The following is a 57,169-nucleotide window of genomic DNA, read 5'->3' as shown; positions in this document are numbered from 1 at the left end:
GAGGTGGATGCGAATGTTGTCGGCGCCCATCGGCAGCAGCTTCAGCGCCTCACGCAGCACCTGGGTGATCTGGCTGGAGTCGCTGCGCAGTTCACGGCCGATGACCTGCCGAGCCATGTGCGCAACCAGATGCACCAGGCTGCGTTCGATCTGCGTGTCCTGCTCGGCGATCGGCTCCAGCAAATGCCCCATCAGCTGCTCCAGGCTGGCCAGCTTGGCGGCAAGCGCTTCCTCGGCCTCCTGGCGCACTTTCAGCTGGGTGCTGTGGAAGCCCTCGCGCTCGCCGGTGGCGAAGCCTTCGTTGTAGGCCTCCTGGCGGATCGCTTCGAGTTCTTCGAGGGTCAGGGGCTGGACTTCTTCCAGCGGTACTTCCTCGACTTCTTCCTCGATGACTTCCGGCTCTGGCTCGGGTTCCGGCTCAGGCTCCGGGTCGAAGCTGGGCAACGCCCAGACATCGAACCCCTCGAGGTCGCGGGCGCGGATCAGGTCGCTGGGATGGGATTCTCTGCTGGGCATGCTGTGCTGTTCTCAAAACCCTGTTCAGCCAACGCGATCCCTGTGGGAGCGGGTGTACCCGCGAATGCGTCGGCAGCGGCAACCGCACTCTCCCAGGCTGACGCCTTCGCGGGCAAACCCGCTCCCACGGAGGGCAGCGTCAGCCGGGAGAACTCGCTGACCTTAAATCATTTCCTCGGCACCCTTGCCGCCGAGTACGATCTCGCCGGCCTCGGCCATGCGGCGGGCGATGGTGAGGATTTCCTTCTGCGCCGTTTCCACGTCGCTCACGCGCACCGGGCCCTTGGCCTCGAGGTCGTCGCGCAGCAGCTCGGAGGCACGCTTGGACATGTTCTTGAAGATCTTGTCCTTGACCCGCTCGTCGGCGCCCTTGAGCGACACCACCAGCACGTCGGAAGAGACCTCGCGCAGCAGGGCCTGGATGCCACGGTCGTCGACGTCGGCCAGGTTGTTGAAGACGAACATCAGGTCTTCGATCTGCTCCGACAGGTCGCTGTCGATCTCGCGGATCGCGTCCATCAGCGCACCTTCCACCGAACTGTCGAGGAAGTTCATGATGTCGGCGGCGCGCTTGATGCCACCCAGGGTGGTGCGCGCAGCGTTGGAGTTGCCCGAGAACTGCTTCTCGAGGATCTGGTTCAGCTCCTTGAGCGCCGCCGGCTGCACGGTATTGAGCGACGACACGCGCAGGACGATGTCCAGGCGCACCTTGTGGTCGAAGTTGCTCAGCACTTCACCGGCCTGGTCGGGGTCGAGGTAGGCGACCACGATGGCCTGGATCTGCGGGTGCTCGTAGCGGATCACATCGGCCACGGCACGCGGCTCCATCCACTTGAGGCTGTCCAGGCCGCTGGTGTTGCCACCGAGCAGGATGCGGTCGACCAGGCCGTTGGCCTTGTCCTCGCCCAGGGCCTGGTTGAGCATCTTGCGGATATAGGCGTCAGAGCCCACGCCCAGGCTGGTCTGGTCGCCGACGATCTCGACGAACTCGCTCATCACCTGCTCGACCTGCTCGCGGTGCACGGTGCCCATCTGCGCCATCGCCACACCGACCCGCTGCACTTCCTTCGGGCCCATGTGTCGCAGCACTTGTGCTGCATCGGTCTCACCGAGCGACAGCAGCAGGATGGCTGCCTTGTCGACACGGCTCAGCTTGGCGGTAATGGCTCGATTGTCACTCATCGGCGTTGATCCACTCTTTGACGACCTGGGCTACACGGCCCGGGTCTTCGGCCACCAGGCCTTTGATTGCGTTGAGCTGTGCTTCGTAACCCTCGGTCGGGCTCGGCAACAGAATGCTTGACGGGCCACCGAGGCTGACACGGTCGTTGGCCAGTTCGCCATCCAGACCGATCATCCCGCCCAGTTCCATGTCGCTGTCCGCAGCAGCCTGCTTGCCGCCACCGGTGATGTTGTTGAGCACCGGGCGGAGCACGCCGAACACCAGCACCAGGATGAACAGCACGCCCAGCACCTGCTTGACGATGTCCCAGAACCACGGCTGCTGGTAGAACGCGATATCGGCGATCTCTTCGCCACGGTCGGCGGCGAACGGCACGTTGATCACGGTCACACTGTCGCCACGGCTGGCATCGAAGCCCACCGCGTCCTGCACCAGGCGCGTGAAGCGCGCCAGGTCTTCGGCACCCCATGGCGCACGGGTGGTTTCGCCATTGGCATCGACCTTGACCTGGTCGTCGACCACCACCGCCACCGACAGGCGGGTCAGGCGACCCTGCTGCTGACGGGTGTGGCTGATCGAACGGTCCAACTCGAAGTTCTTGGTGGTCTGCTCACGCTTGTCCGACGGGTACGGCGCCAGCATCGGCTGGCCGGTGGCCGGGTCCATGATCTGTTGACCGTTGGCATCCACCAGCGGCTGGCCAGGCTGGATGGCAGCGGCCGCCCCGGCGGTACCCCCGGTGGTTTGCGGCGCCGACGCCGGCCCTGGCGGCTGGTTGCTCAGCGCGCCCGGCACGCCCTGCGGGCCTTGGCTGCTGGCGCGCTGTTCATTGACTGCCTGTTCGCTGCGCAGCGCCGGCTGGTCCGGGTTGAACTGTTCGGAGGTCGACTCGACCGTACTGAAGTCCAGGTCGGCGGAGACCTCGGCCTTGTAACGGTCATTGCCCAGCACCGGCTGCAGGATGTTGTGCACACGCTGGGTCAGCATGCCTTCCATGCGGCGGCTGTAGTCGAACTGCTTGCCGGCCATGGTCAGCGCGGTGTCCTGCAACTGCTCGGAGAGCAGGTTGCCGCGCTGGTCGACCACGGTCACTTGCGACTTGTCCAGCTCGGGCACACTGGTGGCGACCAGGTTGACGATAGCCATGACCTGGCCCGCTTCCAGCGAACGGCCCGGGTACAGTTCGACCAGTACCGAGGCGCTGGGCTTGCGCTCGTCACGCACGAATACCGAGCTTTTCGGGATCGCCAGGTGCACGCGGGCGGCCTTGACGTTGTTCAGGCTGGAAACGGTTCGCGCCAGTTCACCTTCCAGGCCGCGGCGATAACGGGTGGTTTCCATGAACTGGCTGGTGCCCAGCCCCTGCTCCTTGTCGAGCAGTTCGAAGCCGACAGTGCCATCGCTCGGCGCCACGCCGGCAGCCGCCAGTTTCAGGCGCGCACGGGAGAGGTCGTCGGCCTTGACCAGCAGAGCACCGGAGTTGGGCTCGACGTGATAGGGGATGTCTGCAGAGGCCAGGGTGTCCATGACCTGCTTGGTGTCCATGCCAGCCAGGCTGCCGTACAGCGGCCGGTAATCCGGTTGTTGCGACCACAGCACCACGGCGAAGCCGATCGCCACGCTGGCTGCCAAGCCGACCAGCAGGCCGACCTGACGCAGCATGGGCATCTGCGAGATGTTCTCCAGGAACGCCATGTTCAGGAACGGTGGCTTTGAACCTGGCGCACCGCTCTTGGCGGGGGCGTTTTCGACGACTGCTTCAGCCATGACTTACTTCCGCCCTCAAACCGGCATCTGCATGATGTCCTGGTACGCCTGGACCAGCTTGTTGCGTACCTGGGTCAATGCCTGCATGGACACACTGGCTTTCTGCGAGGCAATCATCACGTCGGTCAGGTCCACGCCGCTCTTGCCGATCTCGAAGGCATTGGCGAGCTGGGTCGACGCCTGCTGGGTCTGGTTGACCTTGCCGATGGCCTGGCCAAGCATGTCGGCAAAGCTGCTTTGGCCAGGCGCCAGTTCGGGGGCGACAGTGGCTTTGGGCAACGACATGGCATCGGCCTGCATGGCCCGCATGTCCAACATCAGACGATTGAATTCAACACCTTGGCTCATGACCTTCTCTCTCCGGCGGCCGCATTTTTTTGACACTCATGCGGCGGATAGCGCTGAACTAGCAACTCATGTGCCAGCCCGCCCCGCAAACTTATAAATGACTGTTTCAGCCGAACAGGCTGGCTTCCACATCGAGCCCGGCATCACGCATCTGCGCCAGCTTGTAGCGTAAGGTACGCGGGCTGATGCCCAGCTTTTCGGCAGCTTCCTTGCGCCGCCCCCGCTCGGCGCGCAGGGTGTCGATGATCATCTGAAATTCATGACGACGCATGTCGTCACCCAGGCCACCGGAGTCCTGCGTCACCTGTGCAGGCGATGGCGAAACCGCGGCCACCCCTGCAGCCGACAATGGAATGGCGCCTGCCAGACAAAAATCTGCCGCCTCGATCACCCCGCCCTGCTGCAGGATCAACGCCCGCTGCACAGCATTGTCCAGCTCGCGCACGTTGCCCGGCCAGGCATGCGCCTGCAGACAGGCACGCGCCCCGGCAGACAGCCGCACCGGCGCATGCTTCATCTTCGCCACGTGGCGAGCGAGCAAGCGCTCGGCCAGCGGCAGGATATCGCCAGCACGCTCGCGCAGTGGCTGCCAGGCCAGCGGGAACACCGAAAGGCGGTAATACAGGTCTTCGCGGAAGCGCCCCGCCGCCACTTCGCCCGCCATGTCGCGGTTGCTGGTAGCCAGCACGCGGATGTCCAGGGTGATCGGCTTGCGCCCACCGACCCGCTCCACCTCGCGCTCCTGCAGCACCCGCAACAACTTGGCTTGCAGGCCAAGGGGCATTTCGGAGATCTCGTCGAGCAGCAAGGTGCCGCCCTCGGCCTGCTCGAACTTGCCGGCCTGGGCAGCGATGGCCCCGGTGAAAGCGCCCTTCTCGTGGCCGAACAGCGTGGCCTCGAGCATGTTGTCCGGGATCGCCGCGCAGTTGATAGCAACGAATGGCTGCGCCGCCCGCGGCGACTGCTGATGGATGTAGCGCGCCAATACTTCCTTGCCGGTGCCCGATTCGCCGGAAATGAGCACGGTCGAGTCGCTGCGGGCCACACGCGCTGCCAGCTCCAGCAGCTGCCGGCTGGCGGCCTCGCACGCCACCGGCCCCTCGCTGTCGACTGCCGTCAGGCGCCCGGCGGCATGCCGCTCGACCAGGCTCAGCAACGCCTTGGGCTCGAACGGCTTGACCAGGTAATCCGCAGCCCCCTCACGCATGGCCTGCACCGCGCGCTCGACGGCCGCGTGGGCGGTCATCAACAGCACAGGCAACTGTGGCTGCTGCCGTCGTAGCTGGGCCAGCAACTGATGACCGTCCATGCCCGGCATGTTCACGTCACTGACCACCAGGCTGTAAGCCTCGCCCGCCACCGCCTCCAGCGCCTCTTCGGCGCTGCCGACCGCATCGAAGGCAAACCCGCCGATTTCCAGGGTATCGCCCAGCGCCTGGCGCAACACGCGGTCGTCCTCGACCAGCAGCACCTTGATTGCCATCACACGACCTCCGCTGCCTGCCCGCTTATCAACGGCAGCTCCACCTTTACACAGGTGCCACGCCCGACTTTCGAACGCAGCGCAAGCGTGCCCTGGTGCGCACGCACCACGGCCTTGACCACCGCCAAGCCGAGCCCGGTACCGGTGGCCTTGGTGGTCAGGAACGGTTCACCCAGGCGCCCCAGCAGCTGCGCATCGATACCGCTGCCGGCATCGCTGACGGTCAGATGCAGGGTGTGCTGGCGACGGAACAGGTGCACCTTGAGCCGCGCCGGGCTGTCGCTGGCCTGCAAAGCGTTCTCGATCAGGTTGAGCAAGGCGCCCACCAGGGTGTCGCGATTGCACAGCAACTCACCCAGGTGGCAGTCGCATTGCCAGCGCACCGCGTGCCCTTGCACATGGGCCTGGGCAGCTTGCTGCAGGGCCTGGAACAGGCCCTTCGGGGTCAACCGATCAACCAGTGGCAGCTCGCCGCGGGCAAACACCAGCATGTCGCGTACCTGGTGCTCCAGTTCGTGCAAGCGCTCCTTGAGGCTGCCGGCGAAGCGCTGGCGGGTTTCTGGCGCAAGTTCACGCTCGCTGTCGGCCAGATGGCTGGCATAGAGCATGGCCGCCGACAACGGCGTACGGATCTGATGGGCCAGCGAGGCGACCATGCGCCCCAGCGACGACAGGCGCTCATGGCGCGCCAGCTGATCCTGCAGGCGACGGGTTTCAGTCAGGTCGTTGAGCAACACCAGCTGGCCGGGCTCAGCATCCAGCGAGCGCGTGGCAATGGACAGGCGCCGACCATCACGCAGCGAGACCTCATGGCCATCATCCTTGCGCGGGGCGAAGCTGCGGGCAATCACCTGGCGCCACAGCTGGCCGACCAGGGGCTCGCCGAGCAATTGACAGGCTGCCGGGTTGACTTCTCGCACCAGGCCCTGGTCGTCGATCACGATCACCCCGCCCGGCAGCAGGTCGAGCAGGTTCTGCAGGCGGTTGGCCAGGCGCTCCTTCTCGTTCAGTTCGGCCATGCGCTGCTGGCCGACCACCGCCAGCTCTCCCTTGAGCTCGCTGACGCGGGCTTCGAGCATGCTGTAGGACTGGTTGAGCTGGGTGGACACCTGATCGAACAGGGCGAATGCCTGGTCCAGCCCCTGTCGACTCTCCTGTTCGACCGGGGTACGCCCCTGCGGATCAGGGACTCGGGAAAAGTGGGCGGCCTGGGGCATCGTGCTCTCTCGCGTGGCTGACCGTCATAAAAACGGTGTGTTGCCAGCGGTGTAGCAATAGCCGTGCCGGGGATGGGGGATTGGCTCTGTTTCGGGCCAGTCTGTCCTGTGCCGCCAACAGGATCAGCCTTGGCGCATGACTGGAGGCAGGTGGAGCGGCATCAGCGCCCCCTGAGATGCATCGCCATGCCAACAAGCGGTCCCTGTTGGCTTCACAGGAGTGACTGGCCCGAAACAGATGTAGGAGCGGATTTATCCGCGATGCGCCGCGCGGGCGGCGCTCGATGCACGCCCCAACATCAACCTCAAGCCCTGCACCCCAAGCGCAATCAGTCTTCCGCCTGATCCTCGCCGCCCTGGCGGCTCATGCCGTATTTGCGCATCTTCTCGACCAGGGTGGTCCGGCGAATGCGCAAACGTTCAGCCGCCCGCGCAACGATACCGTTGGCATCGTCCAGCGCCTGCTGGATCAGGCCCTGCTCGAGGCTACCGAGGTAGTCCTTCAGGTCCAGGCCCTCCGGCGGCAACATCGCATGATTGCTGAAGTTCGGCGCATGGCCATTGATCGCCACGCGCTCTTCGAGGTCGCTGCGCAGGCTGTCGACCAGCTGCTCGTCCTCGTCATCGATGTAACGGAACTTCTTCGGCAGCTCCGACACCCCGATCACCCCATACGGATGCATGATCGCCATGCGCTCGACCAGGTTGGCCAGTTCCCGCACGTTGCCCGGCCAACCATGCCGGCACAGCGACATGATCGAGGCGGAGTTGAAGCGGATCGAACCGCGCTTCTCGTGCTCCATGCGCGAGATCAGCTCGTTCATCAGCAATGGGATGTCTTCCACACGCTCGCGCAGTGGCGCCATCTCGATCGGGAACACATTGAGGCGGTAGTACAGGTCTTCGCGGAACGTCCCACCCTCGATCATGGTTTCCAGGTTCTTGTGGGTCGCCGCAATGATGCGCACGTCGATGCTCTGGGTCTTGTTGCTGCCCACGCGCTCGAAGGTGCGTTCCTGCAGCACACGCAGCAGCTTGACCTGCATCGGCAACGGCATGTCGCCGATCTCGTCGAGGAACAGCGTACCGCCATTGGCCAGCTCGAAGCGCCCGGCACGGCTGGTGATCGCGCCGGTAAAGGCGCCCTTCTCATGGCCGAACAGTTCGCTTTCCAGCAATTCGGCAGGGATCGCCCCACAGTTGACCGGCACGAACGGCGCTTCGCGGCGCTTGGAGTGGTAGTGCAGGTTACGCGCGACCACCTCCTTGCCAGTACCGGACTCGCCAAGGATCAACACGCTGGCGTCGGTATCGGCCACCTGCTGCATCATCTGCCGCACGTGCTGGATGGCACGGCTGGTGCCAACCAGGCTGCGGAACAGGTTGGGCTCGCGCTGACGACCGCGCTCCCGGGCCTGGTCGTACATCTCGCGATAGACCTGGGCACGGTGCAGCGAATCGAGCAACTGGCTGTAGCTCGGCGGCATTTCGAGGTTGGACAGGACCCGACGGCGCAGCTCTTCCGGGAACTCCACAGAAGAAATTTCACCAATCAGCAAAACCGGAAGGAACTCATCCCACCCAGCCACTGTCTTAAGCAACCCAAGGACACTGCCCGGGGCATTGACGGTACCGATCAGCACGCAGAGCACTTCACGACTCGAAGACAAGCTCCCTACGACTTGCTGCCAGTCCTGGCTGGAGCAAGGGAGGTTTTCTTCGCCGAGAAAGTTCAGGACCACCGCCAGATCGCGGCGGCGTGCACTGTCGTCATCGATCAGGAGAATCTTGGTTTCACGCCACATGCAATAGCAACTTCCCTAGTCATATCGGCGCCCTTTTCAGGGCATGCTCGACATCTCCGACTGAATGGTCAGTGTTCGGACGTCTGGAATTCGAAAACAGCCACTAGTAAAGTCAAAAAAGCCGATGCAGTCAAATTAATGGCGCCCGGCTTTTTGCACATCTGTGGTCAGCTGAACAGATGGTATACCTTAGCGGCATTTTTCGCCTGACGGATTTGTGTCATCTCGTCGACTATTGATTGACGCTCCCCACTTGCAACTTCAATCAGTTGCCGGTAAACGGCCAGCAATTGCTCAAGACTGTCGCGAACGTCGGCTTCCTGGCCGTGCGCCTCGCCCAGCACATCGTTGATGCGCAAGCGGCAGTCGAGGTCCAGTTCACCCACTGCATCCCAGTCGCGCTTCTCCAGCGCCGTCAGCAACAACCGGCGGGTCTGTTCGATTCGGGCGATTACATCGCTCATGGCACCCTCCTCCTGGCTCAGGAAGCCGACGACTGCTCGCCGATGGCGTCCCAACCTTCCTTGACGGTAATCAGCAGGCGCGCCACTTCATCGATGATGGCCGGGTCACTCTTGGCGTTGGCTTCGATCAGGCGGCGGCTCATGTAGGTGTACAGGCTGTCCAGTTCGGCCAGGCTGTCGGCGTGGTTTTCCAGATCCAGGCCCTCGCGCAGGCCGCCGATGATGTCGATGGCCTTGCCGATCAGGATGCCTTTCTGGGCGATATCGTTGCGCGCAATCGCACCCTTGGCCTGTGCCATGCGGTCCAGCCCGCCCTGCATGAGCATCTGCACCAGGCGGTGAGGACTGGCTTCGGATGTCTGGGCCACGCCGTTGACTTTCTGGTATTGCCGAAGGGCCAACATCGGGTTCATGGATCTACCTCGTTGCTGCGAAAAAGGTTGCTTGTACCCTGTGTATCGCCGAGACGTCAAAAAACTTTAGCGGCAAAACGAAAAGCCCGGCGCGCTTGCTGGCGCTGCCGGGCTTTTGTCGCTTTGCTCGTGTTTTCGCGTCGCGATGCCGATCAGGAGTTCTTCGCCTGGGCGTTCAGCGCATCGAATACCGACTTGATCTGATTGGCCTGGGCATTGAGCTTGGCTACCGCAGTGTCCATGGCCACGAACTTCTTGGTCAGCGACTCGGTCAGCGACTCGGTGCGACGGTCCAATGCCAGCTGCTGGTCAGCCAGGTTCTTTGCGACCTTGTCCAGGCTGGCCTTGCGTGTGGCAAGGCTGCCATCGCTGGAGTTGTAGGGATCGATGGCCTTGTTCATGCGATCGAAGATGCCGTTGGTGCCAGTGAACAACTCCTGCACTTCCGAACCCAGCTTCTTGTCGCTCATCGCAGCCGTGAACTTGGTGGAGTTGAACTCCAGGGTGCCATCCTTGGTGGTGTTGATGCCCAGCTGGCTCAGGGTGGTCAGTTGGCTGCCCGCCCCCACTTCCGAGAGCACCTTGCGGATATCGTTGACCAACGAACGGGTGGTAGGGTCGTTGGTCAGCGGGCCGAGCACCAGGTTGTCGTTGGCATCCTTGGAGGTCGAGGTCAACGAGGTGATGGCTTTCTGCAAAGTGTTGTAGGCATCGACGAACGACTGGATCGACTTCTGCAAACCATCGTTGTCCGCCGACACCGTGACGCTGGTCCCGGTGGTGCTGCCAACCGGCGTGGTACCGGTGAGTTCCAGGGTCATGCCGCTGATGGCGCTGTCGACGGTGTTCTTGGCACTGGTCACCTTCAGCCCGTCGATGGTCAGCTCGGCATCCTGAGCCAGGCCGGTGATGTAGCCCGCGCCACCGGCAGCGGTCATCTGCTGGGTGCCATCGATCTCCAGCTCGGGGATCCCGGTGAGCGACAGGTCGGAGCCAGCACCGGTGGTGGTCGAGCTCAACACCAGGCGCGCACCACCTTCGCCGTTGACGATGTTGGCCGAGATACCCTGGACGCCAAGCTCCTTGTTGATCTGGTCGCGTACGCTTTCCAGGGTCGCACCACTGGCAATGTCGAGCTTCCAGGTGTTGCCACCCTGGCTGACACTGAGCTGGCCGGCGCTGATGGCCGAGGTCGAGCCCCCGGCGAACGACTGGCTGGCCACCTTGGAGCCAGTGGCCAACTTGTTGACCATGATGTCGTAGCTGCCGGCGACTGCCGTGTTGCCTGCGGTTACCTTGACCACCGACTCGTTGGCCGACTTCGCTGCATAAGCATTGAACGACGGCGCTTTCGGGTCGTTGAGCTTCTTCATCGCGTCCTGGTACGCGGTGAGGGCACTGCGCAGCGAGCCCACACCCGAAATCATGGCCGAGTTGTTGCTGGTCTGCCGGGTGATCTGCGCCTTTTTTGCGGCAGTATCGGCGGTGACCAATGCAGTGACCATGTCAGTGATGTTCAGACCAGTACCTTGGCCGATACTGGAAACGAGTGTGCTCGCCATAACGTTATCCCTCTTTTCGAAGCGTCAGCCCTGCTCCTGCAAGACTGACATGAATCTCGCCTTCCGGCATTCGCCGCCGGTCAGGCTTTGGCGTCGAACAAAAGACTGTTTACATCGCTCAGGCTGTGGGCGATTCGCAGGGCCTCTTCCGAGGGCAACTGGCGAATCAGCTCTCCAGTCTCGCTGGCGATGACTTTGACCACGATCTTGCCGGATTCCTCATCAGTGGAGAACTCCAGGTTGCGTCGGGTCGAACTGAGAAACTTCTCGATTTCCGAAACGGCGTTTTTCACCTTTTCGGCATCGTGTGCCTGCTCGGCAGCCGTGACTGCCTTGTCCTCCAGCATACCACTGCCACGCGGCGCTTCAGCCGTGCGCGCAACCGGCTTGTCGGCGGCCGGTTCGGCCGGACGAGCAGTCGGGTAGGACAGGTTCAGCTTGACGCTCATGTCCATGACTTACCACCTCGCAATGAAAAGGCGGGGAAGCGCCTCAACGTGCACTCCCCCGCCGGTCGCCATCAGCGATTACTGAAGCAGTTTCAGTACAGCGGAAGGCAGCTGGTTGGCCTGGGCCAGAACCGAAGTCGAAGCTTGCTGCAGGGTCTGCTGCTTGGTCAGCTGGGCAGTTTCAGCAGCGAAGTCGGTGTCCTGAACACGGCTACGAGCGGCTTCGGCGTTCTCGTTGATGTTCTGCAGGTTGTTGACGGTAGAGGTCAGACGGTTCTGCGAAGCACCCAGGTCGGCACGAGTGGTGTTGATGGTCTGCAGAGCCTTGTCGATCGCGTCCAGCGCAGCGTTCATGCTGGCTTCAGCTTCGGCGCTGGTCGAACCGGTGATGGCGATGGCGGCCGAGTCGACGCTCAGGGTCTGGGCATCGAAACCGCTGTCCAGACGGATGCTGATCTGGTTGTTGGCACCGGAGTTGGAACCAACCTGGAAGGTCAGTACGCCAGCGCTGCCGTCCAGCAGGTTCTTGCCGTTCAGCTGGGTGGACTTGGCGATACGGCTCAGTTCGTCGGACATCTGGGCGAACTCTTTGTTCAGAGCGTCGCGGTCGTCCTTGCTGTTGGTGTCGTTACGCGACTGGACGGCCAGTTCACGCATACGCTGCAGGATGTTGGTCTGCTCTTGCATCGCGCCTTCAGCGGTCTGGGCAACCGAGATACCGTCGTTGGCGTTCTTGATTGCCATGGTCTGACCGCGGATCTGCGAGGTCATACGGGTAGCGATCTGCAGGCCGGCGGCGTCGTCTTTGGCGCTGTTGATTTTCAGGCCGGAAGACAGACGGGTCATCGAGGTGCTCAGAGCATCGGAAGCACGGTTCAGGTTTTTCTGAACGCCCAGAGAGGTGGTGTTGGTGTTAACGGTCAAAGCCATGACGAATTCCTCGTTGGATTGGGTACTACGGCTTCCGGCCTTGGCAATTCGCCGGGTGTGGCACAGAGAACCTTCGTAATAGTTATCTTCGTCAGGGCGGGTTTCTTTAGCGGATTTTCGAAAAAATTTGCTGGCATCCTGCCAGCTCAATGAAATCAAGGTCTTGACGCCAGAATGCAGGCACTGGCGGCAGCCACGCAGAAAAGAAAACGCCGCCTGGAAACGGCGGCGTCTGCTTCAGCACTGTTCGCTCAATCGCGGCGCTCGATGATTGCCGAGCCCCAGGACAGACCGACGCCGAAACCGCTCAGGGCCACGCGCTTGTGCTGGGAGCCGAGCACGTGCTTTTCCAGCAGCAGCGGAATGCTCGACGACACGGTATTGCCGGTCTCGACCATGTCCTTGACGAACTTCTGCTTGTGCTCGCCTTCGATGAAGCGCGCCGACACCGCATCGACGATCGCCGCGCTGCCCTGATGCAGGCAGTACAGGTCGATGTCGCCGGCCTGCAGCTCGCTGGCCTCGAGCAGTTGCTGCAGGTGCGCCGGTACCTTGACCAGGGCGAAGTTGTAGACCTGGCGACCATTCATGAAGAACTTGCCATCGGTGGTACGCAGATGCTCGGCACCACCACCGTCGCTGCCGAACAGCGACTTGCCCAGTTGCCAGGCTGCGCCCTCGCCCATCCAGGTGGCGGTGGCGGCATCACCGAACAGCATGGTGGTGTTGCGGTCTTCGGGGTCGACGATCTTCGAATAGGGGTCGGCAGTGATCAGCAGGCCGTTCTTCAGGCCAGCGGCTTCCATGAAGCCTTTCATGGCATACAAGCCATACACGTAGCCCGAGCAACCCAGGGAGATATCGAAAGCGGCGACGGCCGTCGACAGGCCGAGCTTGTGCTGGACGATTGCCGCAGTGTGCGGCAGCCCTTCGGCATCCCCGTTCTGGGTGACCACGATCACCGCATCGATGCTTGCCGGGTCCAGCGACGGATTGGCGGCGAACAGGTTGTTCACGGCCTCTACGCAGAGGTCGGAGGTTTCCTGCGCGGCTTCCTTGCGTGGCAAGAAGGTCGAACCGATCTTGCCAAAGATGAAATCCTGGTCCTTGCCGAATTTCGCGCCTTGGGCGTAGTTGTCCACGCCTTCAACCGGCACGTAACTGGCGATGCTTTTAATGCCAATCATATGGCTTCCCAATTCAGTAACAGCGAAATACCCGCCTGGGCCGAACGGCAAAACGCCAAGCGATACGGTTGATCCGATCCTTGGCGGTTTGTCCGGGGGCGACGCGGCGGTTCCCGGTTTCGACAATATACAGTGAAGATGCGCGTTCTGACTCTCAAGTCACGCTCTTTTTGTCGAATGGGCAAAGCGCCTGGCTGACACAAACGAAAACGCCATGGGCGCGGGGGCGCCCATGGCGTTCATCGCTCAGCAGGCAGCGTTCAGCTGCACAGCGCCTGCCACCCCACCCGGCTGTGCGGATCCAGGGTGAACAACGCCGCGCAGCGGCTGTGGGCGGCGTTGTAGAACGGATCCTGCGCGTGCGCCGGGGCCGCCAGTTGCTCCACGTCACCATGGCGCACCACCTGAGCCTGCGGGGTCCAGACGACCAGCAGACCCGCCCCGGCAACCTGCAGGCACAGGTCCACCTGCGCGGCGCGGAGGGTGGCCAGTTGCTCATCCAGGCCACCCAGAGCGTGCAGCACCTGCGTGCGCACCATCAGGCAGCCGGAGACCGCCGCCACGTTGTGCTCCACCTGCAGGCGTTGCAAGTAACCCGGCGCATCCTTGGCCGCACCCTGGAACGCCGGGCGGATGCCCGCCTGCCCCGCCAGCACCAGCCCGGCCTCGACCACCTTGCCATCGGCCCCCAGCAGCTTGCCGCCGACCACCCCGACCTCGGGGCGCTGAGCCTGGTTGAGCAGGCCTTCCAGCCAATTGGCGTTGAGCACCTCGGCCGCGCTGTCGAGCAGGACCAGGTACTCGCCCCGGGCCTCACGGCTGGCGAGGTTGAGCATGGCCACAGGTGCCAGCGGCTGTTCGCTGCGGACCACCCGCACGGGGCTGCCAGCGGCCGCCAGGCTCGCCAGCCACTCGCGCAGCGGTGGCGACTGGCTGGCGTTGTCGGCGATGACGATCTCGTGGTTCTGGTAACGGGTGCGCTGCAGGACGCTGACCAGGCAGCGCTGCAGCTCATCGGCATTGTCCTGGCAGTGCAACAGCACCGACACCACGGGCCGTTCAGGGTGACGGTAGTCGATCTGGTGAGTGCCCGGATGCACCGAGCCGACGGTGGCGGTATAGCCGCGCTCGGCCAGGCGCCGGGTCAGCACCGCGCGCTCCTGGTCCTGGCTGTCGGCGCTTGGCGCGGCGCAGATCAGCAGCGGTTCGGCAAGGTGCGCCAGGCCGGCCAGGCCGTCATCGCCGATCAGGCGAAGCAGCAGGTCGAACTCCAGTGCCAACGGATACTGGCTGTCGAACCCGCCGGCGGCCAGCACCAGATCACGACGCAGCAGCCAGTGCCGCGCCATCGCCCCTGGCACGCTCTGCAACAGGTCGAGGCTGGTACCCGGGCGCAGCACTTCGCGCAGGCGGCCATCGGCCTGTACCTGCACCTCATCCATGGCCACCGCACGAATACCCTCGACCTCCAGCAGCTCCAGGCTGGCTCGCAGCAGCCCGCTGGCGGTAAAGCGATCGCCGGCCTCGGCGAGGATGACCCAGTCGCTGTCCAGCTCGGCAACCGCCTGGTTGATGTTGCGCACGTAGTCCTTGCCGTCGGCCTTGACGAAATGCACGGTCTGCCCCGCATGGGTGGCCATCGGCAGGTCGCCGCTGGTCAGCACCACGACCTTGAAATGACGGCATGGCCCGGCCATCAGGCTGTCGAAAGTAGCCTGCAGCTTGTCCATCTGCGCATCGAGGTCGAGCAGCACGATGCCGAAGCTCGGCCCGCCGTTGGCGGCGGCCAGGCGTTGCCTGGCCAGGTTCAGTTGAACGCCATCCGGCGCACGTGCCGCCAGCCAGGTCAGCAGCTGGCCGGACGGCAGCGCATCGAGCAACGCCTGGCTGTCGTAGCTCGGCAGGGCCTCCAGACGCGCCAGCCAAGGGCGCAAGGGCGCGGCCTCGGCCTCGTCACCGGCGGCCTCGAGCGAGGCCAGCAGACGCTGCACCACCACCCGGTTGAACGGGCTCAGCGCCAGCGCCTGCCAGAGCCGTGCGCGCAGCGTGCGGTCGTTGTCGTTGTCGTTGACCTGCAGTAGCGCCTGCTGGCGCACCAGAATGGCCTCCAGCTCACGCAGCTGCAGGCGCCCGCACGGCATGGCATGGATAAGAAATTCCAGCTCTGCCAGCAGGTCGAACATCGGCTGGTTGTAGAACGGCATCTCGACGAACTGCTGCTTGCCGAAGATCCGCTGCGGCTCAGGGGTGGGCACATTCCAGCGCGAGGTGACGATCATGCAACCGTGCAGGGCCCGGCCACTGAGCAGGCCTTCGCTCATGGCCTGGAAGCCGGCCAGGGCCACCTGCTTGGCCTGTTCGACGCCCAGCGCGCCGAGCGCACTGGGAACCGAGGCGAGGAATTCGGCAAACTGCTCGCGCTCCTGGCAGCTGCGCTCATCGCGGTTGGCCAGCACGGTGAGCACATTGGTGTTGTGGTCCGAGCCGCCCAGGTTGGCCTCCCGCACCGCGTAGGGGATCGGCAGGATGCGCGCCTTGGCGTTGGCCAGCAGATAGAAGGTGTGGCCAATCTCCTGCCATTCGAAGCTGGTGCCCGGCGGCAACAGCGCATACCACTGCTGCAGCAGGTCGGTACGGGTGACTGCGTAGAACGGTGGCAGGAACTGGCCCATGAACTCGACCAGGCGCTGAGCCGGATCGTCGCTGCAATAATCCTCCTGCACACGCTTGTCCCGACGATAGAAATGCACCTCGGTACCGTGCGCCACGTACATCATGCCGTAACCATGGCAGACGCCGTAGTCCGGATTCTGCGTCAGAAACTCCACCGACTGCGCCATGGCATCGAACAACAGGAAATCGTCGTCCGCGGCAAAGGTCATGAACGGCGTGCGCACTTCGTTCACGCCATAGCTGAGCTTCTCCTGCAGGCCGCGATAGGTGTACTGCGGCAGGTGGCGGTAATCCACCTGCGGGTAGTCCGCCTGCAGCGTGGCATCGGCCTGGTTCGACGAGTCGAGCACCAGGATGCTCGCCGGGAAGTCGCGGTAGTAATGCAAGGTCCGGCGCAGGAACGCCGGGCGGTTATGGGTGATCAACACCAGCGTGAAGCGCTCGCGCAGGCCGCTGTCGATGGGCGTGTTCTTTTCAAGCTGCATAAGGGTGTTCCTGGGGACCTTGAGGAAGAATCAGCGCACGCGGCGCAGATAGCCGTCCGGCGCGACGGTCAGCAACAGCTTGTCCTGCACCTGGCGGTCGATCTCGAAGTCGCTGTTCTCTTTCAGGTATTGCCACACGGCAGTCTTGGGGTTGTCGCCATGGCCCCAGGGGCGGTCCGGGAAGAAGTCGGCCGGCATGTCCTCGACCACGGTATCCATCACCACGCAGTAGCTGTCCACCGATACCAGCGGCGCATAGGCCCGCAGCTCGTCGAGCACGTGCTGGTGGGTATGGTTGGAGTCGAGCACGACGATGACCTTCTTGCCTTCGGCGAGCTGGCGCACCTTGGCGATCATGTCCGGCGCGATGCTCGACCCTTCGAGCATGCTGATGCGGTGCGCCATCGGGTGCTCCTCGATGGCCTTGCGGTTGTGCGGACGGATGTCGACGTCGATGCCGAGCACCTCGCCATGGCCCAGCAGCTGCAGCAGCGAGGCGTAGTAGATGATCGAACCGCCGTGGGCGATGCCGCACTCGATGATCAGGTCCGGCTTGATCCGCCACACCAGTTCCTGCATGGCGACCATGTCCTGCGGCAGCTGGATGATCGGCCGACCCATCCACGAGAAGTGGTAGCTGTACTTGTGCTTGGCCGATTCGTTGAACAGGTCGCGTGCCAGGCCCTGGAGCTTCTGGTCCTGGCCCTGGGCGGCGATCTGCTCGTTGCATTCGGCGACGAAGGCCTGGTGGACGTTGGTGTCAGTCATGGAGGCGGTCTCTGCAAAGGTCATTGGAACGCGGCGTCATCGACCGCGTGGTAGACGAAACGGTTGCCGGTGTCACGGCGGATCTCGTCCAGGTAGTTGGAATTCATCACGAACACCTGCGCACCATCGGGCAGGCTGGCCAGCGCTTCCTCAGGCGAGGACACGCGCAGGCCGCTCAGCGGCAGATAGCGGCCTTGCTTGGCCGGGTTGATATCGATCACATGGTCGACCTGTACGCCAGCGCGCTGCAGGTACAGCGAATAGATCACCCCTTTGGACGAGGCGCCCCAGATCGCCGCGCCGCGCCCGGCGTGTTCGCGCACCAGGGCCTGGCCACGTTCGAGGCTGGCGCTGAAGCCAGACGGCAGTTGCAGGCGCTGGCCATCGAAGGCCGGCTCGCGCAGGCTGGCCAGGTCAGCGACGATGTACAGGTACTGGCCGTTGAACAGGTGCCCGGATTCGAGCACCTTGCCGAAGCAGCGGCGCAGGTCGTCCAGGCGGAAGTAGTTGACGTGCTCGTAGAACAGGTCGAACCAGGCACGGTGCTCGAGTATCCAGTCCAGGCATGGCACTTCGATGTAGATCAGGCCGCCCTGGTTGGCGTCGGCGATAGCGCCGAGGAAGGCCAGCGGGTCGGCGATATGCTCCAGCACGTGACGCAGCACCACCGCATCGGCGGCCAGCCCCAGGGCGCGGGTGAACGGCGCCTTGATCACGTCCGGGTTGTCGCCCTCGTAGGCCGGGTCGATGCCGGTCACCTGGTGGCCACGCTGGCGCAGCAGTTCGAGAAAGTAGCCCTTGCCACACCCCACCTCGATCAGGCGCTGGCCGGCGAAGTGCCGGGCCACCAGGCGCTCCACCGCGTCCAGGTGACGCTGGAACGCCGGCGACAGGGCCTGTTCGTTCTGGTAGTCGCTGTCGTAGCTGAGCAGGGACGCGTCGAAGGCCTGGTTGTAGACCAGGCCGGTACGCTCGTCCTGAACCAGGCACAGGTCGCCGCTGGCGGAGGCCTGCGCGCTGGCGGCATCGGCGTAGGTACGATTCTGCAGCACGGGCAAGCCGACCGCACGATACAGTTCATAGGCCATCAGGTTCTCCTTGGGCGGCCAGCAGTTGCGTGAGTCGCTCGGTCACGGCCCAGAATGCCATCGGCTCGTGGCTTGGATAGGGGTAATGGCCGAGGTTGAGCGCCAGCTTGGCGCCGCGCTCGCGCAGGCGCTGCTCGACCAAGCTGCGCACCGCCAGCGGCTGGCCGCTGGCACAGTTGACCACGCCGGAGAACGCCCGGCAGTGCAGCAGCCCGGCCAGCTGCCGCGCGGCCTCGGTGACGGGTTGGAAATCGCGCAGCTGCTCGCCGGCAGACATGTCGAAGGCCGTCGCACCGCTGTCGATGGCGCGGTCGAGGGCGGCCAGCAGGCTGTTGGGGTTCTGCCCCTGGCCATGCAGGTAGAACAGCCGCGCCCATTGCAGGGCAAACGGCATGTGCAACTGCAAGGCCTGGAGGAACTGATGCACGCTGTGCTTGGCCAGCCCGTAGGGATTGCTCGGGCGCGCCGGGCACTGCTCGTCCAGCGGGCCATTCTGCATGCCGTACTCGAAGCAGGTGCCGGTGACCAGCACCTGGCGCACACCCGCCTCGACCGCGTACTTGATGAAGCGGTAGTCGGCCATCAGGTTCTGCTCCAGATGGAACAGCGCCTGATAGTTGGGCAACCCTGGCCAGGCCAGGTGGGCAAGGGCATCGATGCCCTCGACCCAGCCCCCCACCTGCTCGGCATCGGCCAGGTGCAGGTCGCCGGCGACGAACTGCACCTGGTCGAACCACGGCATGCTGCGTGCGCGCTGCACGTCGCGGGCAATGGCGCGCACCCGGCAGCCACGGGCCAGCAGTTCGGCAACCAGGTGGCGGCCAACGAACCCGGTGGCGCCTGTCACCAGCACATGCAGACCGGTCATAGCACGGTCAGCTCAGGCACGGCGATCACGAACTTGCCGCCCCACTCGCGGATGCCGGCCTGCTGCTCGCTGACCTCACGCAGCAGGTTCCACGGCAGCACCAGCACATAGTCCGGCTGCTCTTCGGCCAGGCGCGCCGGCGCCACCACGGGTATACGGCTGCCCGGCAGGAACTTGCCCTGTTTGTGCGGGTTGGCATCGGCCACCCAAGCCAGCAGGTCAGCCTTGACACCGGCGTAGTTGAGCAAGGTATTACCCTTGGCGGCCGCCCCATAGCCGACCACGCGTTTGCCCGCGGCCTTGGCATCGAGCAGGAATCGCAACAGCTGCAGCTTTATGCGCTCGGCGGCCGGCGCCAGGCTCGAATAGAACCCGGCGCTGCGCACGCCCACATCCTCTTCCAGGGCCAGCAGGCTGGCGACGGCCGCTTCCGCAGTCCGGCGCTGGCCGTCGGCGCGCTGCACGAATACCCGCAGCGAACCGCCATGAGTGGGCAGTTCCTGCACGTCGAAAATCTCCAGGCCATTGCGCTGGCAAAGGCCCTGCACTGCGGTCAGGGACAGGTAGGAGTAATGCTCGTGGTACAGGGTGTCGAACTGGTGCTCGGCAATCAGCGACAGCAGGTGGGGAAATTCGAAGGTGGCGACCCCGGCTGGCTTGAGCAAGGTCGCGAAGCCCCCGAGGAAATCGTTGATGTCCGGCACATGGGCGAGCACGTTGTTGGCCGCCATCAGGTCGGCGCTCCAGCCTTCGGCGGCCAGCTGCGCGGCCACCTCGCGGCCGAAGAACACTTCACGGATTTCCAGGCCCTTGGCCCGCGCCGCAGCAGCCGTGCTGCGGGTCGGCTCGACGCCCAGGCACGGGATGCCACGTGCCGCCACGTACTGCAGCAGATAACCGTCATTGGCCGCGATCTCGACCACGCGGCTATCCTGGCCCAGTGCGAAGCGCTCGACCATGCCCGCCACGTAGGTTTCGGCATGCGCCAGCCAGGAACTGGAGTAGGAGCTGAAATAAGCATAATCGGCGTCGAACAGCTGCTCGGCGCGCGTGTAGTCTTCGGTCTGCACCAGCCAGCACTGTTCGCACACCGCCACCTTCAGCGGCACCCACTGTTCAGCCTCGGCCAGTTGCTCGGGACGCAGGTAGGCGTTCGAAGGCGGCGAGGTTCCCAGGTCGATCAACGGCAGGTGCAAGGCGCTGCCACAACCACGGCAATTCATACGGTCACTCCGGTAAAGCAGTCGTCCAGCCAAGGATGCAGCTCATCCCGGGCCGAGAGGTTGATCACGGGCAACGGCCAGGCGATCGCCAGGCGCGGGTCGAACACCGACAGCCCGCCCTCATGCTCGGGGGCATAGTCGGCGCTGTGCAGGTACAGCAGCTCGGCATCGTCGCTCAGGGCCTGGAAGCCGTGGGCGAAGCCTGCCGGCACCAGCAGGCTGCTCGCGTCGCCGGCCTGCAGATGCTCGGCGTGCCAATGCAGGAACGTCGGCGAACCGGCGCGCAGGTCGACTACCACGTCCCATACCTCACCGCGCAGGCAGGTGATGTACTTGCTCTCCGGCTGCGGTCCGGCCTGGTAGTGCAGGCCACGCACGCTGCCACGCTGGCGGGTCAGCGAACGGTTGATCTGGCGGATGTGGAACGGCGCGCCGAAGCGCTCCAGGCTGTCTTCGCAATACAACCGCGAGAAGGCGCCACGGGCGTCTTCAGCGCGGCGGTGCTCGATGCGGGCAAGGCCCGACAGCGGCAAGGCATGCAAGCTGTACTGACTCACAGCGACTCCTGGTAAAGGCTCAGCTGGGTCAGGCAGACCGCGCGCATGTCCATGCCCTTGCGCCAGGCCAGGTGCCAGTTCAGGGTTTGCTCCAGGCATTCGCCGAGTGTCCAGCGCGGGCGCCAGCCAAGCAGCTGGCGTGCGCGCGAGCTGTCCAGGCGCAGCAGCCCGGCTTCGTGCATCTCGCTTTTCTGCAGTTCCACCCCCGGCGCCTGCGGCCATTGCCCGGCGAGCAACTGGACGACCTCGCCGACACTGCACATGTCGTCGTCACCGGGGCCGAAATTCCACGCGCCGGCAAAGCGCGGGCCTTGCTGATACAGGCCAGCCGCCAGCGCCAGGTAACCAGCCAGCGGCTCCAGGGCGTGCTGCCAGGGGCGTACCGCCTGGGGCAGGCGCAGCGTCACCGGCTCCCCGGCGGACCACGCCTTGAGCACATCGGGGATCAGCCGCTCAGGGGAGAAGTCGCCGCCGCCCAGCACATTGCCGGCGCGGGCGGTGGCCAGGCTCAGGCCGTGCTCGGCATGCTTATCGAGTGGAAAGAACGAAGCCGCGTAGGACTGGGCCAGCAGCTCGCAGCAGGCCTTGCTGCTGCTATAGGGATCGTGCCCGCCCAACGCTTCGTTCTCGCGATAGGGCCAGGCCCATTCCTGGTTGGCGTAGACCTTGTCGGTGGTGACCACCACGCAGGCACGCACCCCCCCGACCTGGCGGATCGCCTCCAGCAGGTTGAGGGTACCCATGACATTGGTGGAGTAGGTCCCCAGCGGGTCCCGGTAGCCCTCCCGGACCAGCGGCTGGGCCGCCAGGTGCAGGACGATTTCCGGCTGCACCTCGGCGATCAGTTCCAGCAACACGCCCAGATCACGTACGTCGCCACGGCGGTCATCGATGCCCTCGCCGACCCGGGCCAGTTCGAACAGGCTCGGCTCGGTCGACGGATCCAGGGCGAAACCGGTCACCTTGGCCCCCAGGCTCTGCAGCCAGAGCACCAGCCAGCTGCCCTTGAAGCCGGTGTGGCCCGTGACCAGGACGCGCTTGCCAGCCCAGAACGCAGGGCTCAGGCCCACTGCTTCCATGGTGCCTCCCCGCTGCTCCACAGCTGTTCGAGGTGATTCTTGTCGCGCAGGGTGTCCATCGGATGCCAGAAACCTTCATGGGCGAAGGCATGCAACTGCCCCTCGCTGGCCAACCGCGACAGCGGCTCGGCTTCCCAAGAGGTGGCGTCGCCGTCGATATAGGGCAGCACCTCAGGAGACAGCACGAAGAACCCGCCGTTGATCCAGCCGCCATCGCCGCGTGGTTTTTCGGTAAAGCCCAGCACCTGGTCACCGTCGCGCTGCAGGGCGCCATAACGCCCCGGCGGCTGCACGGCGGTGACCGTGGCGAACCGGCCGTGGGCATGATGGAAGTCGACCAGCGCACTGATGTCGATGTCGGAAACCCCGTCGCCGTAGGTGAAGCAGAACGCCTTTTCACCTTCCAGGTAACGGGCCGCGCGGCGAAGCCGGCCGCCGGTCATGGTCTCCTCGCCGGTGTCGACCAGTGTCACGCGCCATGGCTCGCTGTAGTTCTGATGGACATCCATGCGGTTGGCACGCATGTCGAAGGTGACGTCGGAGGTGTGCAGGAAGTAGTTGGCGAAGAAATCCTTGATCGCGTAGCCCTTGTAGCCCAGGCAGATCACGAAGTCGTGGATACCGTGCGCCGAATACTGCTTCATGATGTGCCAAAGAATTGGCTTGCCACCGATTTCGATCATCGGTTTGGGCTTCAGATGCGACTCTTCGCTGATCCGCGTACCGAGCCCACCCGCCAGAATGACTGCCTTCATCGATTTCCTCATGTACTTCGCGCCCCCGGCAACGCCAGGGCGAAGGATTTATGGCGATATCGAGGGCTACTGCAGGAAATGCGCCAATCTGAAAAATAAAGGGGCCGCTTGGCGGCCCCGAAAGTTCTTTGGCGTCTATCAGTCGGCCAGCCAGCCCCACTCCCAGTGGCGCAGGTTGTCGTCGCGCAACACGAAGTCGCGCATCACCGCCTCGCGCAACTCGTCACCCATGCGGTAGCTGGCCACCGGGTCGGCCAGGTGCGAACGGATCGCCCGCAGCCATTCCTCGGTGCCATTGCCATAGACCCGCGTGCAGGGCAGGTAGCCACGGTAGGCCTCGGTGTCGGTGCAGATGGTCGGATAGCCGCAGGCACCGTATTCCAGCAAGCGCAGGTTGCTCTTGCAGTCGTTGAAGATGTGGAACTCCAGCGGCGCCAGGGCCAGGTCGAGGTTGAGGCTGGCCAGCTTGGCCGGGTACAGCGCCAGCGGAACGCCCGGGTGGTATTCGTGGATGTACGGCCTGAGCACATCCGGGCACATACCGAAGAACACCCACTCCACCTCGTCGGCCAGCTCGCGCACCACGTCGGCGATGATTTCCAGGTCGCCACTGTGGCTGGTGCCCCCTCCCCAGCCCACCCGCGGCTTGCTCGAGGTGCCCCGGCGGCTGGCCGGCAGCTGGGTCCACAGGTGCGGAGCGAGCATGTTCGGCACCACGCGGATGTCGTGGTGCATGTCCGACAACGCATTGGCGAGCGCCTGGGTGGTCACCACGACACGGTCGCACAGGCTGATGCCGCGGCGCAGGTGCTGCTCGATGTCGGCCGGCTTGTTACGCGCATGGGTGTTCTTCTGCGGGGCGCTGAGCACGTAGTCGTCGATCTCGAAGATGCGTCGGGCATTGGAAAAACGGGCGATGCGCTCGATGTCGCGGACCGAGTCATCGTTGTGCCGCAATTGCAGGATGATCACATCCGGGTCCATGCGTGCCAACTGGACCACGGTCGGCGACTCGTAGACTACCCGTCCGACTACACGCCCGGCCGCTTCCAGCTGCTTGAACGGCTGCTCGACACGGTAGTGGCCAACGGCGCTGTCGTTGATCGGCAAGCCCAGCACCGACGGCAGGGCACGGGCGCACAGCGGGCTCCAGCTGCCGCGCAGGCTCGGTTCGAGGCTGAAGTCGGCGGCAGCCAGCCCAAGGTTCGGGTTGTAGGCCGGGTCACGGATCACCTTGCTCAGCCAACGCTCGCAGAACACCTGTTGCTGTTCCAGCAGCACTTGCCGGTCGAGGCCGTCGGACTCGGCCGGCACCTCGCGCTTGAGCAGGGTGGCATACGGCGTGCCCACCACCAGATAGCCCTGGGCACCAGCACGCAGGCACAGGTCGAGCTCAGCCATGCCCTGGCCGAGCGGCTGCGCAGCCAAGCCACCGAGGTCGTCGAAGACGCGCTTGCGCACCATCAGGCAGGCACCGCCGACGGCGCTCCAGTTCTGTACCACCTGCAAGCGCTGCAGGTAGCCGCGCGACTGCATATCCTCGCCGGTAAACGCCGGGCCGGCCACGCTGGACGCCCCCAGCACCCAGCCCGCCTCGACCACCCGCCCCTGGCCATCGACCAGCCGGGCACCGACCACCGCCACTTCCGGGCGCTGAGCGTGCTGCAGCATCTCGTCCAGCCAATGGCCGTCGAGCACCTGCACGCTGGGGTCGAGCAACAGCAGGTAGTCACCACGCGCCTGCGCGGCGGCAGCGTCGATCAACTGGATGCGGGAATCGCCAGGGCTGCGGATCACCCGCAGCATGTCGGCACCCAGCTCGTCCATGGCCTGCAGCCAGGCTGCCATGTCACCCTCGGCGGCAGCCCCCGCCACCATCAGCACTTCGTATCGCCCTTGGGCGGTACGCTCGATCAGGCCTTCGACGCACGACTGCAAGCTGGCCAGGTCGCGGCCCACCGGGACGATGATCGAGGTCAAAGGGGTGTCGCCGTGCAGGTAGTGGACGCGATTGAGCAGCGCCAGGTCATCGTGCTGAATGCGGTGCGCCACACCCAGGCGCCGCAGGTGCGCGGCAAGCACCGCCTCACTCTGGGCGATCACCTCAGGCAGCGACAACCACTGCGCAAAGCTCAAGCTCGACTGCACCTGGATTTCGGCAATGTGTTCGATGACCTGCGGGCCGCGGGTCTCGACCAGGCGCCAGAGCAGGTCATGCGGTGCCAGCTCGGTGAAGCCGGCATCGAAGCCGCCCAGGTCGAGAATCGCCTCGCGGGCAAAGGCCAGGGTACGGCCAACGTAGGGGTAGCTGCGCAGCAGATCGAGGTTGAAGTCCGGCTTGAAGACCGGCTCACCCGGCAAGCCATCCAGCCAGGCCCCTTCGTCACTGTAGGCACAGGCCAGGCTCGGGAACACGGCCGCGCGCTCGGCCAGCAGCAACGTGGCCGACTCGCTCAGGCGGTCGCCAGCGCGCAGCAGGTAGACCCAGTCGGCATCCTGCAGCGAGGCCAGCAGCTGGTTGAGCTGCTGCGGCCAGTCGGCCTGCAGCGGTTGCTGCACCAGCGCTAGCGTGCTGGCGGGCGCGGTATCGCTCAGGACCACGCAGGCGTGCACCGGGTACAACTGCCGTGCCAGGCTTTGCAGGGTCTGCTCCAGCGCCCCGGCATCGCTTGCGACATCCAGCACCAGCGGCACGATGCGCGGCTGCTGCGGCCAGGCGGCGATCGCCTGCGGCAGCAGGCCGCGCTGCACGTCACTGAAGCGGCGCGCCGCCAGCCATTGCTGGTACAGCTCGGCATAGCTCTCGCAGTCACTACCGACCCGGCCGCCCAGGCGGGTCTGCCAGTTGCTGATGATCCGCGCCACACATAATTCCTGCCACTGGCGCGGCTGCTCCTGCGCCTCGGTCAGCGGTACATAGCGCACCCAGCCGCTGGCCGGTGCCGCTTCACCGCTGCGTGCGGCGAGCATCTGCATCATCCAGCGCCATTCCTGCGGCGCCCCTTGCACCACCGCATCCTGCTTGCTCAGGCGCTGCGGATGCAGGCGCTCGATCAGGCCGGGCTCGCTGAGCATGATCATGTTGCCACGGCGCATCAGGCAGGCGAACAGCGCAAGGTCAAGCAGCGCGACAAAGCTCAGGCCATCGCCGGTCAGCGCTTGCAGCCACTGCAGCGCCTGCTCGCGGCGCATCAGCGCAGCCGAGAAGTTGCCGAGGAAGTTCACTGGCCGGCCGTCGAGCATCGCCAGCATGTCTTCGCCCTTGAACAGGCTGTCGACGTTGGCGAAGCGCGCATTGGCAATGCGCATCGGCAGGATGAAATTGTTCTCGTCGCACAGCACCCGTTGCGACAGCACCAGGCCGACTTCCTCGTGACCCTGCAGCGCCTGGACCTGATGTGCCAGGCACTGCGGGAACAGGCGGTCATCGTCGCATAGCACCTTCACCAGCTCGCCACGCGCCTGCCCGACCGCCTGCACGAGATTGCCGACGAACCCCAGGCGCCGGACGTTGCGCACATAGCGCAGGCGAGGCTCGGCGTCTATGGCGTTGACGATCGCCTCGATCTCGTCACCCTCGCTGTCGTCGCAGACCAGCACTTCGAGGGCGTCATAGGTCTGGCCCAGGGCACTGTGCAGGGCCATGGCGAAGAACCGGGGATTGAAGGCAGGAATGACGATACTGACGAGCGGCTTTTCGTTCACGGTGACGACCTTGCAAAAAAAATGTGCGCCGCACCTGACGGTGGCGGCGCACGGTGGACTACGCCAGAAGCGTGATCACATGTAGTTGATCAGCGACAGGCCGGCGACCTTGGCATAAGCCTGCAGCGAGGCCTGCAGCATGTTGGTCTGCATGGTCAGGCGGATCATCACCTCGGCCGGGTCGCTTTCGCGGATCGAACTCTGGGTCTTGGTGTTCTCTGCGCTCAACGCCGAGTTGGTTTCCGCCTGCACGTCCAGCGCCTGGCCACGGCCACCGATCGAAGCGATCGACGCTGTCACCTGGTTGCTGGCGCTGGCGATGTTGCCGATTGCCGAATCCAGCGCCGCCTTGAAGTTCTGCCGGGCCGCCGGATCGCCGTCGACAGGCGTGTTCAGCGCGGCGCGCAACTGGCCGATGGTGTCGAGGATGTTCTGGGTCTGGTGGGTGTCGACCTTGACCGCGAAGGAATCACCCGCGTTCGGCGCGCCCGAGAGGTCGAACTGCACGCCCATGGCCGTGGCCGTGGTGCCACTGAGGGTACCGGTGGAGATCGGCTTGCTGTTGGCGCTGACCGGTGCCGCATACAACTCGAAATCGGTGGCGCTGGTGAACTTGAGCACCGCACCTTCAGGGAAGGCGGCCTTGTACGCCGACTGGTCGACTACAGTGGCCCCGGTGACCTGGGCCGATGAGCTGTTGCCCGGGCTGCGCGTCCCGCTGATCTGGTCCGGCTTGGAAGACAGGCTGAAAGTGTGACCGGCGATGGCCGCGTCCGGGTCGGCCGAATCACCTGCCTGGAAGCTGATTTCCAGGCGCAAGTCGACACCCCGGAAGGAGATCTGGGTGTTTTCCCCCTTGGGGTCGAACTTGCCGCCCTGGGTCGCTTCGAGGGTCACGTCGTTGCCACTGGCATCGGTGATCTTGAATTCGGTGCTGCTGGTGAATTCGATGCTGTAAGGCTCGCCACTGCGGAAGCGGTCGTTGTAGGTAGCACTGCCCGATACCTGGCCATTGGACAGGCTGACACGCCCGTCGTCGGTAGCCGGTGCGGTCAGGCGGGTCTCACTGCGGCTGGTGTTCAAGGCCTGCTCGAAGGCATCGTAGCCGGTCTCGTTGGCGGCCAGGCTGAGCATGTCGCCAACCTGCAGCTTGAGCTGCGACTGGTCACCCTGGTACGTGTAGGTGCCGTCAGCGTTGCGCACGTAGGGCTGAGTGTCGCCCTTGGAGCCGGAGAAGAGGTACTTGCCATTCTCGTCCCTGCTGTTCATCAAGGTGAACAGCTGCTTCTCCAGCGAGTCCAGCTCGGCGGCATTGGCCTTGCGGTCGGCGTCGGTGAAGCCGGCGTTGCCGGAACTGACCGCCAGTTCATTGACCCGCTGCAGGATGGTACCGATGGCATTCAGGGTGCTTTCGGTAGTACCCAGGGCATTGCGAATGCTGGTGACATTGCCGTTGTACTGATCGAGCAGGTTCTGCTGCTGCTCGAGCTGCAGCAGGCGCGCCGCGCCAACCGGGTCGTCCTTGGCGGAACGCACGCGGATATTGTCGCTGGCGTCCTGCTGCGATTTCGCCACATTGGCGAAATTCTTCTGATAGTTGGATTGGGTGGTCGAGTAGAACTGCGAAGTGGAGATGCGTACGCTCACGATCTACGGCTCCTTAAAGACTGTTGATCAGGGTGGCGAAGGTTTCCTGGGCCGCCTTGATGATCTGCGACGACGCGGTGTAGTACTGCTGGAACTTGATCAGGTTGCCGGCCTCCTCATCGACCGACACCCCCGACAGCCCATTGCGGCTGTCCAGGGCGGAGGTGTGCAGCGCGCCGGTGGCATCGCTGTCCATCTGCGCCTGGCCGGCCTTGCCGCCGACATTGGAAACCAGCTTGGCGTAGGCGTCGGTGAAGCTGATGCCCTTGCCATCGGCTCCGACCTCGACCGTGGACTTGGTCTGCAGGTCAAGCACCGATTGGGCGTTGCGGTTGTCTGCAGAACCGGATGCGGTCATGGCCACGGTGAAGCTGTCGCCATTCTTCGGCGAGCCGGATACATCCATCTCGAAGGTAAAGGTCTTCTGCGTGGCGCCGTCCATGATCGGGTTGCCACTGGCATCGACCATGGGCACCGACAGCTGCAGCTTGTTGTCCTGGCCGGGTACGATGGTGCCGCTGCCGATGGCCGTGCCCTTCGAGTCGTACAGGGTGTACGCCTGCGGCGAGGCGGTATCGTCGCCGAACACCAGCTTGACCGGGGTCGAATACTTGATGCCGGTCTGCAGGTCGGCACGCTGGGCGGCATCATAGATATCCAGCTTGGAAGTCAGGGTCGGCTGGGTGATGGTGCCGGTGCCCTTGTTGCCCGAGGCACTGGTACCGGTCAGCGGCGCGGCCATGGCCAGGCGCTTGGGATCGGTCAGGGTGGCTTCGATGCCGGCAGCGGCATTGCGCGTCGGGGTGATCTTGAAGCTGTCGCCGGCGCTCAGGGCACCGCCATTGAGCGACAGGCTGAAGCCATCGATGACCGGTGCCGGGTCATCGTCCAGGCTGTAGCTGCCCATGTCGGTGCCGTCTGGCAGCTTGCGCACGGTGTACTGCTTGTCGCTGGTGAAGGTGACCTGGTAGTCGCTGGTGGTCAGCTTGCCCGTGTCCTTGATGGTCACGTCGAGGTTGCCGGAACCTGCGCTGTTGCCGGACTTGGCGATGCTGCGCTGGCCGATGGCGGCGGCACTGTTGATGTCGGCGAACATTGCCGAGCCGAACTCACCGTTCTTGTCGATACCCTGTGCCAGCTGGCTGTTGATGGCATCGGCCACCACCAGCGCCACCCGGCCGAGCTCGTTGAGCGCTGGGTCCAGGGTGTCCTTGCGGTAGCGGATCAGCCCGCCAAGCTCACCACCGGAGGTGCTGTTGGTGATGTCCATCTTGGTCGAGCCGCGGTTGAGGATCAGGCTCATGCGGGTCGGGTCGGTGGCGCTTGCCTCGACGCCGATGGTCTGGGTGGTGTTGCCCAGCACCAGGGCCTGGCCGTTCTTCAGGTAGATGTCGTAGTTGCCGTTCTTCTGCTCGACCACGTCGGCCCCGATCAGCGCCGACAGCTTGCGCACCGCGCCGTCGCGCTGGTCGAGCAGGTCGTTGGGCTGGCCGGTCACCGCGCCTACCTTGGAGATCTGGCCGTTCAGGTCGGCGATGGTCTTGGACAGCGCATTGACCTGTTCGGCAATCGAGGCCATGTTGCTGTTGATGTTGCTGTTCTGCTGGTTGAGCTGCGAGGACAGGGTGTTGAAACGCTTGGCCAGGGACTGGGCGCTGGTCAGCAACAGCTGGCGCGAAGCGTCTTCGGTCGGCTTGGCCGAGGCGTCCTGCAGGGCACTGAAGAAGCTCTGCAGCGCGGCGGTGATACCGGTGTCGCTGCTCGACAGCGCGGTGTCCAGCGGGGTGATCTGGTTCAGGTAGGAAGTGGCGTCGCTGCTCAGCGAGGTCGTGGTGCGCAGCTGGTTCTCGAGGAACGCGTTGTACACCCGGCGCACGTCGGCCAGGGTGGTGCCGGTGCCGATGAACACCTGGCCGACCTGCTGGCCGCCCTTGGTCTTCTGCACGTTCTGCTGGCGCGAGTAGCTCTCGACATCGGCGTTGGCAATGTTGTTACCGAGGGTGTACATCCCCGACTGCGCGGCGCCAAGCCCCGACATACCAATATTGATCAGACTCGCCATGGTTCCATACCCTTAAAGTTTCGTTGTGGTACCGAGCATTGCGTAGCTCTCGTACGACTTCATCTGTCTTGCGATCTGCGAGATCTTGCTGGCGTAGTTCGGGTCGGTGGCGTAACCGGCCTTTTGCAGCTCTCGCACGAATTGTTCTGGGTTATCGGCCGACTTCACCGCATCTTGATAGCGCGAATTGCTCTGCAACAGGCTCACCAGGTCGTGGAAACTGTCCTGGTACGAGTCATAGGAACGAAACGCCGCCGTCTCCTTGACGAACTGGCCGTCGCGGAATTCGCTGGTGATCGCCCGCGCCGAATCACCTTGCCAGTTACTGCTGGCCTTGATGCCGAACAGGTTGTGGCTGCTGCTGCCATCGCTGTTGCGCATGACCGATTTGCCCCAACCGGTTTCCAGGGCGGCCTGGGCCACCAGGTAACGTGGGTCGACACCAATGCGCTTGGCGGCCTGCTCGGCCATGGGCAACATGGTGGCGACGAATTCGTCGCTGTCGGCAAAGGCCTTCTTCGGCGCCAGCGGCGGCTGTGCCACGGCACGGCCGGTGATGCGCAGGCCGTTGTCCGGAATGGCGATGGCCTTGGCCACCTGCTGCCCGTCACGGGCCGGCACGGCGGCGCTATTGGTGGTCGCAGCGGGGCTGGTGGCCGAGGGCACGATACCGGCCAGCAGGCGGTCGGTGAGCTTGCCCGGCAACGCCAGGCGCCGCGAGTTGAGCGCGGCGACGTCGTTGCGCGTGGCCGTGGTTTGGGTAGCCTGCACCGGGTCGGCCACCTTGTTGCCCCACAGCGTCGGCGCGCTGCCTTCGATACGCGGGAACGGGCTGGTGTTGACCGGGGTGCTCTTGTGCTTCGACAGCTGGCGCACCAGCACATCCTGCAGGCCGATACCGCCGCCCTCGCGGGACATGCTCACGGCCAGCTGCTGGTCATACATGTCGCGGTACTGCTTGACCGTCTCGCTGTTCATCGGGTTGTCGTCGGCCAGCACGTCACTGGCCTTGCGAGAGGCCTTGAGCATCTCGCTGATGAACAGCGACTCGAACTCCTGGGCCACCTTGCGCACGTTGGCGTCGCTGTCGCGGTCACCGTGCTTGAGCGAACTCAGGCGATTGAGGTCGGTGTAGGCACCACTGTCGGCGTGGCTGGAGACCAGGCTTTTCGAATTCATCCGTGGCGTCCTCAGATCACGATCAGGTCGGCCTGCAGGGCGCCGGCCTGTTTCAGTGCTTCGAGGATGGCCATCAGGTCGCCCGGTGCCGCGCCGACCTGGTTCACCGCGCGAACGATCTCATCCAGCGTGGTCCCAGGGCCGAACTTGAACATCGGCTTGGCTTCCTGCTCGGCATTGACCCGCGAACGCGGAACCACTGCGGTCTGGCCATTGGAGAACGGCCCCGGCTGGCTGACGATCGGGTCTTCGGTGATGGTCACGGTCAGGCTGCCGTGGGTCACCGCCGCCGGCGAGACCTTGACGTTCTGGCCGATGACGATGGTACCGGTACGCGAGTTGATGATGACCTTGGCCACCGCCTGGCCCGGGTCGATCTCGAGGTTCTCGAGGATCGACAGGTAGTCGACCCGCTGGCTCGGGTCCATCGGCGCGGTGACCCGCACCGAGCCGCCATCAACGGCCTGCGCCACACCCGGGCCGAGCAGGTCGTTCACCTTGTCGACGATGCGCTTGGCCGTGGTGAAGTCCGGGCGGTTGAGGTTCAGGGTCAGGCTGTTGCCCTGGTTGAAGCCGCTCGGCACGGCGCGCTCGACCGAGGCGCCGCCAGGAATACGGCCGGCCGACGGAACGTTGACGGTGATCTTCGAACCGTCACGGCCCTCGGCATCGAAGCCGCCGACCACCAGGTTACCTTGCGCGATCGCGTAGACGTTGCCGTCGATCCCCTTGAGCGGGGTCATCAGCAGGCTGCCGCCGCGCAGGCTCTTGGAGTTGCCGATCGACGAAACGGTGATATCCACCACCTGGCCCGGCTTGGCGAACGCCGGCAGGTCGGCATGCACCGACACCGCCGCGACGTTCTTCAACTGCACGTTGCCGGAGCCGGCCGGCACCTTGATGCCGAACTGCGACAGCATGTTGTTGAAGGTCTGCAGGGTGAACGGGGTCTGGGTGGTCTGGTCACCCGTGCCGTTGAGCCCCACCACCAGGCCATAGCCGATCAACTGGTTGGAACGCACGCCGGAGATGCTGGCAATGTCCTTGAGGCGTTCGGCATGGGCACCGAACGCGCAGGACAAGAGCAGGGTCGCGGCTATCAGCTGCCTAACGTTGAACATGTTCATCCGTACTCAGAAGGGCCAAAGCGGGCTCATGAAGAAGCGGTCCAGCCAGCCGGGCTGACTGGCATCGGCGAACGAACCGGTGCCCGAATAGGTGATGCGCGCATCGGCCACGCGAGTCGACGGCACGGTGTTGTCGGTGGCGATATCGTCGGCACGGATCAGGCCGGCGATACGCACCAGCTCTTCACCGGTGTTGAGGGTCATCCACTTTTCACCGCGCACGGCAATGATGCCGTTGGGCAGCACCTCGGCCACGGTGACGGTGATCGAGCCGGTCAGGGTGTTGCCCTGGGTGGCCTTGCTGTCGCCCTTGGTGGTGCGGTCACCGCTGTAGCCGGCTTCCAGCGACAGATCGCCGCTGCCGAACGGGTTGTTGGTGTTCGGGTTGGAGCCGAACAGCGAGGTCAGGCCAATGTCGGCCTTGCTGTTCTTCTGGATCTGCGAACCCGCGTTCTTGCTCGCCGAGGTGCGTTCGTTGAGGGTGATGGTGATGATGTCACCCACGCGGAACGCCTTGCGGTCGGTGTACAGGCCCTGCTCGAAACCGGCCTGGTAGATCGAACCGTTGTTGGCTGCAGCCGGCAGCGGGGTACGCGGCAGAACCGGCGCGTAATACGGGTCGTTCGGCTTGGGCGTCGGCGCGACGCAACCAGCCAGCACAACCGCCCCCCCCAGGGCGAATACAGACAACAGACGCTTCATGACACTTACCTCACGGTGTAACGGGAGTAGAACCTGAACTTGGGCTTTTAGAGCTGCTGAGTCACGAACGACAGCATCTGGTCGGCGGTCGAGATGACCTTGGAGTTCATCTCGTAGGCACGCTGGGTGGTAATCATGTTCACCAGCTCTTCCACGGTGCTGACGTTGGAGTTTTCCAGGGTCTGCTGCAGGGTGGTGCCGAAGCCGTTCAGGCCTGGAGTGCCGACCTGTGGCGCGCCGCTGGCAGCGGTTTCCAGGAACAGGTTGTCTCCGATCGCCTGCAGGCCCGCCGGGTTGATGAAGTCGGCGGTCTGCAGGTTGCCGATCACCTGTGCAGCCGGGTTGCCGGCGGTGGTGATCGACACGGTGCCGTCCTGGCCGACGGTGAAGGTCTGGGCATCGTTCGGCACGACGATCGCCGGCTCCAGGGCAAAGCCTTGGGCGGTGACGATCTGGCCATCGGAGTTCAGGTGGAAGGTACCGTCACGGGTGTACGAGACGGTACCGTCCGGCTGCAGCACCTGGAAGAAGCCACGGCCGTTGACCGCCATGTCCAGCGGGTTCTCGGTGGTCTGCAGGCTGCCGGTCTGGAAGTTTTTCTGGGTGCCGACGATGCGCACACCGGTACCGACCTGCAGGCCCGACGGCAGCTCGCTGTCCTGGGTCGACTGCGCGCCTGGCTGACGCTTGATCTGGTACAGCAGGTCGGCGAACTCGGCACGATCACGCTTGAAGCCGGTGGTCGAGACGTTGGCCAGGTTGTTGGAAATGACAGTCAGGTTGGTGTCCTGGGCGGACAGGCCGGTTTTAGCGACCCAAAGAGCCGGAAGCATCAGTATTCTCCTCGTGCGCCTGTTTTACGGCACCCGTTCATAGTTGGTTAACCGATTTGCAAAACACGCGCCATGGCTTCATCGCCTTCCTTGGCCGCGTTCATCATTTTCACGTGCAGCTCGAACTGGCGGGACAGCGCCAGCACCGAGGTCATTTCTTCAACGGCATTGACGTTGCTGCCTTCGAGGAAGCCCGACACCACCCGCACATTGACGTCGGCAGCAGCCGGTTGGCCGTTCTGGGTGTGGATCAGCCCGTCCAGGCCTTTGGTCATGCTCTTGATGTCCGGGTTGACCAGCTTGATGCGGTCGACCTCGGCCATCACCCGTGGGTCTTCACCCATCGAGCGGATGCTGATGGTGCCGTCGGCACCCACTTCAACCTTCTGCTCTGGCGGAATGGCGATCGGGCCACCGTTGCCGATCACCGGCATGCCGTTGCCGGCACGCAGCACGCCGAGGGCGTCGATGTTCAGGCTGCCGGTGCGCACGTAGGCTTCGCTGCCATCGGGCGCCTGTACGGCAATGAAGCCCTGCCCGGACACGGCCACGTCCAGGTCACGCCCGGTCTCGACCATCGGCCCTTCGCTGAAGTCGGTAGCCGGGCGCTCAGTCATGGCAAACGCCCGCGACGGAAAGCTGTCACCAAACACCGGCATCGAGCGCGCCTGCTCCAGGTCGCGCTGGAAACCATTGGTGGAAACGTTCGCCAGGTTGTTGGCGTGGGCCTTTTGCGCCAGCGCGTTCTGGCTGGCGCCGGTCATGGCCACGTAAAGCATCTTGTCCACAGTCATCCTCCGCTGCACTGACGATCGTTTGCCGCTCGCCGTTGCTGTGCAGGCTCTAAAGCAAGTTCCGAACCAACTTTCTGAATTGATGAAAAAGCCCGTGATTACGGGCTTTTTCGGGGTTTTGCCAAAGGGTGGACGCCGGATATCCGGCGCCGGATTGCCGCTGGCGGCAAGATTCAGGGCTCGCGGCAACCGCCATTGCTGAATGGGCCGGCGAATTTCTTCCAGCCATCGCCCGGCGACCATTGCGAGCACACCAGCCGGCCATCCGCCTGACTCTCCCAGCGCCACCAGGGCGCGGTGCCGGCGTGGGCCTGGTACAGACAGAAAGCGGCGACCAATGTGACAACCAGCCTTTTCATCATCCCTCCTGCAAATACGACTGACCCCTTTCCAGGAAAGGGGTCAGTCCACACACGCTCAGCCAGCGACCATCAAGTCATCTGGATGATGGTCTGCATGATGGTGCTTTCGGTGGAGATGGTCTTGGCGTTCGCCTGGTAGTTGCTCTGCGCCTTGATCAGCTCGACCAGCTCCTGGGTCAGGTTGACGTTCGAGGCCTCCAGCGAGTTGGACTCGACGCTGCCCAAGGTGCCGGTCTTCGGCGAGTCGATACCCGGAATCCCCGAGGAGTAGGTCTCGGTCCAGCGCGTGCCGCCGATCTGCTGCAGCCCTTGCTCGTTGGCAAAGCTGGCCAGGGCCACCTGACCGATCGCGCGGGACTGCTGGTTGCTGAAACTGGCGAACATCACCCCGGTGGAGTCGATCGACAGGCTCGACAGGATGCCGGTGGCATAACCATCCTGGGACTGCGACATGCGCGCGGTCTCGGTGTTGTAGGAGGTCGTACTGTTCATCGACAGGCGCATGCCAGCGGTGTTTTCCGCCGAGCCATTGGAGGCCCAGTTGCCCGAGGCATCCTTGGCGGCCGGAATCCAGCCCTTGAGGGTGAAGGTGTTGTTGGTCACATCCCACTGCGCACCCGCCGGGGCACCCACCGGGATGCTCGCCGGGTCGGTGGCCATGGACGCCACGCTACCGTCGGAGTTGAAGGTCATGGACGCTTCCAGCGGTGCGGTGGAAGTCGGATCCATCGGGTTGCGACCATCGATCAGGGTGTACATGGTCCACTGGTTCGTACCGGTCTTGCGGTAGAACTGCTCCATGGTGTGCTCGTTGCCCTGGCTGTCATACACCTTGGTCGGGAAGGACTTGGTGTAGGTGGTGTCATCCGCAGGGTCGAACGTCGGGCCGGCTGGCGTGGCACTCGGCAGCGGGATGATGGTCGCCTCGGAGTTGAGGTTGATGCCCTGGTCGATGAGTGTGGTGGCCTTGGGCGCGAGTGCCGAAGTATCGATCTTCAGGTCAGTCAGCGCGCCGCGCTTGATGTTGCCGTTCTCGTCAGCGGCATAGCCTTGCAGGCGCAAGCCGTCAGAGGTTACCACGTAGTTGTCCTTGCTGTTCTGGAAGGCACCGGCACGGGTGTATACGCGCGCACCGTTGTCCGACAGCACGAAGAAGCCCTGACCCTGGATACCCATGTCCAGCACGTTGCCGGTGTTGTTGACGTCACCCTGGCTGAACTGCTGGGAAATCGCCGCCAGGCGCACACCGTTGCCGACCTGGTTCTTGCCCACGCCCAGGCGGTTGGCGCCGGCGTAGACATCGGCGAACTCGGCGCGCGAGGATTTGAAGCCGGTGGTGTTGACGTTGGCAATGTTGTTGCCGGTAACGTCCAGCTGCTTGTTGGCTGCGTACAGACCGCTAAGGCCGATATTGAAAGACATGCTGTTGCTCCTTTTTGCCGTTCTGTCGGCCTTAGATACCGATGGTTTGTACGTCGGACAGGGATACCTTGCCCACGCCCGCCAGGTTCAGCACCATCTCGCCGGTGGTGTTGAAGCTGACGCTGGTGACCTTGGCCGGCAGCAGGGTGTTCATCTGCACCGCCTTGCCGTCCACCGTGGTGGTGGCTGCGAAGGTATAGGTACCCGGGTCGACCTTCTCACCCTTGTTGTTGGTACCGTCCCAGATGAAGTCGCTGTAACCGGCTTTCTGCTCGCCCAGTTCGATGGTCTTGACCGTGTTGCCATCCTTGTCGGTGATGGTGATCTTGGCCTCGCTGATGGCCTGCGGCACCACGAACTGTGCGTTGAAGCTGTCGGCGGTATCGACGATCGCCTTGTCGTTCTGCACGATCACCGAGCGGCCGACCAGCGAGGACGCCTGCAGCGCTTGGGACGACGCCATGGCGCCGGTGATCGCACTGACCGACTGGTTCAGCGAGGTGATGCCTTCGAGGCTGCTGAACTGCGCCAACTGGGCGACGAATTCGCTGTTGTCCTGCGGATCCAGCGGGTTCTGGTGCTGCATCTGGGTGACCAGCAACTGCAGGAACGCATCCTTGCCGAGGGCCTGCCCACCGGTCGCGGAGCTGGTCGCAGAATTGGTCGCGGTGGTTTTCTTGGTGCTGGAGCTGACACCGGACGCCGCGATGACGTCGTTGAGGTTCACACCGCTGGTGCTATCGACTGCCATGGTCTGGATTCCTTATCACTGACCCAGGGTCAGTACTTTCTGCATCATGTTCTTGGCGGTGTTCATCAGCTCGGCGTTGGTCTGGAACGCACGGCTGGCGGAGATCATGTCAGCCATCTCCTCGACCACGTTGACGTTCGGGTAATAGACGTAGCCGTCCTTGTTCGCCGCCGGATGATTCGGCTCGTAGCGCGCTTCCAGGTTGCTCTGGTCTTCGACGATACCCTTGACCTGCACACCCTGCCCTGCTTCGCCCTGGTCCTCGAACAGCGACTGGCTGACGCCGCTTTGCGCGTTCTGGAAGGTGGTGGCGAACACCGGGTGGCGCGCACGGTAGGTCTGATCGATGCTCGACGACACGGTTTCGGCGTTGGCGATGTTCGAGGCGACGGTGTTGAGGCGGGTGTTCTGCGCGCTCATGCCACTGCCGGCAATGTTGAAAACACTGGAAAGGGACATGAATTACTCTCCGCGCAGGGCCGAAACCAGCCCTTTGAATTTACTGTTGAGCAAGGTGAAGCTGGCCTGGAAACCGATGGCGTTCTCCGTGTAGTTCGATTGCTCGATCTGGGCGTCCACGGTGTTCTGGTCGATCGATGGCTGGGTCGGCACGCGGTATTGCAAGGTGTCGTCGGCCATTGCCAGGCCTTCGGCCTCGATGTGGCGGCTGTTGGTGCGGTCCATGGCGAAGCGGCCGCTTTGCTGCTTCTGGCTCTCGGCGGCGAGCACCGACGAGAAGTCCATGTCACGCGCCTTGTAGTTGGGCGTGTCGGCGTTGGCGATGTTGTTGGCCAGCACTTCGGCACGCTGGGCGCGGAAGCCCAGTGCCTTTTCGTGAATGCCAAGCGCCTTGTCGAAACTGATGCTCATGTCGGGGAACCTTCGAAGGTTGGCCGGAATTTCGTTGAGCAAGGTATAGCAAGGGCTGTGCCAGAATTCCGAAAGCCCGGAAATGCTGGGCTACGACGCTGCTAGCTGATGGCGTGATGCCAGAAAAGCGGCAAAGTGCTTCCGCCTGGCGAAGCGAAAGCGGCAATTGCCGGGCGGCAAAAGCGGCAAAACAAAAAATTGACGTCAGCGCGGGAGACTGCCTTGAGTTTTAGGGTGAGGCACAAATCGAGCGCCGCCCGCACGGCGCTTCGCGGATAAATCCGCTCCTACAGTTTGTTGCAACGTGCCGAACCTGTTACGCCACGGTCGCCTGCCTCGGCGCATGGTTTGTGGGAGCGGATTCATCCGCGATGCGCCGCGCGAGCGGCGCTCGACCCACCCATTCACTTGGCCTGGTAGATGATCCCCGGGCTGCACTGGACCATCTGGTAATGGTCCGGCAACCCGTTCAGCGCTTCCGAAGCGCCGAGGAACAGGTAGCCCCCGGGCTTCAGGGTGCTGTGGATACGCATCAGGATGTCCTTCTTCACCTGCGCCGAGAAGTAGATCAGCACATTGCGACAGAACACGATGTCGAACTTGCCCAGGCTCGCATAGCTGTCGAGCAGGTTGAACGAGCGGAACTCGACGCGGCTACGGATTGCCGGCTTGACTGCCCAGCGCCCCGGCCCCTTGGCGTCGAAGTAACGCTGCAGACGCTCCTGGGACAGGCCACGGGCGATGGCCAGGCTGTCGTACTCACCGGTCTTGCAGTTGGTCAGCATCGAGCCGGACAGGTCGGTGGCAACGATCTGGGCCCCCATCTTCAACTGACCCAGGTTGCTGCGCTCGAACTCATCGATGGCCATCGAGATCGAGTACGGCTCCTGCCCCGACGAGCAAGCCGCCGACCACATGCGCAGGCGCTGCCCGGGGTTGTTCCTGATGAACTCGGGAATGACCTTGTTCTTCAGCACTTCGAACGGGTAGGTATCGCGAAACCACAGGGTTTCGTTGGTGGTCATCGCATCCACTACCTGTTCGCGCAGGCCACCCCGCGGCTGGGTCTGGATCCGCTGCACCAGCTCGCCCAGGCTCTTGATGCCCTGCTGCTCCATCAACTTGTTGAGACGGCTGGAAACCAGGTACTGCTTATTCTCGCCCAGCAGGATGCCACAGGCTTTTTCCAGGAAGACCCTGAACTGTTCGAACTCCAAATTACCCGTAGACACTACTGCCGCCTCTTTTAAATCACTGGTGCCGGAAACATGCCCCGGCTGCTTCAATTCGCTGCCTTGATCCGGTCGACCACGCGCTGGGCCAGGTCGTCCGGCTTGAACTTGGCCAGGAAATCATCCGCCCCGACCTTCTTGACCATCGCCTGGTTGAATACCCCGGACAGCGAAGTATGCAGGCAGATGTGCAATTTTTGCATGCGCGGATCGCTGCGGATCTCTGCGGTAAGCGTATAGCCATCCATTTCCGGCATTTCAATGTCGGAGATCATCATCAGGAACTCTTCTTCCGGCTTTTTGCCCTCCTCCACCAGCTTGCGCAGGTAGTCGAGCGCCTGTCGGCCATCGTTGAGCGCCACCACGTCCACCCCCACCGTCTGCAGGCAGCGGCTGACCTGCTTGCGCGCCACCGACGAATCGTCGACGGTCAGCACCCGCAGCAGCGTGGCCTTGTCCTGCACCTCGGCGTCGACCACGCCGGCAGACACCGACTCGGACGATGGCGCCACTTCGGCCAGCACCTTCTCCACATCGATGATCTCGACCATGCGGTTGTCGACCCGGGTGACGGCGGTCAGGTAGTGGTCGCGGCCCGTGCCCTTGGGTGGCGGATGGATCTCTTCCCAGTTCATGTTGACGATGCGCTCGACCGAGTGCACCAGGAAGCCTTGGGTCTTGGTGTTGTACTCGGTGATGATCACGAAGCTGTTGCGCGTGTCTTCCTGCAACCCCGGCAGGCCGGTCGCCATCGACAGGTCGAGGATCGGGATGGTCGCCCCGCGAATGTTGGCCACGCCTCGCACCACCGGGTGCGACTTGGGCAGCACGGTCAGCTCCGGACACTGCAGCACTTCGCGAACCTTGAACACGTTGATGCCGTATAGCTGCGCCCCGTTGAGACGGAACAGCAGCAATTCCAGGCGATTCTGCCCAACCAGCTGCGTGCGCTGGTTGACTGAATCCATTACCCCCGCCATGCCTGACTCCTTATGCGTTCTGCCTTTTTGGTGCTACATGACCACCAAGTCGGCACGGGCTTTGCTTTTTTGAGCGCCATGTACACGAAAACGACAAATTTCCGACGACTGACGCGCCTGCTGAGCGGCACGCTCGCCGCGCTGTGCCTGCTGGCACCCGGCGTTCGCACGCTGGCGGATGCGGTTACCTTGCCTGAACAGCTTATCGGTGTCACCCAAGGGTTTCTTGAATTCAGTGTCGAGGATTACCTGGCCACCACCCAGACGCCCGGGCGCTACGAAATCCAGGTCAACCCGCTCGATCCGCGTCTGCGCATGCCACTGTGCAGCCAGCAGCTGGACGCCTCGCTGGAGAGCCCGGCGCAACCGCTGGGCCGGGTCACCGTGCGGGTCCGCTGTGACGGCAGCGCGCCGTGGACCATCTTCGTGCCGGCAACCGTGAAGCTGTTCCGCGATGTGGTGGTGGTGACCCGCCCGCTCAAGCGCGACAACGTCGTTGGCGAAGCTGACGTGGCCCTGCGCGAGCGTGACGTCGGCACGCTGCCCCAGGGCTTTCTCACCGACCTCGACCAGGCGGTCGGCATGAAGATGCTGCGCCCGACCGTACTCGACCAGGTCCTCACGCCGCAGCACCTGGAGCAAGCCGAAGTGGTGCGTAAAGGCGATCATGTGGTGATCACCGCGCGCAGCGGCACCTTGAGCGTGCGCATGCCTGGCGAAGCCTTGGCCAAGGGCGGCCAGGGCGAACAGATCCGCGTGCGCAACCTCAATTCGCAGCGCGTGGTAAAAGCCCGTGTCACCGGCCCCGGGCAGGTCGAGGTCGCCATGTAGATTGCGCTGGCGGTGAGGAACCGCTTTTCCTAAACTGTGTCAGAACACGGGTTCGCGAGCTTGCTGACAGGCGGCTATGCATTTACGCCTAAAGTTTCTTTCGGGTTGGCCGAAAACAAGGCAAGCGTCCAAATACCCAGAGGTTTCTGATCATGGTCATCGACTTCAGTCGTTTGAATAATTCTCCGTCCATTACGGGCGGCGTTCGTGGCAACACCACGTCCGGCAACGCCGAGAAAACCGGCGAAACCCAAGAAGCGCCAAAAAGCGCCAGCGCCAGCGGAGAAGCGGTACACCTCAGCCAAGAGGCCCAGCAGTTGCAAAAGGTGAGCGACAAGCTGCGCGACCAGCCCGTCGTCAACAGTGCCCGGGTGGCCCAGTTGAAGCAGGCGATCGCCGACGGCAGCTACCAGGTCGATGCCGGCCGCGTCGCCAGCAAACTGCTCGATTTCGAAGCCCAGCGCTGACCGTTCGGCGCGCTGACTTCACGGACGCTATGTAAAGCCAAGAGTTAGCCATGCACGACATCACTTTGCTGCAACTGATCGAAGACGACATCGCTCCGACCCAGGAACTGCTCGACCTGCTCCAGCAGGAGTCAGTGGCCTTGCACGGTCGCGACATGGCGCCGCTGGAGGGCATCCTCGCCCGCAAGCAGTCGCTGATCGTCCTGCTCGAGCAGCAAGGCATGCGCCGCAACAACCTGCTTGCCAGCCTTGGCCTGAGCGCCAACCGTGCCGGCGTGCAGGCATTGGCGGCACAATCGGACAACGGCGAGCTGATCATGCAGCAGCTCGATGTGCTGACCCAGCTGATGGATGCCTGCCAGAAGGTCAACGAGACCAATGGCCGGATCATCCAGGTGCAACAACACGTCACGGCCAACCAGATCAGAATCCTTCAGGGTGGCGAAGCACCGTCGCTCTACGACAGCCGTGGCGCCACTTCTCCACTTGCCAAGCCCCGGGCGCTCAGCCAAGTGTGATTACTTCTATCAAGGCACGGAACATACTGGCAAAATGCCGTTACTTGCGTGTGTCGTTTTTGCCTGGAGATTGAAAACCCGTGTTCAATGAAACCGATGCCCCGCAACCGCCGAAGGTGCTGAACACGCCCTTGGAGATCGCGGCCAACCTGCGCCAGCTACAAGAAAGCCATGATCCGTTGATCATCACCTTCCACGAGCGCAGCCAGCGGTTCCAGAGCTATGTGGTGCATGTGGACCGTGACAGCAATGTCCTGGCGCTGGACGAAATGATCCCGCGCGACGGCGAAAAATTCATCGAGAACGGCGAACCGTTCCGCGTCGAAGGCTTCCATGACGGTGTGCGCATCGCGTGGGAGTGCAATCATGAACTGAAGATCAGCGAAGTCGACGGCCACCGCTGCTACCGTGGCGCGATGCCCGAAGAGATGACCTACCACCAGCGTCGCAATGCCTTCCGCGCCGCGCTGAAGCTGTCGCAACTGGTCGACATCATTCTCGACGGCAGCTACCTCAAGGGTAACGGCGCCTTGCGCGGCAAGCTGCTGGACATCTCTGCCACCGGCTGCAAATTGCGCTTCGAGGGCAATGTCGAGGACCGCCTGCAACTGGGCCAGGTGTACGAGCGTTTCAAGGCCAGCAACCCGCTGGGCCTGGTAGACACCATGGTCGAGCTGCGCCATCTGCACTATGAAGAGCGGATCAACACGACCTTCGCCGGTGTGCGTTTCCACAACCTCAATGGCCAGGCACAGCGCAAGGTCGAGAGTTTTGTCTACCAGCTGCAACGTGAGGCGCGGCGGTTCGACAAGGACGACTACTGATCGGCCCTTGAATGCAAAACGCCACCTACCGGGTGGCGTTTTTGTTTGAGGTTTGCAGGACCGGCCTCTTCGCTCCTACAGGTTGCATACAAGTTTCCAAAAAACGGTGCGGTCCCTGTGGGAGCGGGTTTACCCGCGAAGAGGCCGGAACAGGTCAGTACAACGCTCAAACCGACTTGCTGACCTCATCCTCAGGCCGAGCCTCTACCACCGGCTCAGCCTTCTGCTCATCCTCGGTATCCTCAGCCGCCACCGGCGCCTGCATCACGTCCTGCACCGTCTGCTCATCCACCCGCGGGTCAAGCGCTGCCGACAATGGCGAACCCGCCGCCGGCATCGCCACGTGCCCCAACGGCGCATCCTGCACCTGGTGCAGCCCGGTCACCGCCTTCGGCCGGATGCGCCACACCAGTACCAACGCGAAGAACGCAAAGAACGCATAGAGCATCTGCGCCCCCAGCACCTTCATCAGCACCCCCGCCGCCAGCGGCCCGATACAGGCACCGACGCCATAGGTGACCAGCAGCATGGCCGTCAGCGACACCCGCCGCTCGCTCTCCACATGGTCATTGGAAAACGCCACGGCCAGCGGGTACAGGCAGAACTGCAACAATGAAATCACGAAGCCAATGCTGAACAGCACCTCCAGCGGCACGCTTGGCAGCAACGCCAGCGGCACCGAAGCCAGCGCCAGGCCTATCGCAACGCTGCGGATCAACACCGCCCGGTCGTAGCGGTCGGACAACCAGCCCAAGGGCCACTGCACCAGCAGCCCGGCAAAGATGCAGCACCCCATGAACAGACCGATCTGCTCGGTCGACAAGCCCTGGCTGGAGGCGTACAGCGGCGCCAGGCCATAGAACGAACCGACGATCAGGCCTGACCCCAGCACCGTACTGAGCGACTGTGGTACCCGCTTGATGAAGAACTTGGGCTCCATCGGTGCCGGACGCAGGGGCGCCGGGTGGATGCGCCGGGTCATCGCCACCGGCACCAGGCACAGGGCGAAGCACATGGCCACCAGCATCAGCAGTTCCGGGCCCAGTTGCGGGTGCACCACCAGGATCAGCTGGCCAAGCACCAGGCCAAGGTAGGAGGCAATCATGTAGCCACTGAACACCGCCCCTCGGTGCTTGGCCTCGGCCTGCTCATTGAGCCAGCTCTCGATCACCATGTACTGGCACATCATCCCCAGGCCAACGATCATCCGCAGCCCGACCCACACCGGCAACCAGCTGGTCATGCCATGCCCCAGCACCGCCGCGCAGACGATGCCAGCGCACGTGGCATAGGCCCTGATGTGCCCTACCCGGCCGATCAGCCGGTGGCCGACCTTGCCGCCCACGGCCAGGCCGAAGTAGTTGGCAGCCATCAAGGCACCGACCCACAGGCTATCGACATGATCGGCCGCCAGGCGCAGCGCCAGGTAGGTACTGAGCAGGCCCGAGCCGATCAACATCATCAAGGCGGCGAAATACAACGACTGAAAGGGCTTCCAGATGTTTCGCATACGTCCCGTCGAGCTCCGTGGTCAGGTGGCGTTGGCTTGCTGGCAAGCATAAAAGCAAAATGGCCACGGCGCAGTCCCCTGCCCGCCAAATAAGCGGACAGGGGCGCGTCCAGTGCCGATTGTGTCGCGATCAGGCCTGTGCTGCCAGCACGCGCCGCTCCCAGGGGGTGATCTCGTTGAAGAAGTCGGTCAGTTCCAGGGTCTTGCTGGCAATGTAGCCTTCGATGAACTCGCTGCCGAACAGTTCCCGCGCCAGGGCGCTGCGCTTGAGACGTTCGAGCGCCGCATGCAGGGTGCACGGCAGGCTCAGGGCTTGCGGCACCTCGAACTCGCCCTGGATCGCCGGGGCAGGCTGCAGGCGCTGCTCGATACCGTGCAGGCCGGCGGCCAGGCTGGCCGCAATGGCCAGGTAGGGGTTGGCGTCGGCACCCGGCAGGCGGTTCTCGACCCGCCGCGCCACCGGGGCACTGGCCGGAATGCGCAGGCCGGCCGCGCGGTTGTCTTCGGACCAGCAGGCATTGTTCGGCGAAGCGTAGGGGTGGCACAGACGCTGGTAGGAGTTGACGTTGGGCGCGAACAGCGCGGTGAAGTCGGCCATGCACGCCTGCTGACCGCCGATGAAGTGATAGAAGGCATCGGTCGGCTGGCCTTGCTCGTCGCTGAACACATTACGCCCACTGGCGATTTCCACGACGCTCTGGTGAATGTGCATGGAGCTGCCCGGGGTGTGCGCCAATGGCTTGGCCATGCACACCACGCTCAGACCGTGCTTGAGCGCCACCTCCTTGAGCAGGTGCTTGAACAGGAAAGTCTGGTCGGCCAGCAGCAAGGGGTCGCCGTGCAATAAATTGATCTCGAACTGGCTCACGCCCATTTCATGCATGAAGGTGTCACGCGGCAGGCCCAAGGCCGCCATGCACTGGTAGACCTCCTGGAAAAACGCACGCAGGCCATTGTTGGAGCTGACGCTGAATGCCGAATGGCCAAGCTCGCGGCGGCCATCCTTGCCAACCGGTGGCAGGAAGGGTTGCTGCGGGTCGGTGTTGGGGGCGAAAACGAAGAACTCCAGTTCGGTCGCCACCACCGGTGCCAGGCCCAAGGCGGCGTAACGGGCGATCACCGCCTTGAGTTGACCACGGGTGGACAGCGCCGAGGGCCGGCCATCCAGCTCATTGGCGTCACAGATGGCCAGCGCCAGCCCTTCTTCGCTCCAGGGCAGCCGGTGAATCTGCGAGGGCTCCGCCACCAGCGCCAGGTCGCCGTCATCACTGCCATAGAAACGCGCCGGCGGGTAGCCGCCCATGATGCATTGCAGCAGCACCCCCCGGGCCATTTGCAGGCGGCGGCCTTCGAGGAAGCCCTCGGCGGTCATCACCTTGCCGCGGGGAACGCCGTTGAGGTCGGGGGTGACGCATTCGATCTGGTCGATGCCCTGGAGGTGCTCGGCCAGCGAGCGGTGGGCGGCGGTGGTCATGACGCTTGTCCTTGTTGTTATAGGCTGACAACAACATAGGCTGAGGGTGTTTAAAATATCAAGCACCCTCGGTATGACTGTGCCGGCCTCTTCGCGGGCTCGCCCGCGAAGAGGCCGGCACTGGTGAACACTACTCCCGCAAGGTCATGCCATTGGAGGGCAACGGCAACGCCGTCTTGTAGCGCACCTGCTTGAGGGCAAAGCTGGAGCGGATATTGGCCACCCCCGGCAACCGCGTCAGGTAATCGAGAAACCGCTCCAGCGCCTGGATGCTCGGCAACAGCACGCGCAGCAGATAGTCCGGGTCCCCGGTCATCAGGTAGCACTCCATCACCTCGGGCCGTTCGGCGATTTCTTCTTCAAAGCGGTGCAACGCCTGCTCGACCTGCTTCTCCAGGCTGACATGGATGAACACATTCACATCCAGCCCCAGCACTTCCGGGGACAACAAGGTCACCTGCTGGCGGATCACGCCCAGCTCCTCCATGGCCTTGACCCGGTTGAAACAGGGCGTCGGCGACAGGTTCACCGAGCGCGCCAGTTCCGCGTTGGTGATGCGGGCATTGTCCTGGAGGCTGTTGAGAATGCCGATATCGGTACGATCGAGCTTGCGCATGAGACAAATTCACCGGATTTTTGTGTTTATCCGGAATGTTTATCTCCACCGCCAGGCAAAGGCAATCAACTTGAGAGAAAAATTCTCCTGCCCTGCCACTAAGATGTAGATGACGCTGACCTGCCAGTCACAAGCCGGTACTCAGCGGCGGCCGCTTCAGAGCTCACAAAAACAACATCCGAGCGAGCGTAAAAAGCATGAACGAGTACGCCCCCCTGCGTTTGCATGTGCCCGAGCCCACCGGCCGGCCAGGCTGCCAGACCGATTTCTCCTACCTGCGCCTGAACGACGCAGGGCAAGTCCGTAAACCGCCGATCGATGTCGACGCTGCCGACACTGCCGACCTGTCCTACAGCCTGGTCCGCGTGCTCGACGAGCAAGGCAACGCCCAAGGCCCCTGGGCCGAGGACATCGACCCGCAAATCCTCCGCCAGGGCATGCGCGCAATGCTCAAGACGCGCATCTTCGACAGCCGCATGGTGGTTGCCCAGCGCCAGAAGAAGATGTCGTTCTACATGCAGAGCCTGGGCGAAGAAGCCATCGGCAGCGCCCAGGCGCTGGCGCTCAACCGCACCGACATGTGCTTCCCCACCTATCGCCAGCAGAGCATCCTCATGGCCCGCGACGTGTCGCTGGTCGAGATGATCTGCCAACTGCTGTCCAACGAGCGCGACCCGCTCAAGGGCCGCCAGTTGCCCATCATGTATTCGGTGCGCGAAGCCGGTTTCTTCACCATCAGCGGCAACCTGGCGACCCAGTTCGTCCAGGCGGTCGGCTGGGCCATGGCTTCGGCGATCAAGGGCGATACCAAGATCGCCTCGGCCTGGATCGGCGACGGCGCCACCGCCGAGTCGGACTTCCACACCGCCCTCACCTTCGCCCACGTCTACCGCGCCCCGGTGATCCTCAACGTGGTCAACAACCAGTGGGCGATCTCCACTTTCCAGGCCATCGCCGGCGGCGAGCAAACCACCTTCGCCGGCCGTGGCGTGGGTTGCGGCATCGCGTCGCTGCGGGTCGACGGCAACGATTTCGTCGCTGTGTATGCCGCCTCGCGCTGGGCCGCCGAACGCGCCCGCCGCGGCCTCGGCCCCTCTTTGATCGAGTGGGTCACCTACCGCGCCGGCCCGCACTCGACCTCGGACGACCCGTCCAAGTACCGCCCGGCCGATGACTGGAGCCACTTCCCGCTGGGCGACCCGATCGCCCGCCTGAAGCAGCACCTGATCAAGATCGGCCACTGGTCCGAGGAAGAACACCAGGCCACTACCGCCGAGTTCGAAGCCGCGGTCATCGCTGCGCAGAAGGAAGCGGAACAGTACGGCACCCTGGCCAACGGCCACATCCCGAGCGCCGCCTCGATGTTCGAGGACGTGTACAAGGAAATGCCTGACCACCTGCGCCGTCAGCGCCAGGAACTGGGGGTCTGAGATGAACGATCACAACAACAGCATCAACCCGGAAACCGCCATGGCCACCAGCACACTGACCATGATTCAGGCCCTGCGCTCAGCCATGGATGTCATGCTCGAGCGCGACGACAATGTGGTGATCTACGGCCAGGACGTCGGTTACTTCGGCGGCGTGTTCCGTTGCACCGAGGGCCTGCAGAGCAAGTACGGCAAATCGCGGGTGTTCGATGCCCCGATCTCGGAAAGCGGCATCGTCGGCACTGCCGTCGGCATGGGTGCCTACGGCCTGCGCCCGGTGGTGGAAATCCAGTTCGCCGACTACTTCTACCCGGCCTCGGACCAGATCGTCTCGGAGATGGCCCGCCTGCGCTATCGTTCGGCCGGCGAGTTCATCGCCCCGCTGACCCTGCGCATGCCCTGCGGCGGCGGCATCTACGGCGGCCAGACCCACAGCCAGAGCCCGGAAGCGATGTTCACCCAGGTCTGCGGCCTGCGCACCGTGATGCCGTCCAACCCGTATGACGCCAAGGGCCTGCTGATCGCCTCGATCGAATGCGACGACCCGGTGATCTTCCTCGAGCCCAAGCGCCTGTACAACGGCCCGTTCGACGGCCACCACGACCGCCCTGTCACGCCCTGGTCGAAGCACCCGCATAGCGCCGTGCCGGACGGCTACTACACCGTGCCGCTGGACAAGGCGGCGATCACCCGCCCGGGCAACGATGTCACCGTGCTGACCTATGGCACCACGGTCTACGTGGCTCAGGTAGCCGCCGAGGAGACCGGCGTCGACGCCGAAGTGATCGACCTGCGCAGCCTCTGGCCGCTGGACCTGGAGACCATCGTCGCGTCGGTTAAGAAGACCGGCCGCTGCGTGGTCGTGCATGAAGCGACCCGCACCTGCGGCTTCGGCGCCGAACTGGTGGCGCTGGTGCAAGAGCACTGCTTCCATCACCTCGAAGCGCCGATCGAGCGCGTCACCGGCTGGGACACCCCCTACCCCCACGCACAGGAATGGGCCTACTTCCCAGGCCCTTCGCGGGTAGGCGCGGCATTGAAACGGGTCATGGAGGTCTGAATGGGCACGCACGTCATCAAGATGCCGGACATTGGCGAAGGCATCGCGCAGGTCGAGTTGGTGGAATGGTTCGTCAAAGTCGGCGACGTGATCGCCGAAGACCAGGTGGTAGCCGATGTCATGACCGACAAGGCCACCGTGGAAATCCCTTCGCCGGTCAGCGGCAAGGTGCTGGCCCTGGGCGGCCAGCCAGGTGAGGTGATGGCGGTTGGCAGCGAGCTGATTCGCATCGAGGTGGAAGGCAGCGGCAACCATGTCGATGTGCCACAGGCGAAGCCGGTGGAAGCGCACAGCGCGCCCGCTGCGCCTGCTGTACCCAAGCCAGCAGCGCCAGCGCCGCAGCCGGTGGCCTTCCAGGCACCCGAGCATCACGTCGAAGCAGCGATCGTGCCGCGTCAGCCGGGCGACAAGCCGCTGGCCTCGCCAGCGGTGCGCAAGCGCGCCCTGGATGCCGGCATCGAGCTGCGCTACGTGCATGGCAGTGGCCCGGCCGGGCGCATCCTGCACGAAGACCTCGACGCCTTCATGAGCAAGCCGCACAACCCTGCCGGCCAGGCGCCGGGGGGCTATGCCAAGCGCACCGACAGCGAGCAGGTGCCGGTGATCGGCCTGCGCCGCAAGATCGCCCAGCGCATGCAGGACGCCAAGCGGCGTGTCGCGCACTTCAGCTACGTGGAAGAGATCGACGTCACCGCCGTGGAGGCCTTGCGCCAGCAGCTCAACGCCCAGTACGGCAACACCCGTGGCAAGCTGACCCTGCTGCCGTTCCTGGTCCGCGCCATGGTCGTGGCGTTGCGCGATTTCCCGCAGATCAACGCCACCTATGACGACGAAGCCCAGGTCATCACCCGCCATGGTGCTGTGCATGTGGGCATCGCCACTCAGGGCGACAACGGCCTGATGGTGCCGGTGCTGCGCCATGCCGAGGCTGGCAGCCTTTGGGCCAACGCCAGCGAAATTTCGCGCCTGGCCAACGCCGCACGGAGCAACAAAGCCAGCCGTGAAGAACTGAGTGGCTCGACCATCACCCTGACCAGCCTCGGCGCACTCGGCGGCATCGTCAGCACCCCGGTGGTCAACACTCCCGAAGTGGCGATCGTCGGCGTCAACCGCATCGTCGAGCGGCCGGTAGTGATCGATGGCCAGATCGTCGTGCGCAAGATGATGAACCTGTCCAGCTCGTTCGACCACAGGGTGGTCGATGGCATGGATGCCGCGCAGTTCATCCAGGCCGTGCGTGGCCTGCTCGAACAACCTGCCTGTCTTTTTCTGTAAGGAGCCGGAGTGAGCATGTCACAGAAAATCGACACCACCCTGCTGATCATCGGCGGCGGCCCGGGCGGCTACGTCGCCGCCATCCGCGCCGGGCAACTGGGCATCCCCACCGTACTGGTCGAAGGCCAGGCCCTGGGCGGCACTTGCCTGAACATTGGCTGCATCCCGTCCAAGGCGCTGATCCATGTGGCCGAGCAGTTCCACCAGACCACTCGCTTTGCCGGGCAGTCGCCGCTGGGCATCAGCGTCGATAGCCCACGCCTGGACCTCGGCCAGAGCGTGGCCTGGAAGGACGGCATCGTCGACCGCCTGACCACCGGCGTGGCCGCCTTGCTGAAAAAGCATGGGGTCAAGGTGATTCACGGTTGGGCGAATATCCTCGACGGCAAGCAGGTCGAGGTCGACGGCCAGCGCATCCAGTGTGAGCACCTGCTGCTGGCCACCGGCTCGAACAGCGTCGAACTGCCGATGCTGCCGCTCGGCGGGCCGATCATCTCCTCCACCGAGGCCCTGGCGCCCAAGGCTCTGCCCAAGCACCTGGTGGTGGTGGGCGGCGGTTACATCGGCCTGGAGCTGGGCATCGCCTATCGCAAGCTGGGGGCGCAGGTCAGTGTGGTGGAAGCGCGTGAGCGCATTCTGCCGACCTATGACAGCGAACTGACCGCGCCGGTGGCCGAATCGTTGAAGAAGCTGGGCATCGCCCTGCACCTGGGCCACAGCGTCGAAGGCTACGAAAACGGCTGCCTGCTGGCCAGCGATGGCCAGGGCGGGCAACTGCGCCTGGAGGCCGACCGGGTATTGGTGGCCGTCGGCCGCCGGCCACGGACCCAAGGCTTCAACCTGGAATGCCTGGACCTGAAAATGAACGGCGCCGCCATCGCCATCGACGAGCGCTGCCAGACCAGCATGCGCAACGTCTGGGCCATCGGTGACGTGGCCGGCGAGCCGATGCTCGCCCACCGCGCCATGGCCCAAGGCGAGATGGTTGCCGAAATCATTGCCGGCAAGACCCGCCGTTTCGAACCCGCAGCGATTGCCGCGGTGTGCTTCACCGACCCGGAGGTCGTGGTCGCGGGCAAGACGCCGGAGCAAGCCAGCCAGCAAGGCTTGGACTGCATCGTCGCGCAGTTCCCGTTCGCCGCCAATGGCCGGGCCATGAGCCTGGAATCGAAAAGCGGTTTCGTGCGGGTGGTGGCGCGGCGTGACAACCACCTGATCGTCGGCTGGCAGGCGGTTGGCGTGGCGGTTTCGGAACTGTCCACGGCGTTTGCCCAGTCGCTGGAGATGGGCGCACGGCTGGAAGATGTGGCCAGCACCATCCATGCTCACCCGACGCTGGGCGAGGCGGTGCAGGAAGCGGCACTTCGCGCACTGGGCCACGCACTGCATATCTGACACTGAAGCGGCCGAGGCCGATTTGACCCGCTGCGCCCCTGGCGCCGCGGGTCTTTCTTCATCAGTTGCCGCTCATTCGGAAATCGTGTTCTTGCCCGCCTCCTTGGCCCGGTACAACGCCTTGTCAGCCCGAGCCAGCAGAGCTTCCTGGCCTTCGCCTTGCTGCCATTGCACCACGCCATAGCTCATGGTCAGCCGGCATTCAGCCACCGGTTCGAGTCGCTCCATCACCCGGCGCAACTGCCTCGCAAGTTCCAGTGCCTCGCCCAGGGTGGTCTGTGGCAGCACCATGACGAACTCGTCGCCGCCCCAGCGCGCCAGCAGGTCGGGCTCGCGCACGCAGGTACGCAGGTTGTCCGCCACCTGGATCAGTGCCGCATCACCTCGGGCGTGGCCATGGCGATCATTGATCGGCTTGAAATCATCCAGGTCCATGGCAATCAGCGACAGCGGCTGGCGGAAGCGCCTGGCCCGCTCGCACTCATCCTGCAAGGTCTTCTCCAGCCGGTAACGGTTGGCCAGCCGCGTCAGCGCGTCGCGCTCGGCCAGGATGCGGTTCTCGTCCAGCTGGCGCTGCAGCTGCTGGTTGACCCATGACAGCTCGCGGGTACGCTCGGCCACCTGGGCTTCCAGCGAGAGGTTTCTCTGCTCCAGCTGCGCCACCAGGCGCTTGCCCGCATCGATGTTGCGGTGCGCACCGAGCACGCGCGCCACCGAGCCGTCCTCATTGCGATCGATGATGTGGCCACGGTCTTCCACCCACAGGTAGCTGCCGTCGCCGCAACGGCAACGGTACTCGATGAGATAGTGCTCATTGTGCTGGTTGATGTAGGCTTCGAAGTGCGCCATCACGCGTGGATAGTCTTCAGGATGGATGATGCTTTCCCAGGTCAGCACGGTGTTGGCCTTGGAATGGCTTGGGTAACCGAGCATCGCGTACCAGCCGGGGTTGCGATAGACGTAACCGGTATTGGCATTCCAGTCCCAGATCCCATCGCTGATCAAATTGAACAGCGTGGCGATCTGCTGTTCACTGAAACCGGCCGGAGCCGGCTGTGCTTCCTGATTCATGGACGCTCTCCCTGATGTCCAGCAACTGCGCCCCGGACAAGGTGCTGCCGACAGTGCTTGTGTTTGCCGCAGACGGCAACGTGCTTCTCAGACAGCCAAGCATAGGCCGCGCGGCTGACCACTGGAATAGTACGGGCATTGTATTTCCACTTGCGCGCTGGCATGGCTGATGAACCTTCAAGGAGCCCTCATGCACTACAAAAGCGGGATGCACGCTTTCAACGACGGAGTCCGCGCCGTTCTACCGCTGACCACCGGCATGTTGCCGTTCGGTCTGATTACCGGGGTGACTGCCATCGGCGTGGGCATGTCCCCGTTCGAAGCGATGGGCATGACCCTGCTGTTCTATTCCGGCTCTGCGCAAATGGTGGTGCTGCAGCTGATGCAGAGCGGCGCGCTACCGCTGACCATGGTGGCCACCGCGCTGGTGATCAACTTGCGCTTCCTGATGTACAGCGCAGCCCTGGCCCCGCATCTGAGCAGCCTGCCACGGCGTAAGACCTGGCCACTGTCCTACCTGCTATCCGACCAGTCGTTCGCCCTGTGCAGCCTGAAGTTCGGCGCTGGCGACCTCGGCCGATTCGCTTTCCCGTACTACCTGGGCACCGCCTTGCCGATGTGGCTCGGCTGGAACCTGGCGGTGCTGGCGGGTGTGTACCTGGGGACCGGCATTCCGGAGTCCTGGTCACTGGGCTTTGCCATTCCTCTGTCATTCCTGGCACTGCTGGTGCCGGGTATCCGAAACCCGGCAATGCTGGGCGCAGCGGTGGTCGGCGGCGCGCTGGCCGTACTGGCTCACGACCTGCCCTACAACCTGGGCTTGCTGGTCGCCTCGCTGGGCGGTGTGCTCAGTGGGTTGTGCATCGAACAGCTGCGCAAAGACGCAGCCGTGGCAACGGAGGCGCCATGACCGACATCAACCCATGGATCACCTTCGCCCTGATCGGCCTGGGCACCTTTGCGATACGGCTGTCGTTCATCGAGTTCTACGGTACGTTGCGCATTCCACCGATGTTACGCCGCGCGCTGGTGTATGTGCCGGCCAGTGTGTTGGCTGCGCTGGTGCTGCCGGCCGTGGTGTTCAAGGCCGGCCAGCCCGGGACCGACTGGGGCAACCCGCAGATACCGGCCGCGATCGTGGCCGGGCTGGTCGCCTGGCGCACGCGCAGCACACTGCTGACCCTGGGGGTGGGCATGGGCGGGCTATGGGCGCTGCAGCATTGGGGCTTCTAACGGTCGGGCACCATACTGAAGCGGTTGCGCCCGCCGCGCTTGGCCTCGTACATGGCCTTGTCGGCGAGCGCCAGGGCATCCTCGGCCGTTTGCGGGTCATGCCCGGAATGGTTGAGGTACACGCCAATGCTGGCGCCGACGGCCACCTCAGCCCCTTCCACCGCGATCGGTGCCGACAGCACATCACACAGTTTACCCGCGATATCACGGGCTGACGCCTGGTTGGTCACGGCCTGGGCGATGACCACGAATTCGTCACCGGCCAGCCTGGCCACCGTGTCATCAGCGCGCATGGCCGCCAGCATGCGCCCCGCAGCCGTCTGCAGCACGGCATCGCCCGCTTCGTGGCCATGCTGGTCGTTGACTTGCTTGAAGCCATCCAGGTCGATGAAGAACAAGGCAAACGCCGTCCGCTGTTTCAAGGCGAAGTCCAGCTCCTCATGCAATGCCGCGCGGTTGGGTAGCCCGGTCAGCGGGTCGAGCGTGGCCTGATCGAGCAGAGTCTTTTCCTTGCGCTTGCGTTCGGTCACATCCAGCGACATGACGAAAAAGCCCTCGACCTTGCCGTTGCGGATATCGGGCACGTACGTCGCGTGCCAGATCCGCGGGTCGTCGAGGCTGTAACGCACGTTGTCAGCCTCCACCCGCTCGCCGGCCAGCGCTTTCTGGAAGCAAGGCAACAGCTGCTGATACACATCCGCCGGCAGCACATCCTGCACCTTGCGGCCTTTGAGCTGGGTCGGCTCGACGCCGAAAATCTGCCGGTACACGGCGTTGTTGAAGCGGTACTCGAGGTTGGGGCCGATATGCGCGATCAGCACCGGGATATTGTCGGCGATGGCTTGCAGGGTTTCCTGGCTGCGGGCCAGCTCTTCGGTGCGCTGCGCCACCTGTTGCTCCAGGGTCGCCTGGTAGCGTTGCAGTTGCTGCTGGCGGCGCCTGCGCTCGCTGATGTCGCGCACGAACACCACCAATTGCTCGGTAACGCCACGCTCGTTGCGCAGCGCCGACACGCTCAGCTCGCTCCACAGTGCGGCATTGCCGGGGGTCATCAGCCGTACCTCGATGACCAGAGAATCCTGCTCGCCGGCAACGATCTGCTGCCAGGGCTCGTCCAGCTTGGCCAGGTCTTGAGGATCGATCAGCTCGCCCAACCGGGTCAGCACCAGCCACTCCTTGGCCCTGCCCAGCAACTGGCAGAATTCCCGGTTGGGCTCGAGGATGCGCCCGTCAAGGCCCACCAGCGCCTTGCTCGTCGGGCTACTGTCGAACACCCGTTGAAAACGCGCCTCGGAAGACGCCAGGGCGCCCTGCTCCGCCTGCTGCACCGCGCCACCCGAGTCGATGGCCAGGCTGCGGTGCAACATCTCGCGCTCGACGATCCGCGCGAGGTCGCGCAGGTGCGCCAGTTCGGTATCCGACACCTGGCGGGGGCGCGAGTCCAGCACGCACAGAGTGCCCACGGTCAGCTCGCCGGCAAAGCGCAGCGGCACACCGGCATAGAAGCGGATGCACGGCCCACCGGTCACCAGCGGGTTGTTTTCGAAACGCGGGTCGGCGCTGGCATCCGGGATCACCAGGATGTCTTCGGCATGCAGGGCATGGGCACAGAACGCCACATCGCGCGTGGTCTCGGCGACATCGATGCCCTGGCGCGACTTGAACCACTGGCGGTTCATGTCGATCAGCGACACCAGGGCCATGGGCACATTGATCAGTACACTGGCCAACCGGGTAATGCGGTCGAAGGTTTCCTCGGCCGGGGTATCGAGAATGTTCAGGCTCTCGAGGAAACACAGGCGGGCTGCCTCATTGAGAGGCGACGGGGCAATTTGCATGACAACGCGCTCGACTGGATCATGACCCGCAAACGATAGCGCCGCAGCGCTCAAGTGCAAGCCTTTCATCTCTTCTATCAAATGTCGCAAGCCGTATAATCGCGTCTTTTTGTAAGCCTAAGACGTATTTCATGAAGAAACTGCTTTGCGCCGTCGCCCTCGCCGTCGCTGCCATCCCCGCCGCCTTCGCCACCCCACCCGCCACCTTCACCGAAGCCAAGGTGGTCGCCAAACAGAAGATCTACCAGGACCAGGGCAACAGCGCCATGGGCGAGCTGTACTGTGGCTGCAAGTGGACCTGGGTGGGCAAGTCTGGCGGCCGGGTCGACCTGAAATCCTGTGGTTATGAAACCCGCAAGCTGCAGACCCGCGCCGAACGTACCGAGTGGGAGCACATCGTCCCGGCCTGGACCTTCGGCCACCAGCGCCAGTGCTGGCAGAACGGCGGGCGCGAGCAGTGCGTCGACAGCGACCCGACCTTCCGCGCCATGGAGGCCGACCTGTTCAACCTCTACCCGTCCGTGGGCGAAGTGAACGGAGACCGCAGCAACTTCAACTACGGCATGGTCTCTGGCGTTGCGCCGCAGTACGGCCAGTGCACCACCAAGATCGACTTCCAGCAGAAAACCGCCGAGCCACGCGACGAGGTGAAGGGGCTGGTGGCACGCACCACGTTCTACATGTTCGATCGCTACAAGCTGAGCATGTCGCGCCAGCAGCAGCAGGTGCTGATTGCCTGGGACAAGCAGCACCCGGTGACGGCCTGGGAGAAGCAGCGTGACCAGCGCATTGCCGCGATCATGGGGCACAACAACCCGTTCGTGACCGGTGAGCGCAAGTGGGCGCTGGGCTATACGCCGCAGGGCGCGGCTGCGGTGCCGGCAACGGCGGTAAAAGAAGCGGCAAAGCCGACGCTGGCCAGCACGGCGGCTGGCGGTGCGGTGCTGGGAAACCGCAATAGCCATGTGTATCACCTGGCCAGCGGTTGCCCGGGGTACAGCCAGGTTTCGCAGAAGAACCAGGTGGCGTTTGGTAGTGAGGCCGAGGCGCAGGCGGCAGGGTATCGCAAGGCGGGGAATTGTAAGTAACGGCGTGAGAGATGTGTGAGGGCTTGCAGGTGTTCGCCAGTAAGAGCATCTGC

General features: G+C 63.9%; 52 protein-coding genes (1 of these 52 cut by a window edge). 11 read left to right on the top strand and 41 right to left on the bottom strand.

The genetic code is table 11. The features are described 5' to 3' along the window. The 36 genes from fliH to HU738_RS20200 all read right to left on the bottom strand — a co-directional run. Positions 1-516, bottom strand: partial view of a flagellar assembly protein FliH gene (gene fliH / locus HU738_RS20375; protein ID WP_186603257.1) — the 5' portion only. Its footprint begins 249 nt before the window's first position; the window shows 516 of its 765 coding nt (coding positions 1-516); it begins with the start codon at positions 514-516; its stop codon lies beyond the left edge, outside the window. Between the two features lie 162 nt (positions 517-678). Then, a complete protein-coding gene (gene fliG, locus HU738_RS20370) occupies positions 679-1,698 on the bottom strand; it encodes a flagellar motor switch protein FliG (RefSeq protein ID WP_054887156.1) in 1,020 nt (339 codons plus the stop codon). Continuing rightward, positions 1,691-3,466, bottom strand: coding sequence for a flagellar basal-body MS-ring/collar protein FliF (fliF, locus tag HU738_RS20365; protein WP_186603256.1), 1,776 nt, complete (start codon positions 3,464-3,466; stop codon positions 1,691-1,693). The genes fliG and fliF overlap by 8 nt, the downstream gene beginning before the upstream one ends. Before the next feature lie 15 nt (positions 3,467-3,481). Further along, positions 3,482-3,814: a flagellar hook-basal body complex protein FliE gene (gene fliE / locus HU738_RS20360; RefSeq protein ID WP_176506615.1), complete on the bottom strand. Its 333-nt coding sequence runs from the start codon at positions 3,812-3,814 to the stop codon at positions 3,482-3,484. A gap of 106 nt (positions 3,815-3,920) precedes the next feature. Then, complete coding sequence (locus HU738_RS20355) at positions 3,921-5,297, bottom strand: sigma-54-dependent transcriptional regulator (protein ID WP_186603255.1); 1,377 nt, start codon at positions 5,295-5,297, stop codon at positions 3,921-3,923. Next, positions 5,297-6,514 carry a sensor histidine kinase gene (locus tag HU738_RS20350; RefSeq protein WP_186603254.1) on the bottom strand — a complete coding sequence of 406 codons (1,218 nt, stop codon included), beginning with the start codon at positions 6,512-6,514 and terminating at the stop codon, positions 5,297-5,299. The genes HU738_RS20355 and HU738_RS20350 overlap by 1 nt, the downstream gene beginning before the upstream one ends. 329 nt (positions 6,515-6,843) lie before the next feature. After that, a complete protein-coding gene (fleQ, locus tag HU738_RS20345) occupies positions 6,844-8,319 on the bottom strand; it encodes a transcriptional regulator FleQ (protein ID WP_099814207.1) in 1,476 nt (491 codons plus the stop codon). Between the two features lie 167 nt (positions 8,320-8,486). After that, the gene (locus tag HU738_RS20340; protein WP_099814208.1) at positions 8,487-8,783 is read right to left on the bottom strand and encodes a flagellar protein FliT; all 297 of its coding nucleotides are present in this window, start codon (positions 8,781-8,783) and stop codon (positions 8,487-8,489) included. 17 nt (positions 8,784-8,800) lie between these two features. Then, positions 8,801-9,196: a flagellar export chaperone FliS gene (fliS, locus tag HU738_RS20335; protein ID WP_054886304.1), complete on the bottom strand. Its 396-nt coding sequence runs from the start codon at positions 9,194-9,196 to the stop codon at positions 8,801-8,803. A gap of 152 nt (positions 9,197-9,348) precedes the next feature. Beyond that, positions 9,349-10,758: a flagellar filament capping protein FliD gene (gene fliD, locus HU738_RS20330; protein ID WP_186603253.1), complete on the bottom strand. Its 1,410-nt coding sequence runs from the start codon at positions 10,756-10,758 to the stop codon at positions 9,349-9,351. An 80-nt stretch (positions 10,759-10,838) separates the two neighbouring features. Next, entirely contained in the window at positions 10,839-11,213 is a 375-nt protein-coding gene (locus HU738_RS20325) for a flagellar protein FlaG (RefSeq protein ID WP_054886306.1), read from the bottom strand. Positions 11,214-11,285: 72 nt separating this feature from the next. Continuing rightward, positions 11,286-12,137 carry a flagellin domain-containing protein gene (locus HU738_RS20320; protein WP_054886307.1) on the bottom strand — a complete coding sequence of 284 codons (852 nt, stop codon included), beginning with the start codon at positions 12,135-12,137 and terminating at the stop codon, positions 11,286-11,288. Between the two features lie 251 nt (positions 12,138-12,388). Then, complete coding sequence (locus HU738_RS20315; RefSeq protein WP_176508772.1) at positions 12,389-13,324, bottom strand: ketoacyl-ACP synthase III; 936 nt, start codon at positions 13,322-13,324, stop codon at positions 12,389-12,391. Positions 13,325-13,584: 260 nt separating this feature from the next. Beyond that, complete coding sequence (locus HU738_RS20310) at positions 13,585-16,482, bottom strand: TIGR00180 family glycosyltransferase (RefSeq protein WP_186603252.1); 2,898 nt, start codon at positions 16,480-16,482, stop codon at positions 13,585-13,587. 30 nt (positions 16,483-16,512) lie between these two features. Beyond that, positions 16,513-17,250, bottom strand: coding sequence for a cephalosporin hydroxylase family protein (locus HU738_RS20305; RefSeq protein ID WP_176508770.1), 738 nt, complete (start codon positions 17,248-17,250; stop codon positions 16,513-16,515). 20 nt (positions 17,251-17,270) lie between these two features. After that, the gene (locus HU738_RS20300) at positions 17,271-18,338 is read right to left on the bottom strand and encodes a class I SAM-dependent methyltransferase (RefSeq protein WP_186603251.1); all 1,068 of its coding nucleotides are present in this window, start codon (positions 18,336-18,338) and stop codon (positions 17,271-17,273) included. Continuing rightward, a complete protein-coding gene (locus HU738_RS20295; protein ID WP_186603250.1) occupies positions 18,328-19,206 on the bottom strand; it encodes an NAD-dependent epimerase/dehydratase family protein in 879 nt (292 codons plus the stop codon). Before HU738_RS20295 ends, HU738_RS20300 begins: the two co-directional genes overlap by 11 nt. Beyond that, entirely contained in the window at positions 19,203-20,429 is a 1,227-nt protein-coding gene (locus tag HU738_RS20290) for a class I SAM-dependent methyltransferase (protein ID WP_176508767.1), read from the bottom strand. Before HU738_RS20290 ends, HU738_RS20295 begins: the two co-directional genes overlap by 4 nt. Then, positions 20,426-20,986, bottom strand: a complete 561-nt coding sequence (locus tag HU738_RS20285; RefSeq protein ID WP_176508766.1) for a dTDP-4-dehydrorhamnose 3,5-epimerase family protein — start codon at positions 20,984-20,986, stop codon at positions 20,426-20,428. The genes HU738_RS20290 and HU738_RS20285 overlap by 4 nt, the downstream gene beginning before the upstream one ends. Beyond that, positions 20,983-22,065, bottom strand: coding sequence for a CDP-glucose 4,6-dehydratase (rfbG, locus tag HU738_RS20280; protein WP_186603249.1), 1,083 nt, complete (start codon positions 22,063-22,065; stop codon positions 20,983-20,985). The genes HU738_RS20285 and rfbG overlap by 4 nt, the downstream gene beginning before the upstream one ends. Beyond that, on the bottom strand, positions 22,047-22,820 hold the full coding sequence (gene rfbF, locus HU738_RS20275) for a glucose-1-phosphate cytidylyltransferase (RefSeq protein WP_186603248.1): 774 nt from the start codon (positions 22,818-22,820) through the stop codon (positions 22,047-22,049). The genes rfbG and rfbF overlap by 19 nt, the downstream gene beginning before the upstream one ends. Positions 22,821-22,958: 138 nt before the next feature. Further along, positions 22,959-26,525, bottom strand: a complete 3,567-nt coding sequence (locus HU738_RS20270) for a glycosyltransferase (protein ID WP_186603247.1) — start codon at positions 26,523-26,525, stop codon at positions 22,959-22,961. A 75-nt stretch (positions 26,526-26,600) separates the two neighbouring features. Next, a complete protein-coding gene (locus HU738_RS20265) occupies positions 26,601-28,172 on the bottom strand; it encodes a flagellar hook-associated protein 3 (RefSeq protein ID WP_176508762.1) in 1,572 nt (523 codons plus the stop codon). A 13-nt stretch (positions 28,173-28,185) separates the two neighbouring features. Further along, positions 28,186-30,234: a flagellar hook-associated protein FlgK gene (flgK, locus tag HU738_RS20260; RefSeq protein ID WP_186603246.1), complete on the bottom strand. Its 2,049-nt coding sequence runs from the start codon at positions 30,232-30,234 to the stop codon at positions 28,186-28,188. Positions 30,235-30,246: 12 nt separating this feature from the next. After that, positions 30,247-31,413: a flagellar assembly peptidoglycan hydrolase FlgJ gene (flgJ, locus tag HU738_RS20255; RefSeq protein WP_186603245.1), complete on the bottom strand. Its 1,167-nt coding sequence runs from the start codon at positions 31,411-31,413 to the stop codon at positions 30,247-30,249. An 11-nt stretch (positions 31,414-31,424) separates the two neighbouring features. Beyond that, positions 31,425-32,534, bottom strand: a complete 1,110-nt coding sequence (locus HU738_RS20250; RefSeq protein ID WP_176508759.1) for a flagellar basal body P-ring protein FlgI — start codon at positions 32,532-32,534, stop codon at positions 31,425-31,427. A gap of 12 nt (positions 32,535-32,546) precedes the next feature. After that, complete coding sequence (gene flgH / locus HU738_RS20245; protein ID WP_027921149.1) at positions 32,547-33,242, bottom strand: flagellar basal body L-ring protein FlgH; 696 nt, start codon at positions 33,240-33,242, stop codon at positions 32,547-32,549. Positions 33,243-33,289: 47 nt separating this feature from the next. Then, the gene (gene flgG / locus HU738_RS20240) at positions 33,290-34,075 is read right to left on the bottom strand and encodes a flagellar basal-body rod protein FlgG (RefSeq protein ID WP_027921148.1); all 786 of its coding nucleotides are present in this window, start codon (positions 34,073-34,075) and stop codon (positions 33,290-33,292) included. A gap of 47 nt (positions 34,076-34,122) precedes the next feature. Next, positions 34,123-34,863, bottom strand: coding sequence for a flagellar basal-body rod protein FlgF (gene flgF, locus HU738_RS20235; RefSeq protein ID WP_085677753.1), 741 nt, complete (start codon positions 34,861-34,863; stop codon positions 34,123-34,125). Positions 34,864-35,042: 179 nt separating this feature from the next. Further along, positions 35,043-35,228 carry a hypothetical protein gene (locus tag HU738_RS20230; RefSeq protein ID WP_186603244.1) on the bottom strand — a complete coding sequence of 62 codons (186 nt, stop codon included), beginning with the start codon at positions 35,226-35,228 and terminating at the stop codon, positions 35,043-35,045. A 72-nt stretch (positions 35,229-35,300) separates the two neighbouring features. Next, positions 35,301-36,653: a flagellar hook protein FlgE gene (flgE, locus tag HU738_RS20225; RefSeq protein WP_176508756.1), complete on the bottom strand. Its 1,353-nt coding sequence runs from the start codon at positions 36,651-36,653 to the stop codon at positions 35,301-35,303. A gap of 31 nt (positions 36,654-36,684) precedes the next feature. Continuing rightward, positions 36,685-37,404: a flagellar hook assembly protein FlgD gene (gene flgD, locus HU738_RS20220; protein ID WP_176508755.1), complete on the bottom strand. Its 720-nt coding sequence runs from the start codon at positions 37,402-37,404 to the stop codon at positions 36,685-36,687. 15 nt (positions 37,405-37,419) lie between these two features. Continuing rightward, entirely contained in the window at positions 37,420-37,863 is a 444-nt protein-coding gene (flgC, locus tag HU738_RS20215; protein WP_027921143.1) for a flagellar basal body rod protein FlgC, read from the bottom strand. A gap of 3 nt (positions 37,864-37,866) precedes the next feature. Continuing rightward, the gene (gene flgB, locus HU738_RS20210; RefSeq protein ID WP_054886324.1) at positions 37,867-38,274 is read right to left on the bottom strand and encodes a flagellar basal body rod protein FlgB; all 408 of its coding nucleotides are present in this window, start codon (positions 38,272-38,274) and stop codon (positions 37,867-37,869) included. A 404-nt stretch (positions 38,275-38,678) separates the two neighbouring features. Further along, complete coding sequence (gene cheR, locus HU738_RS20205) at positions 38,679-39,506, bottom strand: protein-glutamate O-methyltransferase CheR (protein ID WP_054886325.1); 828 nt, start codon at positions 39,504-39,506, stop codon at positions 38,679-38,681. Between the two features lie 50 nt (positions 39,507-39,556). Next, positions 39,557-40,486, bottom strand: coding sequence for a chemotaxis protein CheV (locus HU738_RS20200; protein WP_054886326.1), 930 nt, complete (start codon positions 40,484-40,486; stop codon positions 39,557-39,559). A 78-nt stretch (positions 40,487-40,564) separates the two neighbouring features. Between HU738_RS20200 and flgA the strand changes: the two genes are divergently transcribed. The 4 genes from flgA (at position 40,565) to HU738_RS20180 (ending at position 43,126) form a co-directional block, all read left to right on the top strand. Then, positions 40,565-41,317 (top strand): flagellar basal body P-ring formation chaperone FlgA, encoded by a 753-nt coding sequence (flgA, locus tag HU738_RS20195; protein WP_186603243.1) that lies wholly within the window; start codon positions 40,565-40,567, stop codon positions 41,315-41,317. A 152-nt stretch (positions 41,318-41,469) separates the two neighbouring features. After that, positions 41,470-41,784, top strand: coding sequence for a flagellar biosynthesis anti-sigma factor FlgM (gene flgM, locus HU738_RS20190; RefSeq protein ID WP_176508754.1), 315 nt, complete (start codon positions 41,470-41,472; stop codon positions 41,782-41,784). 50 nt (positions 41,785-41,834) lie between these two features. Then, a complete protein-coding gene (locus HU738_RS20185) occupies positions 41,835-42,302 on the top strand; it encodes a flagella synthesis protein FlgN (RefSeq protein WP_176508753.1) in 468 nt (155 codons plus the stop codon). Between the two features lie 80 nt (positions 42,303-42,382). After that, on the top strand, positions 42,383-43,126 hold the full coding sequence (locus HU738_RS20180) for a flagellar brake protein (protein WP_186603242.1): 744 nt from the start codon (positions 42,383-42,385) through the stop codon (positions 43,124-43,126). 166 nt (positions 43,127-43,292) lie between these two features. Here HU738_RS20180 and HU738_RS20175 read toward each other — a convergent pair whose 3' ends face one another. From HU738_RS20175 to bkdR, 3 genes are all read right to left on the bottom strand, one after another. Beyond that, on the bottom strand, positions 43,293-44,636 hold the full coding sequence (locus HU738_RS20175; RefSeq protein WP_176508751.1) for an MFS transporter: 1,344 nt from the start codon (positions 44,634-44,636) through the stop codon (positions 43,293-43,295). A 130-nt stretch (positions 44,637-44,766) separates the two neighbouring features. Continuing rightward, positions 44,767-46,008, bottom strand: a complete 1,242-nt coding sequence (locus HU738_RS20170; protein ID WP_176508775.1) for a glutamine synthetase family protein — start codon at positions 46,006-46,008, stop codon at positions 44,767-44,769. Positions 46,009-46,240: 232 nt separating this feature from the next. Continuing rightward, the gene (gene bkdR / locus HU738_RS20165) at positions 46,241-46,726 is read right to left on the bottom strand and encodes a Bkd operon transcriptional regulator BkdR (protein WP_012315571.1); all 486 of its coding nucleotides are present in this window, start codon (positions 46,724-46,726) and stop codon (positions 46,241-46,243) included. 197 nt (positions 46,727-46,923) lie between these two features. On the opposite strand from bkdR, the gene HU738_RS20160 reads away from it, so the two are divergent. Genes HU738_RS20160 through lpdA form a run of 4 tightly spaced genes read left to right on the top strand, consistent with a single transcriptional unit; the run spans position 46,924 to position 51,886 of the window. Beyond that, complete coding sequence (locus HU738_RS20160; protein WP_054886333.1) at positions 46,924-48,156, top strand: 3-methyl-2-oxobutanoate dehydrogenase (2-methylpropanoyl-transferring) subunit alpha; 1,233 nt, start codon at positions 46,924-46,926, stop codon at positions 48,154-48,156. Between the two features lies 1 nt (position 48,157). Next, positions 48,158-49,216: an alpha-ketoacid dehydrogenase subunit beta gene (locus tag HU738_RS20155; protein ID WP_186605000.1), complete on the top strand. Its 1,059-nt coding sequence runs from the start codon at positions 48,158-48,160 to the stop codon at positions 49,214-49,216. Continuing rightward, complete coding sequence (locus HU738_RS20150; RefSeq protein WP_186604998.1) at positions 49,217-50,491, top strand: dihydrolipoamide acetyltransferase family protein; 1,275 nt, start codon at positions 49,217-49,219, stop codon at positions 50,489-50,491. A 15-nt stretch (positions 50,492-50,506) separates the two neighbouring features. Continuing rightward, positions 50,507-51,886, top strand: a complete 1,380-nt coding sequence (gene lpdA, locus HU738_RS20145) for a dihydrolipoyl dehydrogenase (protein ID WP_186604996.1) — start codon at positions 50,507-50,509, stop codon at positions 51,884-51,886. A gap of 72 nt (positions 51,887-51,958) precedes the next feature. Here the strand turns inward: lpdA and HU738_RS20140 are convergent, their stop codons facing one another. Further along, positions 51,959-52,957, bottom strand: a complete 999-nt coding sequence (locus tag HU738_RS20140; protein ID WP_186604994.1) for a sensor domain-containing diguanylate cyclase — start codon at positions 52,955-52,957, stop codon at positions 51,959-51,961. Positions 52,958-53,147: 190 nt separating this feature from the next. On the opposite strand from HU738_RS20140, the gene HU738_RS20135 reads away from it, so the two are divergent. Together HU738_RS20135 and HU738_RS20130 are read left to right on the top strand one after the other, a co-directional pair. Then, complete coding sequence (locus tag HU738_RS20135; RefSeq protein WP_176508746.1) at positions 53,148-53,867, top strand: AzlC family ABC transporter permease; 720 nt, start codon at positions 53,148-53,150, stop codon at positions 53,865-53,867. Beyond that, positions 53,864-54,190 carry an AzlD domain-containing protein gene (locus HU738_RS20130; RefSeq protein ID WP_186604992.1) on the top strand — a complete coding sequence of 109 codons (327 nt, stop codon included), beginning with the start codon at positions 53,864-53,866 and terminating at the stop codon, positions 54,188-54,190. Before HU738_RS20135 ends, HU738_RS20130 begins: the two co-directional genes overlap by 4 nt. Here the strand turns inward: HU738_RS20130 and HU738_RS20125 are convergent. Then, positions 54,187-56,028 carry a bifunctional diguanylate cyclase/phosphodiesterase gene (locus HU738_RS20125; protein WP_186604990.1) on the bottom strand — a complete coding sequence of 614 codons (1,842 nt, stop codon included), beginning with the start codon at positions 56,026-56,028 and terminating at the stop codon, positions 54,187-54,189. The two genes, HU738_RS20130 and HU738_RS20125, sit on opposite strands and share 4 nt — an antisense overlap. A gap of 131 nt (positions 56,029-56,159) precedes the next feature. On the opposite strand from HU738_RS20125, the gene HU738_RS20120 reads away from it, so the two are divergent. Beyond that, a complete protein-coding gene (locus tag HU738_RS20120) occupies positions 56,160-57,116 on the top strand; it encodes an endonuclease (protein WP_186604981.1) in 957 nt (318 codons plus the stop codon). Positions 57,117-57,169 lie beyond the last annotated feature (53 nt).

Origin of the sequence: Pseudomonas vlassakiae (assembly GCF_014269035.2) — a bacterium.
Lineage (GTDB): Bacteria > Pseudomonadota > Gammaproteobacteria > Pseudomonadales > Pseudomonadaceae > Aquipseudomonas > Aquipseudomonas vlassakiae.
This window is presented reverse-complemented; position numbering and strand designations above follow the sequence as displayed.

Coding starts and splice junctions, on each gene's coding strand:
- HU738_RS20250 (WP_176508759.1), bottom strand. CDS start 32,534: ATGTTCAACGTTAGGCAGCTGATAGCCGCGACCCTGCTCTTGTCCTGC.
- HU738_RS20170 (WP_176508775.1), bottom strand. CDS start 46,008: ATGACCGCCGAGGGCTTCCTCGAAGGCCGCCGCCTGCAAATGGCCCGG.
- fliF (WP_186603256.1), bottom strand. CDS start 3,466: ATGGCTGAAGCAGTCGTCGAAAACGCCCCCGCCAAGAGCGGTGCGCCA.
- flgM (WP_176508754.1), top strand. CDS start 41,470: ATGGTCATCGACTTCAGTCGTTTGAATAATTCTCCGTCCATTACGGGC.
- fleQ (WP_099814207.1), bottom strand. CDS start 8,319: ATGTGGCGTGAAACCAAGATTCTCCTGATCGATGACGACAGTGCACGC.
- HU738_RS20230 (WP_186603244.1), bottom strand. CDS start 35,228: ATGAAAAGGCTGGTTGTCACATTGGTCGCCGCTTTCTGTCTGTACCAG.
- rfbF (WP_186603248.1), bottom strand. CDS start 22,820: ATGAAGGCAGTCATTCTGGCGGGTGGGCTCGGTACGCGGATCAGCGAA.
- HU738_RS20310 (WP_186603252.1), bottom strand. CDS start 16,482: ATGCAGCTTGAAAAGAACACGCCCATCGACAGCGGCCTGCGCGAGCGC.
- HU738_RS20155 (WP_186605000.1), top strand. CDS start 48,158: ATGAACGATCACAACAACAGCATCAACCCGGAAACCGCCATGGCCACC.
- flgG (WP_027921148.1), bottom strand. CDS start 34,075: ATGCTTCCGGCTCTTTGGGTCGCTAAAACCGGCCTGTCCGCCCAGGAC.
- fliE (WP_176506615.1), bottom strand. CDS start 3,814: ATGAGCCAAGGTGTTGAATTCAATCGTCTGATGTTGGACATGCGGGCC.
- flgH (WP_027921149.1), bottom strand. CDS start 33,242: ATGAAGCGTCTGTTGTCTGTATTCGCCCTGGGGGGGGCGGTTGTGCTG.
- lpdA (WP_186604996.1), top strand. CDS start 50,507: ATGTCACAGAAAATCGACACCACCCTGCTGATCATCGGCGGCGGCCCG.
- HU738_RS20315 (WP_176508772.1), bottom strand. CDS start 13,324: ATGATTGGCATTAAAAGCATCGCCAGTTACGTGCCGGTTGAAGGCGTG.
- fliG (WP_054887156.1), bottom strand. CDS start 1,698: ATGAGTGACAATCGAGCCATTACCGCCAAGCTGAGCCGTGTCGACAAG.
- HU738_RS20130 (WP_186604992.1), top strand. CDS start 53,864: ATGACCGACATCAACCCATGGATCACCTTCGCCCTGATCGGCCTGGGC.
- HU738_RS20300 (WP_186603251.1), bottom strand. CDS start 18,338: ATGGCCTATGAACTGTATCGTGCGGTCGGCTTGCCCGTGCTGCAGAAT.
- bkdR (WP_012315571.1), bottom strand. CDS start 46,726: ATGCGCAAGCTCGATCGTACCGATATCGGCATTCTCAACAGCCTCCAG.
- HU738_RS20150 (WP_186604998.1), top strand. CDS start 49,217: ATGGGCACGCACGTCATCAAGATGCCGGACATTGGCGAAGGCATCGCG.
- flgA (WP_186603243.1), top strand. CDS start 40,565: ATGTACACGAAAACGACAAATTTCCGACGACTGACGCGCCTGCTGAGC.
- HU738_RS20305 (WP_176508770.1), bottom strand. CDS start 17,250: ATGACTGACACCAACGTCCACCAGGCCTTCGTCGCCGAATGCAACGAG.
- flgJ (WP_186603245.1), bottom strand. CDS start 31,413: ATGAATTCGAAAAGCCTGGTCTCCAGCCACGCCGACAGTGGTGCCTAC.
- HU738_RS20200 (WP_054886326.1), bottom strand. CDS start 40,486: ATGGCGGGGGTAATGGATTCAGTCAACCAGCGCACGCAGCTGGTTGGG.
- HU738_RS20350 (WP_186603254.1), bottom strand. CDS start 6,514: ATGCCCCAGGCCGCCCACTTTTCCCGAGTCCCTGATCCGCAGGGGCGT.
- HU738_RS20175 (WP_176508751.1), bottom strand. CDS start 44,636: ATGCGAAACATCTGGAAGCCCTTTCAGTCGTTGTATTTCGCCGCCTTG.
- flgK (WP_186603246.1), bottom strand. CDS start 30,234: ATGGCGAGTCTGATCAATATTGGTATGTCGGGGCTTGGCGCCGCGCAG.
- HU738_RS20325 (WP_054886306.1), bottom strand. CDS start 11,213: ATGGACATGAGCGTCAAGCTGAACCTGTCCTACCCGACTGCTCGTCCG.
- HU738_RS20355 (WP_186603255.1), bottom strand. CDS start 5,297: ATGGCAATCAAGGTGCTGCTGGTCGAGGACGACCGCGTGTTGCGCCAG.
- HU738_RS20125 (WP_186604990.1), bottom strand. CDS start 56,028: ATGCAAATTGCCCCGTCGCCTCTCAATGAGGCAGCCCGCCTGTGTTTC.
- HU738_RS20135 (WP_176508746.1), top strand. CDS start 53,148: ATGCACTACAAAAGCGGGATGCACGCTTTCAACGACGGAGTCCGCGCC.
- HU738_RS20290 (WP_176508767.1), bottom strand. CDS start 20,429: ATGAATTGCCGTGGTTGTGGCAGCGCCTTGCACCTGCCGTTGATCGAC.
- HU738_RS20320 (WP_054886307.1), bottom strand. CDS start 12,137: ATGGCTTTGACCGTTAACACCAACACCACCTCTCTGGGCGTTCAGAAA.
- flgC (WP_027921143.1), bottom strand. CDS start 37,863: ATGTCCCTTTCCAGTGTTTTCAACATTGCCGGCAGTGGCATGAGCGCG.
- HU738_RS20140 (WP_186604994.1), bottom strand. CDS start 52,957: ATGAATCAGGAAGCACAGCCGGCTCCGGCCGGTTTCAGTGAACAGCAG.
- rfbG (WP_186603249.1), bottom strand. CDS start 22,065: ATGGAAGCAGTGGGCCTGAGCCCTGCGTTCTGGGCTGGCAAGCGCGTC.
- HU738_RS20340 (WP_099814208.1), bottom strand. CDS start 8,783: ATGAGCGATGTAATCGCCCGAATCGAACAGACCCGCCGGTTGTTGCTG.
- HU738_RS20185 (WP_176508753.1), top strand. CDS start 41,835: ATGCACGACATCACTTTGCTGCAACTGATCGAAGACGACATCGCTCCG.
- fliS (WP_054886304.1), bottom strand. CDS start 9,196: ATGAACCCGATGTTGGCCCTTCGGCAATACCAGAAAGTCAACGGCGTG.
- flgD (WP_176508755.1), bottom strand. CDS start 37,404: ATGGCAGTCGATAGCACCAGCGGTGTGAACCTCAACGACGTCATCGCG.
- HU738_RS20160 (WP_054886333.1), top strand. CDS start 46,924: ATGAACGAGTACGCCCCCCTGCGTTTGCATGTGCCCGAGCCCACCGGC.
- fliD (WP_186603253.1), bottom strand. CDS start 10,758: ATGGCGAGCACACTCGTTTCCAGTATCGGCCAAGGTACTGGTCTGAAC.
- HU738_RS20120 (WP_186604981.1), top strand. CDS start 56,160: ATGAAGAAACTGCTTTGCGCCGTCGCCCTCGCCGTCGCTGCCATCCCC.
- flgB (WP_054886324.1), bottom strand. CDS start 38,274: ATGAGCATCAGTTTCGACAAGGCGCTTGGCATTCACGAAAAGGCACTG.
- HU738_RS20295 (WP_186603250.1), bottom strand. CDS start 19,206: ATGACCGGTCTGCATGTGCTGGTGACAGGCGCCACCGGGTTCGTTGGC.
- flgE (WP_176508756.1), bottom strand. CDS start 36,653: ATGTCTTTCAATATCGGCCTTAGCGGTCTGTACGCAGCCAACAAGCAG.